This is a genomic window from Neobacillus sp. DZ-9 (genome assembly GCF_059587065.1).
In genome coordinates this window covers 287,153-330,439 of the sequence record NZ_JCAIOL010000007.1, presented here as the reverse complement: position 1 = coordinate 330,439, position 43,287 = coordinate 287,153, and the positions used below count along the sequence as shown (strand labels likewise).

The window sequence follows — 43,287 nt, the reverse complement described above, 5'->3', positions numbered from 1 at the left end:
TTAGGCACGCCGCCAGCGTTCGTCCTGAGCCAGGATCAAACTCTCCAAGAAAGTTGATTAGCTCATAAAATAAAACGTTGGCTCGTTTCATAAAGAAACGAATATTATTGTTTGTTGACGTTTTTGTTTGTTTAGTTTTCAAAGGTCGATTTTCTCAATCGCTCGTAAGCGACTTAATAAATATATCATCCACAATAATTAAAGTCAACGATTTTTTAAATGTTTTTTTCTTTTTTAAGAAAAGAAAAAGGAACATACCAAGTATGCCCCTTTTTCTTTCTTATTCTTCGCCCTCAGGGACATTATTAGAACTTTCTTCAAATGAGAGTTCCTCACCCTGATCGTCACTTTCATTATCAGCAGCTTCCTCTTTTTCTACCTTAGCTACTGTTGCTACAAATTCATTCTCATTTTCTTTTATGCTAATGAGCTTTACACCTTGGGTATTTCGGCCAATTCTTGCAATACCCGCTACATCGATTCGGATTAGGACCCCGCCAGTGGTAATCAGCATGAGGTCTTCCTCGCCTGTTACAGCTCTCATGGAAACGAGATTTCCATTTTTCTCAGTAACATGGCAGGTTTTTATTCCTTTTCCGCCTCTTCCCTGAATTCGGTATTCAACGGCCGGTGTGCGTTTGCCATACCCATTTTTCGTCACGATGAGGACATCATTGTCCTCTTCTAAAACTTCCATGCCGACCACTTCATCGTCAGCATCTAAGGTAATCCCTTTTACTCCTGTCGCCGTTCGTCCCATTGATCGAACGTCAGTTTCCGGAAAACGGATTAGCATACCATTTTTAGTTCCAATGATAATATGCTTAGTTCCGTCTGTTAGGCGGACCGAAATAAGTTCGTCACCCTCACGGAGGCTTAATGCGATCAAACCATTATTGCGGATATGCGCAAAGGAGGTTAGTGGTGATCGTTTAGAGATACCTTCTTTTGTAGTAAAGAATAGTGACCAATCATCGACAAATTCTTCAACCGGAATAATGGCATTCACCCATTCTCCCTTTTCAATACCAAGTAGGTTAATGATTGGAATTCCTTTGGCGGTACGGCTATATTCTGGTATCTCATAGCCCTTTGAACGATATACCTTTCCCTTATTAGTGAAGAATAAAATCGTATCATGGGTTGAAGTAGTGATTAAATGTTCCACAAAATCATCTTCATTCGTTCCCATTCCCTGAATTCCACGGCCGCCGCGTTTTTGCGCACGGTAGGTGGATACTGGCAGGCGTTTAACATAGCCATTATGTGTTAGGGTGATGACAATGTTTTCGCGTGGAATTAAATCTTCATCTTCAATATTTTCAATGCCGCCCGCCTGGATTTCTGTACGGCGCTTATCATTGAAACGTTCTTTGATTTCTAATAATTCCCCGCGGATGATTTCAAGAACCTTTTCTTCATCTGCTAAGATTGCTTTTAATTCAGCAATAAGCTTCATGAGCGTCTGATATTCATCCTCGATTTTTTCTCTTTCTAATCCAGTTAAACGCTGCAAGCGCATATCCAGGATCGCTTGTGCCTGTTTTTCAGATAGGTTAAATTCCCTCATTAAGCCTTCTCGAGCAATATCAGTGGTTTGCGAGTTTCGAATAAGGGTAATGACTGCATCCAAATTGTCCAGCGCTATTCTTAAACCTTCTAAAATATGGGCACGTGCTTCCGCCTTACGCAATTCAAATTCTGTTCTCCGACGGATTACTACTCTTTGATGATCTAAATAATAGACTAAGCATTGCTTTAGACTTAATACCTTTGGCTGTCCACCCACAAGGGCCAAGGTGTTGATTCCGAAGCTAGTTTGCAGGGCAGTTTGCTTATATAAGTTATTTAAGAGGACATTAGCATTGGCATCTTTACGAACCTCAATGACAATTCTCATTCCTCTGCGGTCAGATTCATCTCTAAGGTCAGTTATGCCATCAATTTTTTTATCACGTGCTAATTCCGCAATTTTTTCAATCAATTTTGCCTTATTTACTTGATATGGCAATTCATTTACGATAATAACTTCTTTGCCATTCGATTTTTGTTCAATCTCTACTTTAGCTCGGATAGTTATCGATCCTCGGCCTGTTTCGTAGGCCTTACGAATACCGCTCCGGCCAAGAATAATTCCTCCAGTCGGGAAATCCGGACCCGGAATTATCTCCATCAACTCTTGAGTAGTAATTTCAGGGTCATGACTGACCGCCAATACGCCGTCAATGACCTCACCAAGCTGATGGGGAGGGATATTGGTAGCCATACCTACGGCAATCCCTGTTGTACCGTTGACCAATAGGTTTGGAAATCTTGCCGGCAGAACAACAGGCTCTTTTTCCTCACCATCATAGTTATCTTGGTAATCAATTGTATCCTTGTTGATATCTCTTAATAATTCCATCGAGATTTTGGACATTCTTGATTCGGTATACCGCATCGCTGCGGCGGCATCCCCGTCTACGGAACCAAAGTTCCCGTGCCCATCAACAAGCATATAACGATAGTTGAAGTCCTGCGCCATCCGAACCATCGTTTCATAAACCGCGGAATCGCCATGCGGGTGATATTTACCGATAACGTCACCAACGATACGGGCAGATTTTTTATATGGTTTGTCCGCATGGATTCCAAGATCATGCATAGCATATAAAATACGGCGATGTACGGGCTTTAAACCATCCCGAACATCTGGAAGGGCACGTGAAACGATAACACTCATTGCATAGTCAAGAAATGAAGATTTCATTTCCTGACTGATATTAATCTCTTTTATTTGAGAATTTGGTGTTTCAGCCATATTTGGTACCTCCTATAATGATCACCTGGCCACCCAGGTAAAAGAAAAGGAGGATAGTGGTTAAACCTCTACCCTTTTTTATATATCTAAGTTCTTAACGTATTGTGCATTGGCTTCAATGAAGTTCCTGCGGGGTTCAACTTTTTCACCCATTAACATTTCAAACGTTTCATCTGCTTCGATCGCATCCTCAAGACTTACCTGAAGCATCGTTCTCACTGATGGATCCATCGTCGTTTCCCATAATTGTTCAGGATTCATCTCTCCCAAACCTTTATAACGCTGGATATTTGGCTTCGGCTGGCTTGGCAGCTCTGCGAAAATCCGCTCAAGCTCTTTATCATTATAGGCATATTCTACCCGTTTGCCTTGCTGCACTTTATAGAGCGGAGGCTGCGCGATATAGATATAACCCGCTTCCAAAATTTTTCTCATATAACGGTAAAAGAATGTTAAGATAAGCGTTCGAATGTGAGCACCATCCACATCGGCATCCGTCATGATGACAATTTTATGATACCGTGCCTTTGAAATTTCAAAATCCTCGCCAATTCCCGTTCCAATTGCAGTAATCATTGCTCGAACTTCGTTGTTAGAAAGAATTTTATCTAGGCGCGCTTTCTCAACATTAAGGATTTTCCCTTTTAACGGTAGAATCGCTTGGAAATGGCGATCACGGCCTTGTTTTGCAGAGCCGCCCGCAGAATCACCCTCAACGATATACAATTCGCTTTCATAGGGATCCTTAGAAGAACAATCCGCTAATTTACCCGGTAAACTAGAAACTTCTAACGCGCTTTTCCGGCGGGTTAATTCTCTGGCTTTCTTAGCTGCAAGCCTTGCTCTCGCAGCCATTAAGCCTTTATCGATAATTTTCCTGGCAACAGTCGGATTTTCCAGCATGAATTTTTCAAAATGGCTAGCAAAGACAGTATCGGTAATCGCTCTTACTTCAGAGTTTCCGAGCTTTGTCTTTGTTTGTCCTTCAAATTGTGGATCAGGGTGTTTGACCGAAACAATGGCTGTTAATCCTTCACGAACATCCTCTCCGGAAAGGTTCGTATCATTTTCTTTAATCAAACCATTTTTTCGGGCGTAGTCATTAATGACCCTAGTTAAGGCTGTCTTAAAGCCTGATTCATGTGTTCCACCTTCATAGGTGTGGATATTATTAGCGAAGGAGTAAATGTTATCAGTATAGCCTTCGTTATATTGAAGAGCGACTTCCACACTAATGCCATCGCGCTCGCCCTCAATAAAGATTGGCTCTTCATGAATGACTTCCTTTGTACGGTTTAAATGCTCAACATAGGATTTAATACCGCCTTCGTAGTAATATTCATTATGTTTATTTTCAACCCGTTTATCTTCAATCGTGATTTTGATTCCTCGGTTAAGGAAGGCAAGTTCACGAAGACGAGTGGCTAGAATGTCATATTCATATACCAGAGTTTCAGTGAAAATTTCACCATCTGGTTTAAAGTGTGTAATCGTACCCGTTTTATCGGTAGTCCCAATTACATCTAATTCCTTGACGACCGCTCCGCGTTCAAACTTTATTAAGTGGATTTTACCTTCACGGTGAACATAAACCTCAAGTTCGGTGGAGAGCGCATTAACAACTGATGCCCCAACCCCATGAAGTCCTCCGGAAACTTTGTAGCCTCCACCGCCAAATTTACCTCCGGCATGAAGAACCGTCATAATGACCTCAACTGCAGGTCTGCCCATTTTCTCTTGAATATCAACCGGAATACCACGGCCGTTATCCTTTACTGTGATGCTATTGTCTTCCTCAATGAACACATTGATTTCATTACAGAAGCCGGCAAGCGCCTCATCAATACTGTTATCGACGATTTCCCAAACGAGATGATGGAGGCCTTTACCGCTTGTTGAACCGATATACATACCAGGCCTTTTTCTTACTGCTTCAAGTCCTTCTAGAACCTGGATTTGTTCCGCACCGTAGGATTGTTCTTCTAACGCTTTTTGTTCCATAGTCATACCTGTTCACCTGCACCTTCATACAAAAATATAGCTATATTTTCGTTTTCAAAAACAATAAAAATATGATGTATTAAAATTCCTGGATATTCAATTGGCTGGATCGTTTCTTTAACGTTCCAGAAGCAATTGGGGATAAATAAACTTTGTCATAGGTAATAATAATCGACTTAAAGGGGTTTTTTGATAAATTCATAACTTTCTCTTTATGGTGGTTCAAGAACTCTTCCACGAGCTCCGACTGGTTGGCACTTTCTTTATCCAGGATGGTAATAATATCCTTGTCCCGGATATTGTGATCTTCCCCGATATGAATATACATGCTCCACCTCAGTTGATTTTCTTTATAGAGCCGGAATCCACGGTATAGGTGGAGGCTTCTTTTAAGGTTTGATGGTCAATTCCTTCCACACTCGTGGTCGTCACAAAGGTTTGAACCTTGCCTTGGATGGTATTGAGCAGATGGGATTGTCTGTAATCATCTAACTCTGATAGCACATCGTCCAGAAGAAGAATCGGATATTCCCCAATTTCGGCATAGATTAGTTCAATTTCTGCAAGCTTGACAGACAGTGCTGTTGTCCGCTGCTGACCTTGTGATCCAAAGGTTTGAACATCTCTTCCATTTACAAAAAACATCAAATCGTCGCGATGAGGTCCAAACATGGTTGTCCCTCGCTCAATTTCTCTCGTGCGTACCTTCCCGAACTTTTCTTCAAAGCATGCTACCATTTTCGACAAATCTTGTCCTTCTAATACCTCTACGGAAGGTTTATAGTTTATTTCAAGCGATTCGAGCCCTCGTGATATCCCTTGGTGAATTGGTTTTGCCCAATTTTCAAGCAGCTGGAGGAATTCAAACCTTTTGCTGACAATTTTTACGGCCATCTGAATAAACTGTTCGGTTAAAATTTCAAGCATTGTCTGATCGGTTTGCTTTTTTATCTGCATCATTTTTAAATAATGATTACGCTGCTGGAGTATTTTTTGATATTGACTCATATCATGTAAATAAATTGGCGAAACCTGACCAATTTCCATGTCAATAAACCGTCTTCGCACCTGCGGACTGCCTTTTACTAAGTTAAGGTCCTCTGGCGCAAACATGACCACATTCAAATTCCCCACATACTGGCTTAATTTTTGCTGTTCAATATGGTTAAGCCTTGCCTTTTTTCCTTTTTTGGAAATCACCAATTGCAGCGGCAGCGAGCTGTGTTGTTTTTGAACCCTACCTTCTATTTTAGCATAATCTTGATCCCAGCGAATAAGATCTTTATCGTTTGACGTTCGGTGTGATTTAGCCATTGCTAACACATAAATGGATTCCATTACATTGGTTTTACCTTGGGCATTTTCTCCCAAGATTACATTTACTTTATTTTCAAATTCTATAAATAACTCATCATAATTGCGATAGTCTTTTAACGCTAATTTTTCAATATACATGCGCAGGACATCCTTTAGTTACTCGGTAATGACAAATTCCCCAACACCGACAATTTGAACCTTGTCACCTGCCCGAAGCTTTCTTCCTCTTCTTTGGTCTTGTTCACCATTGATAAATACCTCGTGTTCACTTAAAAACCATTTTGCCATGCCGCCAGATTGGATCACATCAGCTGCTTTTAAAAATTGTCCTAATGTAATAAATTCTGTGCTCAGCTTTATTTTTCCAGGCACACAAGTCACCCTCATTCCTAAAATGGTCTCAATACTTTATTTTACTAAATTTTTTCCTTAGATACAAAGAATTCTCGAAAGTTATCTTACAATAGCAAATATAGCCACCGATGGTACGGTAGCTATATACACGAGATTGTATAAATATTTAGTACGTTCTTACAGGTAAAATCAGCTGCAAAATGGTTTCGTCATGAAGCGGACGAATCAGGAATGGGCGCATGGCACCAGTAAAGCTCACTCTGATATCGGTTCCTTCTAATGCCTTTAGGGCATCCATCATATATTTCGCACTAAAGGAAATTTTTAAATCTTCTCCCTCTATCGCACCGCTTTGAATTTCTTCTACAACCTTACCAATCTCTGGGGTATTCGAAGAAATTTCGATAATTCCATCCTCAATAGTCGAGAACTTAACGACATTATTTCTTCCTTCACGTGCAAGCAGGGAAGCACGATCAATCGCCTGGAGGAATTCCTTTGTATTAACGGTCACGTCTGTTTTACTCTCGCTCGGAATTAATCTTGACGTATCCGGATAGTTGCCCTCTAACAATCTTGAGAAAAATAATAAGTGCTTGGCTTTAAATAAAATTTGATTTTCTGTAATTACGATATCGATTAATTCATTTGTGTCATCAATAATTTTACTTAATTCATTCAAGCTTTTCCCTGGAATAACGACATTATAGTTTTCGTTATTTTCTGTCTCAATTTTCGCTTTCCTTAATGCAAGTCTGTGGCTATCTGTTGCAATACAGGTTAACTCGCCATTTTCAATCTTCCAGTTTACACCTGTCAAGATCGGGCGTGTTTCTGAGGTGGACACTGCGAAATGCGTTTGTCGAATCATTGCTTTTAACAGATCGGTCGCAATATGAAATTTATTATTTTCCTCTACTTGCGGCAGGTGAGGGTACTCTTCTGCATCAAGGCCGTTAAGGTTGAATTCTGATTTCCCAGAGCGGATAACCGTTTGCAGCGATCCAAGTACTTCAATTTCAACGGAATCAGTCGGTAACTTTTTTACGATTTCGCTAAAGAACTTAGCTTGTAAAACAATCGCTCCTGGTTGTTTGATCTCAACAATTTCATCACCAGATTCTTCTTTTGGGATAAAGGATTCAATGGAAACATCAGAATCACTTCCTGTTAAAGTAACCCCATCTGTTGTAGCAGCAATTTTGATTCCAGTAAGAATAGGGATAGTTGTTCTCGTTGTAACTGCCTTCATAACATCTTGAACACTTTGAACAAGACGATCGCGCTGGATGATAAATTTCATAATTAAATCCTCCCTGTAAGCATATTTTTTTTGCGCAAGCATATAATATTATTTTTTAAAAAATATAGAAGAAGTACTAGTAGGCCCTGTTAGTATGTGGATAACTAAGATTTTCAATAGAAACACAGCCTATCCACATGTGGACAGACTGTGTGCAAGTCTTAGGGAGTTATTCACAATTTAGTTATATTTTCAACAGCTCATTCAATTCCTTCATTTGCTTTTGCAGCGTTGAATCAGATTGGAGGAGCTTAGATATTTTTTCATGAGCATGGATCACTGTCGTATGATCCCGGCCGCCGAACTCTTCTCCTATTTTAGGCAAAGAATAATCGGTTAATTCACGTGATAAATACATTGCAATTTGTCGTGGAAAAGCAACAGACTTTGTCCGCTTTTTGGCTTTAAAGTCTTCAAGTTTGACACTATAGTGCTCCCCGACGATCCGTTGAATATCAAGGATGGTGATGACCTTTGGCTTCGAGCTTGGAATGATATCCTTTAATGCCTCCGAAGCTAAATCCGCATTGATGTCTTTATTTATTAAAGATGAATAGGCAACGACTCGAATTAAGGCACCTTCTAGTTCCCTGATGTTTGTATCGATTTGATTGGCGATATAGAGCATGACTTCGTTTGGTATATCAAGTCCTTCGGCTTTTGCCTTTTTACGAAGGATGGCAATTCTCGTTTCTAAATCTGGCGGAGTAATATCGGTAATTAAACCCCACTCAAAGCGGGAACGCAGGCGATCCTCCAGTGTTGGAATTTCCCTAGGCGGCCGGTCACTTGAGATCACGATTTGCTTGCTTTCCTCATGGAGAGCATTAAAGGTATGGAAAAATTCTTCCTGCGTTGATTCTTTTCCGGCCAAAAACTGAATATCATCAATCAGAAGGACATCCACATTTCGATATTTATTGCGGAAGCTTTCCGCTTTATTGTCACGAATCGAGTTAATAAATTCGTTGGTAAATTTTTCGGACGATAAATAAACCACTTTTGCCGAAGGTTTATGATCTATTACATAATGGCCAATCGCATGCATTAAGTGGGTTTTCCCTAATCCAACGCCTCCATAAATAAAGAGGGGATTGTAGGCCTTTGCCGGCGCTTCAGCTACAGCAAGTGAGGCTGCATGGGCAAATCGATTGCCGGAACCGATAACAAACGAATCAAATAAGTACTTTGGATTTAATATGTTTGGTGAAAATTCCGCGTCGTCCTTTTTCGCCTTTTTTGGAGGCGTTGGCAGTTCGAGTTCTTCCTCTTTCTGATTTTGCGGAATAATAAACTTGGCCGATAATTCTTCTCCCGTTATTTCATAAAGAATTCCGGCAATTAACTGAGAGTAGCGTTCCTCCAGCCAATCGCGGGCAAATTCATTTGGAGCTGTCACGACAAGCAGATTGCCTTGAAGGGAATGAGCCTTTGTCGACTTTAGCCAAGTGTCAAAGCTTGGTTTGCTTATTTTCTTTTCTATATTGGCTAGAGCTGCATTCCAAAGATCCGCAATATTTTCCAACTAGTTTCCCTCCTTTTTTCTGTTTTTTTATATTTAAATACATTTCGCTGCTGTCTAACTCCGAAAAAAATTATTTGTATATGGAGTATTCTTTTCTCAACCAGGTATCCTATTCGACAAAGTTTTAGTGAAAATGGTTTGTCAGTCCAGGAGTAAAATCTATAAATTTAGCAATATACGAAACATTGGTTGTGGAAAACATATAATAAGGAAATAAAGTGGAGTTTCGACAATATCCACCCCTTGTGGACAAGTTTTTACAGAGACCTAGAATAACATGTCCACATGTTATCCACAATTTGTGGATAAGCATTTTTGGAGAAGAAGTTATTCAGAGTGAAAACACAAATATAATATCAAATAATAGCAAGGTATGCAACGGTTTTTAGAAGTTTATCCACAACTGTAACATTGTGTGTATAATAATTGTCCACAAGAATTGATTTTGTGAAAAAGCTGTCAATATCCTGTGTGGATAATGCGAAATATGTCGATTTTTTATCCACAGGTGCGGAAAAATGGATCTAAGATGAAATTTTTTTTCATAGCGTTCGTCTTAACGAATGCATGTAAAAAAATTTGGAAATAGGAAACAATAGATGGAGAGTGGTTGACAATTTGAGGTGGACATCTTTATAATAATTAAGACTGTCATTTGTAATTGAGAGTTATTCCTCGGGGAGGTGTCATATATGAAAAGAACGTACCAACCAAATAAACGTAAACACAGCAAAGTTCACGGATTCCGCAGTCGTATGAGCTCAGCAAACGGACGTAAGGTTCTTGCTCGTCGCCGTCGTAAAGGAAGAAAAGTATTATCAGCTTAGACCACTGAAACGTCTCAGTGGTCTTTTTTCTAATTAAAAGCTCCAGCGCCCCTAGGTGCTGGAGCTGGATAGCTATCAAAGTTCAAAGAACGTTATCAAGTGAAGGAGTTTTTTTATGAAAAAAGAATTCCGAATTAAAAAGAATAAAGAATTTCAAACAGCCTTCCAGAAGGGCCGTTCATTTGCAAATCGGCAATTTGTTGTCTATGCCTTATCAAAAGAAGAACAGGCTTATTTTCGAATTGGACTATCTGTCAGCAAAAAGATTGGTAATGCTGTTACAAGGAATCGGATTAAAAGATACCTTAGACAATCTGTTTTCGAACTTAAAGATCAGCTTGCTGCGGGAAATGATTTCGTAATTATTGCGAGGAAGCCTGCTGCTGAAATGGACTTTTTTGAGGTTAAAAAGAGCCTGACCCATGTTCTAAAGGTCGGCAAGGTTTTGAAGAAAAACTTTTAAGGCGATAATTGTAAAAGTAATGAAGACAATTCATTTAAATAAATGATAAAATACCTTTGATATATCCTAAAGAAATATATACATAAAAAGTTTACCTACACACTTTTTCACTATATATGTTGCAAGGAGGAAAAATTGGTTGAAAAAAAGAATATTACTTTCATTCGGCCTTCTTTCTGTTTTTCTGTTCCTCACAGGGTGCAGTGAAATAAAGAAGCCGATTACTGCCGAAAGTACGGGCTTTTGGAATGAGTACATTGTCTATCCCTTGTCCTGGGTAATTAAAGAAGGGGCTCATTTACTAGGCGGCAGCTTTGGTTTATCACTTATTGTCGTGACGATCTTAATCAGGCTGGCTATCTTGCCGTTAATGATCAAGCAGACAAGAAGCTCAAAAGCAATGCAGGCTTTGCAGCCGGAGATGAAAGCTCTTCGTGAAAAATATAGCTCGAAGGATCAAAAGACACAGCAAAAGCTACAGCAGGAAACGATGGCCCTTTTTCAAAAGCATGGCGTAAATCCAATGGCTGGATGTTTTCCGTTAATCGTGCAAATGCCAATCTTGATTGGTTTTTACCATGCCATTTCAAGAACAAGGGAAATTGCCCAAGACAGCTTTCTGTGGTTTGACCTTGGAGAAAAGGATCCATACTACATTTTACCAATAGTTGCAGGTATCACGACGTTTATTCAGCAAAAATTGATGATGGCCGGTCAGGAGCAGAATCCACAAATGGCAATGATGCTTTGGATGATGCCGATTATGATTGTCGTTTTTGCTTTTAATTTCCCAGCAGCTCTGTCCTTGTACTGGGTTGTCGGAAATATGTTTATGATTGTTCAAACCTATTTTATTAAAGGGCCGGATTTGAAGGCGCAAGCCACCGGCAAAGCGGGAGGAGCAAAAAAGTGAAACAGGTAACTGCTACAGGACAAACAGTCGAAGAAGCAGTAGAATCAGCTTTAGCTCAATTAAAGACAACAAAAGACCGCACAGATGTAGACATTATTGACGAAGGTAAAAAAGGGATTTTCGGTATTTTTGGTTCACGTCCAGCTGTTGTAAAGGTAACCGTCATTATCGATCCGCTTGAGGAAGCAAAGAAATTTCTTACTCAAGTAAGTGAACAAATGGGTGCCCCTGCGGAAATTGAAATCAAACGCGACGGCAAGCAAGTTCATTTCATCATGACTGGGGAAAAGATTGCGCTATTGATTGGAAAAAGAGGGCAAACGTTAAATTCATTGCAATATTTGACACAATTAGTGATTAACCGCTTTTCTAATCAGTATTTAACCGTTATATTGGACGCGGAAGATTACCGAAACAGACGAAATGAAACCCTTATTCAACTAGCACATCGTCTTGCTGAAAAAGCAGTCAAGACTGGGAAAGATGTTGCACTAGAGCCGATGCCTTCCTATGAGCGTAAAGTTATTCATTCCGCTTTATCCGAAAATAAACGCGTGAAAACTTTTTCCGATGGATCGGAGCCTCATCGATTTATTGTCATATCACCAGTAAGAAGATAAATAATTTACAAAGCATCCTACCTGAAAAAACGGTAGGATGTTTTTTTGTGCATAAATCTGAAGATGTTCCCTTATTTTTGTTTTATTGTTATTCACATGTGGATAAGTTAAAATAATAAATGGACAATAATGTACTGTGGATAATTTTTGACGAAAAGGTTTGCTTTTTTAACAGAAATCAATGTGGTATTCTAGTGTTTTGGATAAAAAAATAATTTTCATATATAAATATGGTTTTTAAGTGAGGTGAAGTGGATGGAGTTTGATACAATTGCGGCGATCTCAACGCCAATGGGTGAGGGAGCAATCGCCATCGTCCGGTTGAGCGGGGATGATGCGGTAAAAATAGCTGATAAGCTTTTTAGAGGGATTGGCGGAAAGAAGCTGTCTGAACAACTGACCCATACGATTCACTATGGCCATCTAATCGATGCGAAGAGCGGCGAAGTGGTTGAAGAGGTGATGGTTTCCGTGATGAAGGGGCCAAAAACCTTTACAAAAGAAGATGTAGTGGAAATTAACTGTCACGGCGGAATAGTCTCAGTCAATCGAGTCCTCCAGCATGTATTAAAAAATGGAGCAAGATTAGCGGAACCGGGTGAATTTACAAAAAGGGCATTTTTAAATGGACGGATCGATTTATCGCAGGCAGAAGCGGTCATGGATTTAATCAGAGCGAAAACAGACCGAGCCATGAATGTGGCCCTTGGCCAAATGGAAGGCCGCTTATCTAAGCTGATTAAACGACTGCGTCAGGAAATTTTAGAAATCCTGGCCCATATTGAAGTAAATATTGATTATCCGGAATATGACGATGTTGAAGAGATGACTCATACTATGCTGATGCCAAAAGCTCATATTGTCAGAGAGGAAATAACCAATCTTTTGCAAACATCTCAGCAAGGAAAAATTTTAAGAGAAGGCCTCTCCACTGTTATTGTCGGTCGGCCGAATGTTGGGAAATCCTCTTTATTAAACAGTCTGGTTCAAGAAAACAAGGCGATTGTCACTGATATACCAGGGACTACCCGCGATGTAATTGAAGAGTATGTCAATGTGCGCGGTGTACCGCTGCGACTATTGGATACGGCGGGAATCAGGGAAACAGAGGATATCGTCGAACGGATTGGTGTCGAACGGTCTCGACAGGTATTAAAAGAGGCAGATTTAATTTTGCTTGTGTTGAATTACTCAGACAAGCTGACAAAAGAGGATGAAAATCTATTCGAAGCGGTTAAAGGAATGGATGTCATCGTTATCGTCAATAAAACAGACTTGCCACAGCAAATTGATTTAGAACGGGTGAAGGAATTAGCGAAGGAGTATAAGCTAGTAACGACTTCACTTTTAGAAGACCGCGGTGTGGATGAACTGGAAGAGGCAATCTCCTCTTTATTCTTTGCTGGTTCACTTGAAGCAGGGGATATGACCTATGTTTCGAACAGCCGTCATATTGCGTTATTAAACCAAAGTTTAAACTCAATCGAAGAAGCAATCGAAGGTGTAGAAATGGGTACTCCGATTGATATTGTACAAATAGATTTAACAAGAACTTGGGAATTGCTTGGGGAAATCATCGGCGAAAGCGTCCATGAAAGCCTCATTGATCAGTTATTCTCACAGTTTTGTTTAGGGAAATAGAAAAGCGGAAGCGCCTTGATCAGGGTAAAAAGCAGTTCATTTTTTCCTAGGCGCTTGAGCTAGACAATAGTTAGGTTTCCGCTTATTGAGGCGGAAAAGGAGGTAACACATGCAATACGAAGCAGGCAGTTATGACGTGATTGTCATCGGTGCCGGTCATGCTGGCAGTGAGGCAGGCCTCGCAGCGGCAAGACTTGGTGCTAAAACATTAATGATTACAATAAATCTTGATATGGTTGCCTTTATGCCATGTAACCCATCGGTGGGTGGTCCTGCCAAGGGCATTGTCGTACGTGAAATCGATGCGTTAGGCGGAGAAATGGGCAAAAATATTGATAAAACCCATATCCAAATGAGAATGCTGAACACGGGCAAAGGGCCCGCCGTACGGGCACTAAGAGCGCAAGCGGACAAGTTTGCCTATCAGCATGAAATGAAAAAGACAATTGAAGATGAGCCGAATATGACGTTAATCCAAGGCATGGTCGAGCGGTTAATTGTCGAAGACGGAATTTGCAAAGGTGTTATTACCAAAACAGGCGCCGTCTATCGTTCAAAAACGGTTGTTATTACAACGGGTACCTTCCTGCGCGGGGAAATCATCCTTGGTGAATTAAAATATTCCAGCGGTCCGAATAATCAGCAGCCCTCCATTAAACTGTCTGAGCATTTAGAAGAGCTTGGCTTTGATTTGGTCCGTTTTAAAACAGGAACGCCGCCAAGGGTAAACAGTCATACGATTGATTACAGCAAAACGGAAATTCAGCCTGGTGATGAAACGCCAAGGGCCTTTTCCTATGAAACAACGAAATATATTACCGATCAGCTGCCATGCTGGTTAACCTATACAAATGAACATACACATCAGTTAATTGACAATAACCTGCATCGCTCACCGATGTATTCCGGGATGATTAAAGGAACAGGACCACGCTACTGCCCATCGATTGAGGATAAAGTCGTGCGTTTTAATGATAAGCCGCGTCACCAAATTTTCCTTGAACCCGAAGGCCGAAATACGCAGGAAGTGTATGTCCAAGGTTTATCGACAAGTCTTCCTGAAGACGTGCAGCAGCAAATTCTTAAAACCATTCCAGGCCTTGAAAACGTGCAAATGATGCGCTCAGGTTATGCGATTGAGTATGATGCGATTGTCCCTACACAATTATGGCCGACGCTTGAAACAAAAGTCGTGCAAAACTTGTATACAGCAGGGCAAATTAACGGCACGTCCGGATATGAGGAAGCGGCAGGCCAAGGCTTAATGGCGGGAATAAATGCCGGACTAAATGCGCTCGGCCGCGAGCAATTAGTGTTAAGCCGTTCCGATGCCTATATCGGTGTATTAATCGATGATTTGATTACAAAAGGAACAAATGAGCCATACCGATTACTAACCTCAAGAGCTGAATACCGCTTGCTGCTGCGTCATGATAATGCCGATTTACGTTTAACTGAAACCGGCCATGAAATTGGATTAATATCCGATGAACGCTATCAGAAATTTTTAGCGAAAAAAGACGCGATTGAGACAGAAAAGGAACGTTTACGCTCCATTATTTTAAAGCCTTCTGCTGAGGTGCAAGAACTTATAAGAAGCATCGGTGGCAGTGAATTAAAGGATGGAATCCGTGCCTCTGATTTGTTAAAAAGACCAGAAATGACGTATGCATTGCTGGAGACTCTAACTAAATCTGATGCTCCGCTTGATGGCGAAACAAAGGAACAAGTAGAAATTCAAATTAAGTATGAGGGATATATTGAAAAATCTCTGCAGCAAGTAGATCGCTTAAAGAAAATGGAGAATAAGAAAATCCCGGATAACATCGATTATGATGCAATTACAGGACTGGCAACAGAAGCAAGACAAAAACTAAAGCAGATCAAGCCGTTATCTCTTGCCCAGGCTTCTAGAATTTCCGGGGTAAACCCTGCGGATATTTCGATTTTGCTTGTATACTTAGAGCAAGGCCGGGTTGCAAGAATTTCTAATGAGTAAGAAAAGCGGAAGCGCCTTATACAGCCCTGACAAGCATAAGACGAGTCGGTGAGAAGGTTACTCTTTAACCTTCTTGCCGGATTGGCTTAGACCAAAAAGGGGCTAGGCGCTGGAGCTAGACAGTGAGGAAAATGTATGAATATTGATCAATTTCAAGCCAGCCTTCAGGAAAAGGGTATCACCCTAACTGACCGGCAGCTTGACCAATTTGAAAAATACTATGAAACTTTGGTTGAATGGAACGAAAAAATGAACTTAACGGCCATCACCGATAAGGAAGATGTCTATTTAAAGCATTTTTATGATTCCATTACGGCATCATTTTATTTTGATTTTTCCAAACCCTTTCATCTCTGTGATGTCGGGGCGGGTGCCGGATTTCCGAGCATCCCGTTAAAAATAGTTTTCCCGGAAATAGAAGTAACGATTGTCGATTCATTGAATAAGCGAATTTCCTTTTTAAACCATCTCGCTAACGTTTTGGAATTGGAAAATGTTCATTTTGTCCATGACCGCGCGGAAACCTTTGGGGTGAATCCGGAATATCGCGAAAACTTTGATGTTGTGACAGCAAGGGCTGTAGCAAGAATGTCAGTTCTGAGTGAGTTCTGTCTTCCGCTGGTCAAAGTCGGTGGGGATTTTATTGCGATGAAGGCCGCATCAGCGAAAGAAGAATTAGCAGTGGGTCAAAAGGCGATAACCACACTCGGCGGCAAGCTGGATAAAATGTTTACTTTTACATTGCCATTTGAAGAAAGTGAAAGAAGTATCTTAATAATAAAAAAAGAAAAACAGACGCCGAAGAAATATCCGCGGAAACCAGGGACACCAGGTAAAGCGCCAATCGAGTAATGGAAGGCTCGCAAATTTCGTGAAAATTACCTTGTTAGGCAGGAAGATATTATTCGTTTATAGAATTAGTAATAGGGAGTTTCGTAAAGGTGGTGTTGGGGATGAAAAATTCATTTACACGCTTTTTTGGCTTTGCCGATAAAGGAGAACAAGAGGTTGCGGTTGGTCTTGAGGAAGAAATAGAAGAAATCGAAGAAGTAGAAAGAAATGAAGAAATCAAAAAAATACCAATTGACCAAATAGTGCCTAACCGTTTTCAGCCGCGAACAGTATTTGATGAAGATAAGATTGAAGAACTATCACGAACGATTCACATACATGGTATCATTCAACCGATTGTAGTTAGAGAATTTGCAATTGGCAAATATGAGATAATCGCCGGTGAGCGCCGCTGGCGGGCCATGAAAAAACTAGGCTGGACAGAAGTGCCAGCCATCGTAAAAAATTTATCAGATACCGAGACGGCTTCTGTAGCGCTGATTGAAAATTTGCAGCGGGAAGAGCTATCGCCGATTGAAGAAGCGATTGCGTACGGAAAACTGCTCGAACTGCACAATCTGACGCAAGAAGCACTAGCACAGCGGCTTGGAAAAGGCCAGTCGACCGTTGCCAACAAATTGCGACTTTTAAAATTACCGCAGCCGGTACAGGAAGCCTTGTTAAATAAGATCATTACTGAGCGCCATGCACGTGCTCTGATTCCACTTAAGGACCCAGAGAAACAAGTCGCCCTCATGGCTGAGGTTATTGAAAGAAATCTAAATGTTAAGCAGACCGAGGAACGCGTTGTCAGACTGCTTGAACAAAAAAATGAGAAACCAAAGCCGAAACGCAAGGCATTTAGCAAGGATATGAGAATCGCTGTCAATACCATTCGTCAATCACTGACAATGGTAACTGACAGCGGGATTAATCTTGACGCTGAGGAAGAAGAATTTGACGAATTTTACCAATTCACAATTCGGATTCCAAAGAAAAAATAATATACAATTAGAGGAACCAGACAATCATATTGTTTGGTTCTTATTTTTTTGTTTAAAAAGCCAATTGTTGATTTTGCGATTAGAGCGGAAATCATCAGGCGAATTTAAAAGTAATCTATTGGAAAAATTAACTCATTGGAATATTTTTAGAAAACAAACAAAAACCTATCAATTTCATGTTAAAATATAGGAATGAAATTTTACTTTCTTTCTTTTATAGAGGATAATTTTTAATAGAATATGAGAATAAAATTTTTCAAGATATAAAGGGTAGGTGACATCGTGGGCAAAGTTCTTGCAATCGCGAATCAAAAAGGTGGAGTCGGCAAAACGACTACCTCTGTCAACCTAGGCGCCTGCTTAGCATACATAGGGAAACGTGTCTTATTGGTAGACATTGACCCGCAGGGAAATGCAACAAGCGGGATTGGAATTGAAAAGGCAGAAGTTGAACAGTGTATCTATGATGTTTTAGTAGACGATGTCGAAGTAAAAGACGTTATTAAACCATCATCTGTTGAAAATTTATACGCACTTCCAGCAACAATCCAGCTGGCTGGAGCAGAAATTGAACTCGTACCGACGATTTCCAGAGAGGTCCGTTTAAAACGTGCCCTCGGAGAAGTGAAAGATCAATTTGACTATATTATTATCGATTGTCCGCCATCTTTAGGCTTATTAACTATCAATGCATTAACGGCTTCCGATGCCGTTTTAATCCCAGTCCAATGTGAATATTATGCGCTCGAAGGCTTAAGTCAGCTCTTGAATACCGTAAGACTGGTGCAAAAGCATTTAAATCAAGATTTAAAAATTGAAGGAGTATTACTAACAATGCTTGATGCAAGGACCAATCTTGGCATTCAAGTTATTGAAGAAGTAAAAAAATACTTCCAGGACAAGGTTTATAAAACTATTATTCCTAGGAATGTGCGTCTAAGTGAAGCTCCAAGTCATGGGGAACCGATCATTACCTATGATGCAAGATCCCGTGGAGCAGAAGTTTATTTAGATTTAGCGAAGGAAGTGGTCTCAAATGGCTAAAGGATTAGGAAAAGGCCTTAATGCATTTTTTGCGGATGTCGGCAAAGAAGAAACAGTCCAAGAAATTAAACTTAAGGAACTGCGGCCGAATCCCTACCAGCCACGTAAAACCTTCCACCAAGAAACAATCGATGAATTAAAAGCGTCGATTTTAGAACATGGAATTTTACAGCCGCTCGTTGTCAGGAAAACGATTAAAGGCTATGAAATTGTTGTAGGTGAACGCCGTTTCCGAGCTGCTAAAGAAGCGAAGCTTGAAACGGTCCCGGCGGTAGTCCGCGAGCTTTCTGAACAGCAAATGATGGAATTGGCTGTCCTTGAAAATCTCCAACGGGAAGATTTAAATCCAATTGAAGAGGGAATTGCTTACCAAACGTTAATGGAAAAGCTGAAGCTGACACAGGAGGAAGTGGCGAAACGCTTAGGCAAAAGCCGGCCGCATATCGCCAACCATATCAGACTGCTCTCCCTCCCACCTCATATTCAAGAGTTGATTTCAACAGGAAAAATATCAATGGGTCACGGCCGTGCCTTATTAGGACTAAGACAAAAAGCTAAGCTTCCTGTTTTAATCGAAAAAATTATCAATGAAGCGTTAAACGTCCGACAGTTAGAAAAATTAATTCAACAATTAAATGAAAATGTTTCACGTGAAACAAAAAAGCCTGAAAAGAAAAAGGATGTTTTCATTCAGGAACGCGAGCATTCATTGCGTGAGCGCTTTGGCACATCAGTGAATATTAAACAAAATAAAAATAAAGGGAAAATTGAAATTGAATTTTTCTCACAAGAAGACCTGGAACGGATTCTTGAAATGCTTGGCCAGGAAGAATCGTTTTAAAACCATCCAAAGGGATGGTTTAATTTTTTATCTTAATATGATAGTTTAGTAATATTAATTATTTCGAAAGGCTAAACAAGGTGAAACATCATGTTTTTACTAGGAACAATAGTTAACGGACTATTAATTGTGATTGGCACTCTTCTCGGTAAGCTATTAAACCGAATTCCAGAGGGAATGAAAGTGACGGTCATGTATGCCATTGGCTTGTCCGTTATGGTTTTAGGATTGCAAATGGGCTTAAAAAGCGAAAATTTCCTTATTGTCATTATTAGTTTAGTAGTTGGTGCGGTAGTCGGTGAACTGTTAAAACTTGAGGATAAATTAAATGATTTGGGCATTTGGCTCGAAAAAAAGGTCGGTTCAAATGGTAAAGGCAGTATATCAGAAGGGTTTGTCACTGCTACCTTAATCTTTGTGATTGGCGCCATGTCAATTATCGGAGCTCTCGACAGCGGTATTCGCGGCGATCATGATGTATTGTATACGAAATCTTTGATTGACGGATTCACTGCGTTAATTTTAACAACGACACTTGGGATTGGCGTCATTTTTTCTGCGGTTCCTGTTGTGCTTTATGAAGGTTTGATCGCCTTATTCGCCACACAAATTGACCGTTTTGTCCCTCAGGCCTTAATGGATCAATTTATCGTGGAAATGACAGCAACAGGCGGTATTATGATTTTGGCCATCGGTCTTAATCTTACTGGAATGGTGAAAATTAAGGTCGCGAACCTCCTTCCTGGCATTGTAATCACGGGAATCATTGTCACGATTATTTACCTTTATCACACTTATTTACAATAAATGGAACAAACTAAAAGAGCACCAACGTGCTCTTTTAGTTTGTTTTCTCTTCATCTAACCATTTTAAATCGTTCCAGCGTTGCTTTGGATACAGGAGACTGGCTTCGTAAATTCCGCTGGCGATCGTTTTCGCCATTTTCATCACCAGATTTAACCGTGTATTTTGTAATACAAAGAACTCCATAAACCCGCTGACATTGACAATACCAGTGATATGGATATCGCCAACAGCAGGAAGTTCCTTGTTTACCCCGGCACCTGGCTTGACTGGGCCATGCCCAAGTTGAATCACGCCGACATTTTTCATCCGCCCTAAACAGGCATCGATTCCAATAATATACGGATCAACATGCTTAATATGAATTTCCTTTAGCTTTTCTGCTAAATTCACCGCATGGATCGGCTCATCTAATGTCCCATATACATAAAAAGATTTCAGGTTTTTTTCTTCAAGCAATGTTCCGACAAGTGGTCCTAATGAATCTCCGGTGGAGCGGTCAGTCCCAATACAAACAAACACGATCGGGCGGCTAGTCACTTTTGGAATGGTGGCCAGCAATTCCTCCGCCAAATTTTCGGATGCCTGATCATCATCATGAATGATGCGGGTCTTGCCCCTCCTGTCAAAAAAATTCGTTTTTAGATTCATTAATCCCACTCCCTACTCTAAGTCGGCCCTGTCTAGCTCCAGCGCCTAGGGGCTCGAGGTCATAAGCCAATCCGTCGAGAAGGTTAAAAAGCAACCTTCCCGCCGGCTCGTCTTATGCTTGTCGCCCCTGATCAAGGCGCTTCCGCTTTTCTAATTAGTATACGGAAAATTCAGTAAATCTATACATGAAGTGGATAGAAAATGAAAAAATCATAATGCTACAATGTAAGGAAGAAAATTGATAAAATAGATGTGTTTAGATTAAGGAAGGTGGATTTATGAGTCTAACTGAAAAAGGCATGCAAAAATTGATTAATAAATTCCAAAGTGAAGATACGTGGTTAAACCTTGGCGAAGGACTATTAAAAATTATCGCCATTATTATCATTTCCAATATATTAATCCGCATTGGAAAATTGGCCATTCACAACATATTTAAAATAAGAAACCTCTCTCCGCTCAGTACATCCGAACGACGCGAAGAGACCCTCTCAAAGCTTTTGGATAATATCCTTTCCTACGTGGTTTATTTTATTGCCTTTATGATGGTTCTTTCCGTTTTAGGAATCGATGTGAAGGCCCTTCTTGCCGGCGCAGGAATTGTCGGCTTGGCTGTAGGGTTTGGCGCACAAAGTTTGGTTAAAGATGTGATTACAGGATTCTTTATCATTTTTGAAGACCAATTTTCAGTCGGCGACCATGTCCGCATCGGACAGTTTGAGGGTACGGTTCAGTCAATTGGTTTGAGGACGACCAAATTAAAAAGCTGGACTGGTGAGGTCCATATTTTGCCAAATGGCAGCATAATGGAAGTAACCAATTTTTCCCTCAATAATAGCATTGCGATAATCGATGTCGGAATTGCTTATGATGAAGATATTGATAAGGCTGAGACAGTCATTAAAGATTTACTTACAAAAATGCCGGAACAATATGAGGAATTAGTAAAAGCTCCGGAATATTTAGGCATACAAAATTTTGGACCGTCAGAAGTAATGATTAGAATTATAGCGGAAACACTGCCAATGAAGCATGCTGCAGTTACGAGGAAAATAAGAAAAGATATCAAACTTCAACTAGATGCCAATGGAATTGAAATTCCATATCCACGCATGGTGATGTTCTCGAAAGATTCAAGTAATGTAAAAGAACCGAGTGTTTAAAGGATGGTGAGTCGGGTGGAGGAAAAAGAATTTGCTTTAAACGATGTGGTTGAAATGAAGAAACAGCATCCGTGCGGGACGAATCGCTGGAAGATTATCCGCATGGGGATGGATGTTCGTATTAAATGTGAAGGCTGCGGCCACAGTGTTCTTATTCCAAGAAGAGAGTTTTCAAGAAAAATGAAGAAAATTTTGGTTAAGCATGAAGAATAATTTTCATGCTTCTTTTTTTGGGATGCTGTATTATTCTTAGTAGATAAAATGATTTGGGGGGAGAGCGTATGGCAAAGATTATACAGTCGGCTTGTCCATTAAATTGCTGGGATAGCTGCGGTTTAAATGTAACAGTAGAAAATAATAAAGTAATAAAAGTCGACGGCGATCCATCCCATCCGATAACAAAGGGGAAAATTTGCGGCCGCGGCCGTCAGTTGGAAACAAGAACGAACTCGTCAAAAAGGTTATTGCAGCCTTTAAAAAAGATAAACGGTCAATTCGAACCAATAACCTGGGAGCAAGCACTTGGTGAAATCGCTGCAGAATTAATAGAAATCAAAGAACAGTACGGTACAACAGCGGTTCTTCACAGCCACGATTATGCCAATAACGGTATGTTGAAAAATTTGGATCAGCGTTTCTTTAATGCCTATGGCGGAGTAACGGATCTGTATGGCTCGCTATGCTGGGGAGCAGGGATTGAAGCGCAGAAATGGGATTTTGGCAGTGCCTACAGCCATGAACCGGCTGATATTTTTAATAGCAAAAACATCATTGTTTGGGGAAGAAATGTCGCGAGGACGAATATGCATTTCTACGAAAAGCTAATAGAGGCGAAAAAGCGCGGCGCAAACCTTTATGTGATTGATCCCCTTTTTAATGCGACAGCCAAAATTGCCGATCAACATATCACGGTTAAACCTGGAATGGACGGATTGCTGGCCGCTGGAATTATGAAAGAGATACTCCGCTTAGGTTTAGAGGATCAGTGCTTTATTGAACAGCATACACACGGCTATAAAGATTTAGAAGGGCTGCTTGGCAGCATTTCCCTTGAAAAAATAAGTGAAATGACAGAGGTTGCGGAAGAAACCATTACTCAGCTGGCTAGGATTTATGCGGATAAACCAACTTCCACTTATATGGGCTTAGGCTTGCAGCGATATCGAAACGGCGGGAATACCGTCCGCTTGATTGATGCCCTTGTTGCCGTCAGCGGGAATATCGGAATTGCCGGCGGCGGTGCCAATTATGCCAACCTACAAGTGGGGCAAAGCTTTGCCTTTGAGGAATTAACGCTTGCTGGCCGCAAACAAAATCATCGGCAATTTTCAATTATGAAGCAGGCAGAAGAAGTGCTTAAAGCTGCAGACCCGGAAATCCAAATGATTATCGTGACATGCGGGAACCCGTTGACTCAGGTGCCTGACACCCAAGTGGTTAAAGAGGCTTTTTCTTCAGTCAAGACGCTGGTTGTCATTGAACAATACATGACCGATACTGCACGAATGGCTGATTATGTATTGCCAACGACCACCTCATTTGAAGAGGAGGATTTTTACTACTCCTCGATGTACCATCATTATGTCAATTATGGTCCTAAGCTCGTCGACCCGCCGGGCGAAGCTAAATCCGATTTATGGATTTGGACACAATTAGCGGAAAAACTTGGATTTAGTGAGGAATTTGCTTTTTCCAGAGACCAATTCCTTGAGATGACGCTGAAACCATTGGCACAAAACGGGATTACGCTTGCCAAATTTAAAGAAAATCATACGGTGGAACTGCCGGTGGCTTACATTCCCTGGCAGGACAGGAAATTCCAAACACCAAGCGGTAAATTCGAATTTTCCTCTTCGCTTAAAGGGGATGAGGGTCTCTTGAAACTAGCCGTACCGGAAGAATCGAGTTGGGCGAATCCTGCTCTGGCGGAAAAATATCCCTATAGCCTGCTGACGATTCACCCGATGCGCTCCAATCATTCGCAAAACTATCATCTTTTCGCATTAAAGCCGCAATTAAAGGTAGAGATTGCTGAAAATATTGCCGCTGATTTGTCATTAAACAATGGTGATTATGTGCGGGTATGGAATGACCGCGGTGAAGTAAAAGGTTTTATTTCCATTTTTGCGAACGCCCACCCGGACACGATTAATATCGACGAAGGGATTTGGCAGGAATTTGGTGGGTCTGTTAATCTGCTGACATCCAACAGGGAATCTGATAATGGACTTGGCAGTACTTTATACGATTGTTTAGTAAATCTTGAAAAAATAAACTAACTGCCGTAATTGAAGCGGCAGTTGTCTTTTTTAATTCATATGCCTATAATTGTGAAAGGCTTGTCTTTATATTTAGCAACTAATTTTTATTCAAATAGATTTATTTTTCTAGAGGAGTGAACGTGAATGGCTTTAACAGCTGGTATTGTAGGTTTGCCGAATGTTGGTAAATCTACATTGTTTAATGCAATAACTCAAGCAGGCGCGGAATCGGCAAACTACCCTTTCTGTACCATTGATCCGAATGTTGGAATTGTAGAGGTTCCAGATTACCGATTACAAAAATTAACCGAGCTTGTCCAGCCGAAAAAGACGGTACCAACGGCTTTTGAATTTACTGACATCGCCGGGATTGTGAAAGGCGCAAGTAAAGGTGAAGGTCTGGGGAACAAGTTCCTTTCCCACATCCGCCAAGTGGATGCCATTTGCCAAGTAGTCCGCTGCTTTGCAGATGAAAACATTACCCACGTATCGGGGAAAGTGGATCCAATCGACGATATTGAAACGATTAATTTAGAATTAATCCTGGCTGATATGGAATCCGTTGAAAAGCGCATCGGCCGTGTGGAAAAATTGGCTAAGCAAAAGGATAAAGAAGCAGCAGCTGAATTTGAAGTCCTTGCGATGCTTCGTGATGCGTTTGAAGCAGAAAAACCTGCTCGTACCGTTGACTTTACAGAAGAACAAATGAAATTAGTAAAAGGACTGCATCTATTAACAATCAAGCCTGTCCTTTATGTAGCCAACGTGAGCGAAGATGATATTGCCGACCCATCAGAAAATGAATATGTTCAAAAGGTTCGGGAATTTGCCAAGGCTGATAACGCTGAGGTTATCGTAATTTGTGCCAAAATCGAAGAGGAAATTGCTGAACTAGAAGGTGAAGAAAAAGCGATGTTCCTTTCTGAGCTTGGCATTGAAGAATCCGGTCTTGACCAATTAATCCGTGCCGCCTATAGCCTGCTTGGTTTAGCTACTTATTTCACGGCAGGTGTTCAGGAGGTCCGTGCTTGGACCTTTAGAAACGGCATGAAAGCACCACAATGTGCCGGGGTTATTCACTCTGATTTCGAGCGCGGCTTTATCCGTGCTGAAACAGTTTCTTTTGATGATCTATTAGCTGCTGGCAGTCATAATGCGGCGAAGGAAGCTGGGAAAGTACGTCTAGAAGGTAAGGATTATATTGTGAAGGATGGAGACGTTATCCACTTCCGCTTTAATGTTTAGGCTAAGTAAAAGCACAATGTTAATCTTGCACTTCTGTTGATTGGAGCGGAAGGTGCGAGACTCCTGCGGGAGTACGGGACAGGAGAGACCCCGCAGGCGCTTTGCGCCGAGGAGGCTCTCCGAACCGCCCGCGGAAAGCGAAGCACCTGGAGCGGAAATCAACAGACAAGGTTAACACCGCACAAAATAGTGGCTCTGCAGCTTATGCAGAGCTTTTATATTGGCAAAAATGTGAAGGTCGTTGCTTTTCTTTTTTTCTTGTGCTATAATTTCAACTTGTGAGTAATGAATAATTGCTCCTTGCCCATTCGGGCCGTTTAGACCAAAAGGAGGTGACTGTGATGAATAAGTACGAAATCATGTACATCATCCGCCCAAATATTGAAGATGAAGCGAAGAAGGCTCTAGTTGAGCGTTTCAACACAATTCTTCTTGATAACGGTGCGGAAACTGCTGAAACAAAGGATTGGGGTAAGCGCCGTCTAGCTTACGAAGTCAACGATTTCCGTGACGGATACTACCAAATCGCTAAAACTACAACTTCAGCTGCTGCAGTACAAGAATTTTCTCGTCTTGCAAAGATCAGCGAAGATATCATTCGCCATATCGTAATTAAAGAAGAAGAATAAGATTTATATATATTTCTTGGTAAAAATGTTCCACGTGGAACATCTTTCCAAAAGAAAAGGAGTTGATTCTGATGATGAATCGTGTCGTGCTTGTTGGCCGTTTAACAAAAGATCCTGATTTGCGTTATACACCAAATGGGGTTCCTGTTGCTACCTTTACTTTAGCAGTTAATCGACCATTTTCTAGTCAGGCAGGAGAGCGTGAAGCAGACTTTATTAACTGTGTTGTTTGGCGTAAACCTGCTGAAAATGTGGCGAACTTCTTGAAAAAGGGCAGCCTTGCAGGTGTCGATGGCCGCATTCAAACCCGCAACTATGAAGGACAAGATGGTAAACGTGTATACGTTACAGAGGTTCAAGCAGAAAGTGTTCAATTTCTAGAGCCTAAATCTTCTTCTGGCGGCGGCGGTGGAAGAGGCAACGATTATTACGGAGCTCCTCCAATGGAACCACAAGGTAATCCATATGGCAGCAGCAATCAGAATCAACGTCCTAATCAGAATCAGAATCAGAATCAAAACCAAAACCGAGGGTTTACCCGCATGGATGAAGATCCGTTTGCAGGAAATGGTCAAATTGACATCTCTGATGACGATCTACCATTTTAAAAAAACCTTTTAAAACGTAACGATATAAAAAACGATAAAGGAGGGAATTTTCATGGCAGGAGGACGTAAAGGCGGTCGCGCAAAGCGTCGTAAAGTGTGCTATTTCACAGCAAATGGCATCTCTCGCATCGATTACAAAGATGTGGATTTACTAAAGAAATTCATCTCTGAGCGTGGAAAGATTTTACCACGTCGTGTAACTGGTACAAGCGCTAAATACCAACGTAAACTAACAGTTGCAATCAAACGTGCACGTCAAATGGCATTATTACCATTCGTAGCAGGTGAATAATAAAGCGTAAGGCAGCAGGGGCTCTTCCCTTGCTGCCTTTTTTATAAGGTTGAATACAACCTAATATCTAGCTAAAATAAAGAGATGGATTTCCAGAAAATTTAGGGGTGAAGTAGTGAAAAATGTACGTAAACTAACAGAGGGTGCCATCCTTTTAGCTGCATTTACTGTGCTCTTATTAATAACCATTTATATCCCACTCATTGGTTCCATTATAAATATTGTACTTCCAGCACCGTTTATCATATTTACAGCTAAAAATAATATTAAAAACATCGCAGCCTTTTTTGTAGCGAGTATAATCATTTCGTTTATTGCGGCTTCTTTTATGGGATTAGCCATGATGCTTATTTATGGAACAACTGGTATGATCATTGGATATATGCTGCAAAAAAATAAAAGCAGATCTGCCATTTTAATTGCTAGTTCCCTGGCCATGATGGCTGGAATCATTATTTTTTTTGTAGTAACTTCCGCTTTTATGAAAATGGATATCATCCATGAACTGCAGGCAGCTTTAAATCATTCCTTAAAACAGTCAGAGGAAATGCTTAAATCAGTGGGAAAAGAAAGCCAAATAGAACAGCTGAAAAAACAGGTTGATATGGTCCTAACACTTTTACCAAGCGTTCTAATTTTGGGGTCCATTGTTCTTTCCTTTATCATTCAGTGGGTTTGTTTTCCTATCGCTAAGAGATTTGGTATAAATGTTGAGCCATGGGGAAGCTTGAGGAATCTATCTTTACCAAGAAGTATTCTCTGGTATCTTTTAATAGCTTTAGGAGCAAATTTACTTGTAAGACCGGAAGAGGGCACCTATTTATTTTCTGTTCTAAGTAATGCGATTTACATATTGGGGACGTTTATGGTTGTCCAGGGGCTCGGATTTTTATTTAATATTTTCCATCAAAGGTCCATTCCTAAAGGGATTCGTGTCCTTGTAGTAATTCTTGCTTTCATGATACCAATTGTTCATTATATAATAATGATATTAGGAATAACCGATATAGGATTTGATTTAAGAAAACGTTTTGAAAAAAAAGAGTAAGACTTGCGTTTAGGAGCTGAAATAATGCCTGCATTTTTAGAAAAGCGATCGATCCGTTACCCATTTTACGGGTTAATAGGCGTTACAGTGGTATTGCTTATAATCCTGTCCTTATATAATTGGATATTAAGCCTGGCAGGTCTTTTCTTAATGTTCATCCCGCTTTACTATATGTTCGTCATTGAACGGCAGCAAAGAAAGGAAATGGAGGAGTATATCTCAACCCTCTCCTATCGGGTCAAAAAAGTCGGCGAAGAGGCATTAATGGAAATGCCGATTGGGATTATGCTCATCAATGATGATTATTATATCGAATGGACAAATCCATTTCTTACTTCCTGCTTTGACCAAGACACACTAGTGGGAAGATCGCTTTATGATGTAGCTGACACGCTGATTCCACTAATAAAACAGGAAGTAGAAACAGAAATCATTACGCTCCATGAGCGGAAATTCCGGGTTATACATAAACGTGAGGAACGTCTTCTATACTTTTTTGATGTAACCGAGCAAACGGAAATTGAGAAAAAGTATCAGGATGACCGGACCGCTATTGCCACTATCTTTTTAGATAATTATGATGATCTTACTCAAGGCATGGACGACCAAATGCGCGGGAGCATCAATAACTTGGTCACTTCAATTTTAAATAAGTGGGCCCAAGACAATGGGATATTCCTGAAGCGGGTTTCCTCTGAACGATTTATCGCTGTTTTCAGTGAAAGAATCCTTCATATTTTGGAAAAAGGGAAATTTTCCATTTTGGATGAGGTTAGGGAAATGACTTCAAAACAAAATGTTTCCTTTACCTTAAGCATTGGTGTCGGGACCGGTGTCACGTCCTTGCCTGAATTAGGGACGCTTGCGCAATCAAGCCTCGATTTGGCCCTCGGCAGGGGCGGAGATCAGGTGGCGATTAAACTTCCAAGCGGCAAGGTGAAATTCTTCGGAGGTAAAACCAATCCTATAGAAAAACGGACCAGAGTCAGAGCAAGGGTTATTTCTCACGCTTTAAAGGATTTAATTACAGCAAGCGACAAAGTCATTGTAATGGGTCATAAAAATCCAGATATGGACTCCATCGGGGCCAGCATTGGAATTTATAAAGTGGCGCAAATGAATCAAAAGGATGCCTATATTGTTTTAAATTCAATGGATATTGACAACGGTGTCGGACGACTTATGAATGAAATCCGCAGCCAGGAGCACTTATTTTCACATTTTATCGGTTCAGAAGAAGCGCTTGAAATTGCTACTGATAAAACTTTGTTAGTAGTAGTTGATACTCATAAACCATCGATGGTTTTGGAAGAAAGGCTGTTAAACAAAATTGATAATGTTGTTGTCATTGACCATCATCGCCGCGGTGAGGATTTTATTTCGAATCCGCTGCTTGTTTATATGGAGCCCTATGCCTCTTCGACTTCTGAGCTGGTGACGGAATTCCTAGAATACCAGCCCAAGCGCGGGAAAATAGAGATGATTGAAGCGACTGCCCTTTTAGCAGGTATTATTGTCGATACAAAGAGCTTTACGCTCAGAACAGGTTCACGGACATTCGATGCAGCATCCTACCTGCGGGCACATGGTGCCGATACGATCCTCGTCCAGAAGTTTTTGAAAGAAAATGTTGATACATATATCAAAAGGTCCAAGCTGATTGAATCGGTCTCCTTCTATCATGAAGGGATTGCGATTGCCAAAGGAAATGAACATGATTTATATGATCAGGTCATTATAGCCCAGGCTGCCGATACGTTATTGACGATGGACGGAGTGATGGCGTCATTTGTCATTTCGAAACGAAACGAAGGTGTGATTGGCATCAGTGCCAGGTCATTAGGTAACATCAATGTCCAAGTCATCATGGAAAGCTTAAAAGGCGGCGGACACCTTACCAATGCGGCGACCCAGTTGTCCGGCTTAACCATTGCGGAAACAGAAGGCAAATTGAAGCTGGCGATAGATGACTACTTTGAAGGAGGAAAAAAGGAATGAAGGTAATTTTTCTAAAGGATGTAAAAGGTAAAGGAAAAAAAGGCGAAGTGAAAAATGTAGCCGACGGATATGCCCATAACTTTTTAATTAAGCAAGGCCTGGCAGTTGAGGCCAATAATGCAAATATCAGTTCATTAGATGCCCAGAAGAAAAAGCAGGATAAAGAAGCGGCAGAAGAGCTTGCTGAAGCCAAAAAGCTTAAAGAAAAGATCGATCAAATTACGGTTGAATTAACCGCTAAAGCTGGCGAAGGCGGCCGTTTGTTTGGTTCGATTACGACAAAGCAAATTGCTGAAGAGCTGCAAAAGAAGCAAGGAATCAAAATTGATAAACGTAAAATGGAATTAAATGATGCCATCCGCACACTTGGTCACACGAAAGTGCCTGTAAAACTTCATCATGAAGTAACAGCGACGTTAACAGTATCGGTGAAAGAAGTAAAATAATAGACTGTAAAAAATTTGCCAGTTTCATTTTAAAATAATCATGATAGAATATAAAAAGTAAGCAATGGGACGTGATCGGTTATAACTGGTCACTTTTTTTCTTGATTGGATATCGAATATGATATGATTGATTTGAATTATTCCTCTTCATTAGGAGGTTTTGAATATATATGAGTAATGATTTATTAGCAGACCGCATGCCCCCGCAAAATATTGAAGCTGAACAAGCTGTATTAGGGGCTATTTTTCTTGAACCGTCTTCTTTGACTATGGCATCTGAAATCCTGATTCCAGAAGATTTCTATCGTGCTGCCCACCAAAAAATCTTTAATGTGATGCTGAATTTAAATGATCAAGGGAAAGCCGTTGACTTGATTACCGTTACCGAGGAATTAGCTGCGGCTAAATTGATTGAGGATATCGGTGGCGTCAGCTATTTGAGCGACCTCTCCGGGGCTGTTCCTACAGCTGCTAATATTGAGTATTATGCTAGAATCGTAGGTGAGAAATCACTATTAAGAAGATTAATTCGTACGGCTACCAATATTGCTCAAGATGGCTATACCCGTGAGGATGAGGTTGATGCCCTTTTAAGTGAAGCGGAAAAAAATATTATGGAAGTAGCAAATCGGAAAAATGCCGGTGCCTTTCATAATATTAAAGATGTACTCGTGCGGACCTATGATAATATCGAAGTTATGCATAACCGTGTTGGTGATATTACCGGCCTTGAAACAGGGTTTGTTGACCTTGACCGGATGACAGCAGGTTTTCAGCGCAATGACTTGATCATTGTTGGCGCCCGTCCTTCCGTTGGTAAAACAGCCTTTGCCTTAAATATTGCCCAAAATGTTGCCAAAAAAACAGGCGAGAATATTGCCATTTTTAGTCTTGAGATGGGTGCTGAGCAGCTGGTCATGCGTCTCCTTTGTGCCGAAGGGAATATTGATGCGCAAAGGCTTCGTACCGGTTCCCTGACAGAGGAAGACTGGGGTAAGCTGACGATGGCAATGGGAAGCTTGTCAAACACGGGGATTTTTATTGATGATACCCCAGGTGTGCGTATCAGTGATATTCGTTCAAAATGCCGCCGCTTAAAGCAGGAGCATGGTATAGGTATGATTTTGATTGACTATTTGCAGCTCATTTTAGGAAGCGGCCGTTCCGGCGAAAATCGTCAGCAGGAAGTATCAGAAATTTCCCGTTCCCTTAAGCAGTTAGCCCGTGAGCTTCAAATACCTGTTATTGCCTTATCTCAGCTTTCCCGTGGTGTCGAGCAGCGTCAGGATAAGCGTCCGATGATGTCCGATATCCGTGAATCCGGGTCGATCGAGCAGGACGCCGATATTGTTGCCTTCCTATATCGTGATGACTATTATGATAAGGAATCCGAGGCAAAGAATATCATTGAAATTATTATTGCGAAACAGCGTAATGGTCCAGTTGGAACCGTGCAGCTGGCGTTTGTCAAAGAATATAATAAGTTCGTCAACATCGAGACGAGGTATGATTCCCCGCCAGGAGCATAAAGAGCTAGCCATATTTTAATGGCTGGCTCTTTTTTTGATAGATTAATAGGAGAGGTTATCTTTAAGGTGCCTTGTTGCAGCTAGAATCACAATTTAATATTTTACGAACATATTTTAATAGACTGATATAAAATGTTCGTGTTTCGTTTGATTTTTGGTCACATAATTGATAAACTATGATGGTGTGATAATAAATTAATGGACGTTAAAAATTTTGGAGGTGCCTTACATGTCATCAGTAGTGGTTGTTGGTACGCAATGGGGAGACGAAGGAAAAGGGAAAATTACGGATTTCCTTTCAGAAAATGCTGAGGTCATTGCACGTTATCAGGGCGGTAATAATGCTGGCCACACGATTAAGTTCAGCGGAGAAACCTACAAATTGCACTTGATTCCATCAGGAATTTTTAATAAAGAAAAAATTAGTGTAATCGGAAATGGAATGGTTGTCGATCCGAAAGCTTTGGTAACCGAACTTGCATATTTACATGAAAAAGGAATTTCAACTGAAAATCTGCGCATCAGCAATCGTGCCCATGTCATCCTTCCTTACCATTTAAAATTAGATGAAGTGGAAGAAACGCGTAAAGGTGCTAATAAAATCGGAACAACGAAAAAGGGTATCGGACCTGCATACATGGATAAGGCAGCCCGCGTTGGTATCCGCATCGCTGATTTACTTGACCGTGAAATTTTTGAAGAAAAATTAGTACAAAATCTTGAAGAAAAGAATCGGCTATTTGAACGCATTTACGAAACGGAAGGATTCAAAAAGGAAGATATTCTTGATGAGTATTTCGAATATGGCCAGCAGATTGAGAAATATGTTTGTGATACCTCTGTTGTCTTAAATGATGCGCTGGATGAAGGTAAGCGTGTGTTATTTGAAGGTGCTCAGGGTGTTATGCTGGATATCGACCAAGGTACCTATCCATTCGTAACCTCCTCAAATCCAGTGGCTGGAGGCGTAACGATTGGATCTGGAGTGGGTCCTTCTAAAATTACTCATGTTGTCGGTGTTTGTAAAGCCTACACTTCCCGTGTTGGGGACGGGCCATTCCCGACTGAGTTAAATAATGAAATTGGAAATCGCATTCGTGAAGTTGGCCGTGAATATGGTACGACAACAGGCCGCCCTCGCCGTGTCGGCTGGTTTGACAGCGTCGTTGTCCGCCATGCACGCCGTGTCAGCGGTTTAACCGATCTGTCTTTGAATTCTATAGATGTGTTAACTGGCATTGAGACATTAAAAATTTGTACGTCTTATCGTTATAAGGATGAGATAATTACCGAGTATCCAGCAAATCTAAAGGTTTTATCGCAATGTGAACCGATTTATGAAGAGCTGCCAGGTTGGACGGAAGACATTACTGGCGTTAAATCATTAGATGAACTGCCTGTAAATGCCCGCCACTATGTGGAACGTGTAACACAGCTGACTGGTATTCCGTTATCGACGTTCTCAGTCGGTCCGGATCGTACTCAAACAAATGTTGTTCGCAGTCCTTGGAGACAGATTTAAATATGTGTGAGAAGCCCGCTTGCTTTGCGGGCTTTTGTTTTTTTCGGCAAAGTGAATCAAGAAAAAGGTTAGATTATTTTTTTTGAAAAATATTTTAAAAAAAGTATTGCATTTATAATATAAACCATGATAATATAAAAAGCGTCGTCACAAACGAGACACTTAGTACGAGCCATTAGCTCAGTCGGTAGAGCACGATCGAATAAGCTTCTTGGAAACAGCTTCAGGGCACACGCCGAGCTGCTGCTTGCATAAGCATACTGAGGCGGGGGCATCTGACGACGAAATAAAAGATTAGTGAATTATTTAAGTACGAGCCATTAGCTCAGTCGGTAGAGCATCTGACTTTTAATCAGAGGGTCGAAGGTTCGAGTCCTTCATGGCTCACCAAAGTTTTTTGCATTAGCAAAATATGTTTCAATATGTATGGCCCCTTGGTCAAGCGGTTAAGACACCGCCCTTTCACGGCGGTAACACGGGTTCGAATCCCGTAGGGGTCATCGGCATTTGGCGGTCGGCAAAAGGCTGGCAAGGACGGTCTCCTTGCTGACTGTCATTAATATAATTTGGTCTGGTAGTTCAGTTGGTTAGAATGCCTGCCTGTCACGCAGGAGGTCGCGGGTTCGAGTCCCGTCCAGACCGCCACTAGTTGGCTCAGTAGCTCAGTCGGTAGAGCAAAGGACTGAAAATCCTTGTGTCGGCGGTTCGATTCCGTCCTGAGCCATCCCAAAAAGAAGCTTGCAAACGCGCAAGCTTCTTTTTTTACCCTTAAAACACTTTTATTGTAACAATAGTGCAATATTTGCCCCCGTTTTTTACAAATCCCGATACTAAGCTCGTCCCGTGTAAAACAAACACCATCCTACTCTAGCACTATTAAAATACTTGATTTACTAGGTATTCCTCCCTGTTATATTAAAAATCCACAAAAGAAATTCGTGAAAATTTGACTATGATATTTCAAGTAAATGTCGGAAAATGTCAACTGTTATACATTTTTGTTACATTATTGAGACTATTAAATTATTAACAAAAAATTATGGTAAAGTTAAGAAGGTCTAAAATTCTGGAAAATTCATTACTAGATTAATAGGGATTTACCGTGGTTTAGGAGGAAAAAAATGTTTTTGTTGAATACAATTTCCAAAACAAAAAAGTTAATCATAAAGACAACAATTATTACTACGTTAGCAGCATCTGTCGTGGCTTTAAGCAATGGGCCTATTGCATTAGCGACTTCATCCCAACTATCAACCGTTTATCATGTATATCTCAATGGTACATACATTGGAAACGTCACCGATAAAGCTGTAGTAGACAGAGTAATCAATGACAAAGTCGACGAATTTAAAAAATCTAATAAAGATCTAAATTTAGGTTCCCAGGTTGAATATATACCAGAACAGGTTTTCAATTCATCTGTCAATGATCTTGAGACCATCCAAAATCTTAAAAACACATTTCAGCTGCAAGCAGAAGCAGAAGCGATTGTCATCGACGGTAAGCCAGCGGTTTACGTTGCGGATAAAAATACTGCTGAAGAAGTCATTAAAGACCTAAAACTGAAATATGTGTCAGAAGATCAACTAAAGGAACTTGATGATAGAAAAGAACAGGCGGCAACAAATCTTCCACCATTGAAAGAGAACGAAACCCGTTTATTGGATGTTCGCTTATCTAAGAACGTCACTATTGAAGCTGAAAACATTGAGCCAGATCAAATTTTGTCAGCTAGTGATGCTGTTACTTTTTTACAAAAAGGAACATTACAGGAAAAGAAATACGCGGTTCAAGAAGGCGATGCCCTTGAATCTATTGCTCATAATAACGGCTTAAAGGTTCCTGAGCTTTTGGCTTTGAATCCCGGTCTAACAGGGGATTCCCTCTTAAAAATCGGCCAGGAAATTAACGTCACTGTGTTAAAACCATATGTAGAAGTAGTCGTAGAAAAAGAAGTCAATCAAAAAGAAGTGATTGCCTATGCGGATCAGGTAGTTGAAGATTCCTCTATGCCGAAGGGCGAGACGAAGGAAAAGCAACAAGGGCAAAATGGCTCCCGGACTGTAACTTATAACATTTCAGAACAAAACGGTGTTGCTGTTAAAAAAACGCAAACGAGCGAACAAATACTTCAGCAGCCTGTTAATCATATTGTGATTAAAGGCACCAAAGCCATTCCTTCCCGTGGTGAGGGCAGCTTTGCCTGGCCGACTGTAGGCGGCTATGTTTCCAGCCAAATGGGCTATCGCTGGGGCAAGATGCACAAAGGAATTGACATTGCCAGACCTAGCAACAAAACCATTAAAGCTGCCGACAACGGCGTTGTTGTATCTGCCGGATACGATAATGGAGGATATGGAAATAAAGTAATAATCGACCATAAAAATGGCTTCCGAACCTTATACGGCCACATGTCATCGATCAATGTAAAAGTAGGCCAAACGGTTTCAAAAGGCACTGCTATCGGAATTATGGGGGCTACCGGTGATGCAACAGGTGTCCATCTCCATTTTGAAGTATATAAAAACGGCGGCCTGGTGAATCCGCTTAGCTATTTAAGAAGATAACATGTTGAAGTCTCTAGTGTCTGCTAGAGACTTCTCTTTATTTTTTTTGCAAAGATTTACCTTGCCAATCTTGACAAATGCTACTAATAGGTGAATTTAAGCTGAAACAATGGTAAAGTAAAATAGAATAGGTATGACTACTAGTGATTTTTTTATATTGAATAGATTACATTTTGAAAAGGAGAAATGGTATGGAAAAGAAAATTCTCGTTGTTGATGACGAAAAGCCAATTGCAGATATTTTGCAGTTTAATCTCAAAAAAGAAGGTTATGTTGTCTATTGCGCCTATGATGGAAATGAAGCACTCCAATTAGTAGAAGAGATTCAGCCAGACTTAATTCTCTTGGATATTATGCTGCCGCTTCGGGATGGCATGGAAGTCTGCCGTGAGGTCCGCAAAAAATATGAAATGCCGATCATTATGCTGACAGCTAAGGATTCCGAAATTGATAAAGTTCTTGGACTTGAGCTTGGTGCAGACGATTATGTAACAAAGCCGTTTAGCACAAGGGAATTAATTGCCCGTGTAAAAGCAAATTTACGCCGTCATCAGCAAATCCTGGCTCAGCCGGATGCTGAAGCGGAAACGAACGAAATTGAAATTGGCTCTCTTGTGATTCATCCGGATGCCTATGTCGTGTCAAAGCGCGGTGAAACGATTGAACTAACCCATCGGGAGTTTGAGCTTCTTTACTATCTGGCGAAGCATATTGGCCAGGTTATGACGAGAGAACATTTATTGCAAACCGTGTGGGGTTACGATTATTACGGGGATGTCAGGACTGTCGATGTAACCGTAAGACGTCTGCGTGAAAAAATTGAGGATAGCCCAAGCCATCCAACGTGGATTGTTACGCGCCGCGGTGTTGGCTACTATTTGCGCAATCCTGAACAGGAGTAAGGCATTGATGAGAAAGGTTGGCTTCTTTCGCTCCATACACGTAAAATTTGTTATCATCTATGTCCTCCTTATATTAGTCGCGATGCAAATTATCGGTGTTTATTTTGTCAGGCAGCTAGAAGAAACTTTAAGAACAAACTTCCAAACTTCCTTAAAAGAACGCGTTAATTTGCTTGGCTATAATATTGTTCAGGAAATGGAAAAAGAAAGAACTCCTGAAGATCCAAGCCTCGAGGATGATATTAAAAAGACCCTAAAGGATTTTGTGACTGGTGATATTTTGGAGGTACAGGTGATTGAAAACGGCTCACTTAAAATCCTTGGTGCCTCTCCCTCCAGCAGTCAGGGTGTAGTAGGCCAAAGGACAACAGAGCTCCGGGTAAAACAATCGATGACCTTGGAAGAGGAACAAAGCGCCATCAAGATTGACCGGAAAAACGGCTATCGGATTTGGGTCCTATCCACCCCGATTAAGTCGGACAAAAAAGTGATCGGCGCCATTTATCTTGTTGCTAAAATTGAAAATGTGTTTGAACAAATGAAAACCATTAATGGCATTTTTGCAACCGGGACAGCCATTGCTTTATCGATTACGGCTGTTTTAGGCATATTGCTCGCCCAAACCATCACCAGGCCGATTGCTGATATGAAGAAGCAGGCGTTAGCGATGGCGAAGGGGAATTTTTCGCGGAAGGTTAAAGTGTATGGTTATGATGAAATTGGTACACTCGCGATCACCTTTAACAATTTAACGAAAAAGCTCCAAGAGGCCCAGGCCATGACAGAAGGAGAACGAAGAAAATTATCCTCCGTCTTGTCGTATATGACAGATGGAGTTATTGCCACAGACCGTAAAGGACGGGTTATTTTAATCAATGACCCCGCCGCGGAGATGCTGAATGTTTCACGTGAAACAGTTTTGTCCCAACCGATTGTGGAGTTGTTAGATTTAGACGATGCGAATACCTTTGAGGACCTATTAGAAGAAAATGATTCCTTAATACTGGACTACAGCACGAAGAAAAAACGCTATATTCTACGCGCTAATTTTTCAGTAATTCAAAAAGAAACCGGTTTTGTAAATGGACTTATTGCCGTTCTGCATGATATCACAGAGCAGGAAAAAATTGATATTGAACGTCGAGAATTTGTTGCCAATGTTTCACATGAGCTCAGGACTCCTTTGACAACGATGAGGAGCTATTTGGAGGCACTGGCAGATGGTGCATGGCAGGATGAAGAAATTGCTCCTAATTTTTTAGAGGTAACACGGACGGAGACGGAAAGAATGATCCGCCTTGTCAATGACCTCCTTCAGCTATCAAAAATGGATAGTACCGATTACAAGCTGACTATGGAATGGGTTAATTTTGTCGATTTCTATGACCGGATTATTGATCGGTTTGAAATGTCCAAGGAACAAAACGTCACCTTTAAACGAAAGCTGCCAGACGAGGCTATCTTTGTTGAGGTCGATGAAGATAAGATGACGCAAGTGTTGTACAATATCATTTCCAATGCTTTGAAGTATTCGCCTGAAGGCGGCCTGGTAACTTTCTCGATTGAAGAAGAAGAAGATCGAATCATTGTTAGTGTATCGGACCAAGGAGTGGGAATACCAAAAGAGAATATTGGAAAGATATTTGACCGTTTCTATCGTGTTGATAAAGCGAGAACCCGGAAATTGGGCGGTACGGGTCTTGGGCTGGCCATTGCACAAGAAATGGTGAAAGCCCATGGCGGGTCTATTTGGGCAAGGAGTCAAGAAGGAAAAGGAACGATTATTTCTTTTTCACTGCCGTATGAGCGTTCTGAAGAGGATGAATGGTCATGAGATACGAAAATATTAAATCAGTGATTTTAACGATATTGGTTTTGGTTAGTATTTTGTTAACATGGAATCTTTGGACCTATCAGCCTTATTACGAAAAAATGGAAAATAGTAATTATGTTGCCGAAGTAACCGTTAGTGAAAAACAAGAGGTTCAAAAGATTGTCAGGCCTGATCAGATTCTTTTCCATATAAAAGGGCAGCATTATGGAATGAATAACACAGCTGAAATTGACAAAGTGGTAAAGGAATTAGGTCAGTGGACCTTTTTTGATGTGAAAAATGTAACGGAGAAAATCGAAAATATTGAGGAACTAAGCCATAATAGCGGCAATACTGAGATCCAGTTTCCAGGGGAAGTCCCAATCGAGTTATATCGTACTGTCTTGAACATTGAGGGGAAAAAGATACCTGCTTTCAACTTTAATCGAATAATTATTAATGTTGAGGGTTCTGATAAGGATAATGGTATTGTTTATTTTGTTTCAACTGAAAATCAGCAGGTTTATATCAGCCACATTTCCTCTAACAATTTAAACGAGTTTAATCAAAACTTTTATAAAAATGCGGCGAGCCTGCCGCGTTACTTTGGGTATAAGGCATCTGAAAAACGGACGCTGTTCCTGCCTGAAGGGGATCGGGAAATGATGAGGTATAAATACCTGCCAAAAGACCTTAATTCCGATGAGTTTAAAGAAGCGCTTTTCAGCAATCCAAGTTTTGTCCAAAAAAGCCCGCTGCCTTCAGGGGAAGAATATACCGATGATTCTAGCAAAATGACGGTGAATTTTGATAGCAATATCCTCCTCTATGTCAATCCAACGGCAGAGGAACGATATATTGCCAGTTCATATGATTTAGTAAAACGGAGTATTGATTTTGTTAATGAACACGGCGGGTGGACAGACCCTTACCGTTTCGTTTCCAAAAGTGAATATAACCGCTCGGTTACCTTCAGAATGTACAGTAGGGATGGCTATCCTGTTTTTAATGAAAGAGGACTGTCGGAAATTACAGAGGTTTGGGGCCGGGATGAAATCAACAAATATATACGTCCAAACATTGCTTTAGAACTCCCATTAACAACTGAAATCCAAAAGGTTATCCGTCCCTCCGGCCATGATGCCCTGAAGTTTTTACAAAACAAAAAGAACTTTAAGCCAGAGCTCCTGCAAGAAATGGTCTTAGGCTATCGGATGGAAAGGGATGCGGAAGAAAATATGCTGATCCTTTTAGAACCAGCCTGGTTTTATCGCTATGATAATTCGTGGGAAGAAATCACGATGGATGATCTGGGAGGACTGAAGCATGGATTGGAGTAAAATTAAAACGATATTTATTTTAACGTTCCTGATACTGGATGTATATCTCCTATTTCAATTCATGAAGATCAGAGATGCCAATAAATATGAGGTTTTAACGGAGGCCTCTGTGGAAGAGAAATTGAAAGTAGATGAGATCAAATATGTGGAACTGCCGAAGAACCCGATAAAGGCTCAATATCTTAGCGCTAAGCCTAAAACCTTTACCAAAGGGGATATTGACAAACTAAAGAGTCAATCTGCTTCTCTTAAAGGGCCGGGGACGACACTGCAGTCGACGCTGGTGAAGCCTTTGCAGCTAACTTCTAAGTTTGAACCAGCAGAGCTTTCTTCTTTTTTAAACGAAAATGTCCTGTACGGTGATCATTATCAATTTTGGAAGAAAGATGATAAAAAAAATACAATCACCTATTTTCAGCGAAGTGACAATATGCCTTTGTATAACAATATCAACGGGATGATCACCTTCAATTATAATTCCGATAATCAAATTGTTTCCTATCAGCAAACCTATCTTGAAGGAATTGAAAAGCTGGCGGATAAAGAAGAGATACTCCGTCCGTTAAAGGCGATTGAAACGCTTCATCAAAAGGGAGTCTTGAAACCGAAGAGTAAAATTACGAAGATCGAGCTCGGCTATTCAACGCTTGTTCCGCTTTCGGCCTCCCAATTATTAGCGCCAACCTGGCGCTTTGTGGTCGATGATAAGGAGAGTTTGTTCGTAAATGCCTTTGAAGGTGAGATCATTGATTTTAACAGCGAAGAAAAAATAAGTGTGGAGTGAAATTGTATGTCTTTGCGATATAGCATTCTAGCAAGCGGGAGTACGGGGAACGCCCTTTATGTAGAGTCAGACGAACATTCCTTTCTAGTGGATGCCGGCTTTAGCGGCAAACAGATGGAGACGCTTTTTCAGCAAATTGACCGCGATATTAGCAAGCTATCTGGTATCTTTGTCACTCATGAGCACAGCGACCATATTAAAGGGATTGGCATTCTCGCACGGAAATATAAATTGCCTGTTTACGCGAATGAAAAAACGTGGCAGGCGATGGAAACAAATGTAGGAGTGATTCCTACAGAGCAAAAGTTTGTTTTTAACATGGAAACGGTAAAGACGTTCGGTGGCGTGGATATAGAATCCTTCGGCGTGTCCCATGATGCGGCGGAACCAATGTTTTACGTGTTTCATAATGAGGGGGAAAAGCTTGTTCTTATTACGGATACAGGGTATGTCAGCGACCGAATGAAGGGGACAATCTCCAATGCTGACGTGTACATTTTTGAATCCAATCATGATGTGCAAATGCTTCGTATGGGACGTTATCCGTGGAACATTAAACGAAGAATTCTCAGCGATGTCGGCCATGTTTCCAATGAAGATGCGGCCTTGGCAATGAGTGATGTGATTGGCGATCGTACGAAAAGGGTCTACCTCGCCCATCTAAGCCTTGATAATAACATGAAAGATTTGGCGAAAATGTCTGTAACGCAGACATTAGAAAGCCGCGGCCTGATTGTTGGCGAACAATTCAATCTTTACGATACAGATCCGAAAATACCTACGATTTTAACAGCAGTATAGTGTTTTTTCCAAGAGCGAAGAGAAATCTTTGCTCTTTTTTTAATTTATTGGCTCTGTTAAAGGGCATTGTTAATTTTTAACACTGTTGATTGGAGCGGAAGGTGCGAAGACTCCTGCGGGAGTACGGGTCAGGGGAGACCCCGCAGGCGCCAAAGCGCCGAGGAGGCTCCCCGGCACGCCCGCGGAAAGCGAAGCACCTGGAGCGCAAATCAACAACAAAGTTTAACAGAGCCAATTTATTAAAAAACTATGAACAAAGTCGTAAATTTTATGGAATAATTGTCAAATTTTTTTAAATTTTGCGCCTAGAGAGTATAATTGTTATTATAAGCCAAAATAAAAGATAGCAATCATTTCGAGAGAGAGGAATGGTGTCCAGTGGGTTATTATGATGATCATTCACAGGGGCGTTATCGGGAACAGAGAGGTAATCGGGGCGGATTTTTTATTTCCAGCTTAGTCGGGGCTATCCTTGGAGCGATATTAGTGATCGTTGCTCTTCCAGCCCTGTCCAATCGAGGGCTGCTCCCTTATAAAATTGAAACCAATCAAAATACGGCAACCAATACAACAGATAATTCGAATCAACAGAACGTCATTCACCAGCAGGTATCCTATGATGTCAAAACAGATACCACCGATGCCGTTGATAAAACAGCTGCAGCAGTTGTTGGCATCGATAATATCCAGTCAACGGGATTTTGGTCTGACAATGGTAATGGTAATGGTGCTGGCGATAATTCTGAAGAAGCAGCCGGAACGGGCTCAGGGGTTATATATAAAAAAGACAACAACCGGGCATTTGTTGTCACCAACCATCACGTTGTCGAGGGGGCGACAAAACTAGAAGTAAGTCTGACAGATGGAACGAAGATTCCTGCCAAGCTCCTTGGCAGCGATATTTGGACAGATTTAGCGGTACTTGAGATTGATGCGAGTAAGGTAAAAAAAGTAGCGGTATTTGGAGATTCTGATAGTTTAAAAATGGGCGAACCAGTCATTGCCATCGGAAATCCACTTGGAGCGACTTTTTCTGGCTCAGTTACACAAGGAATAATTTCAGGTCTTAAACGGACCATTCCAGTTGATATCGATCAAAATGGGGTTGTTGATTGGCAATCAGAGGTTTTGCAAACAGACGCTGCGATTAATCCAGGAAACAGCGGCGGGGCCTTAATTAATATGGCCGGACAGGTGATTGGGATTAACTCCATGAAAATATCTCAGGAGGCGGTTGAAGGGATTGGGTTGTCAATTCCAATCAATTCGGCTAAGCCCATCATTGATGATCTCGAGCATTTTGGCTCTGTTAAACGCCCATATATGGGTGTCGATTTAAAATCAGTATCTGAAATACCAGCTTACTACCAAGAAGAAGCATTGAAATTGCCGAGTGATGT

General features: G+C 40.9%; 38 protein-coding genes and 4 tRNA genes (1 of these 42 running past the window's edge). 34 read left to right on the top strand and 8 right to left on the bottom strand.

From position 1 onward, the window contains the following. Positions 1-280: 280 nt before the first annotated feature. From gyrA to dnaA, 7 genes are all read right to left on the bottom strand, one after another. Positions 281-2,800, bottom strand: a complete 2,520-nt coding sequence (gyrA, locus tag AC59HZ_RS21045; protein WP_496547728.1) for a DNA gyrase subunit A — start codon at positions 2,798-2,800, stop codon at positions 281-283. Between the two features lie 78 nt (positions 2,801-2,878). Beyond that, a complete protein-coding gene (gene gyrB / locus AC59HZ_RS21040; RefSeq protein ID WP_496547740.1) occupies positions 2,879-4,801 on the bottom strand; it encodes a DNA topoisomerase (ATP-hydrolyzing) subunit B in 1,923 nt (640 codons plus the stop codon). A gap of 79 nt (positions 4,802-4,880) precedes the next feature. Continuing rightward, a complete protein-coding gene (remB, locus tag AC59HZ_RS21035; RefSeq protein ID WP_496547727.1) occupies positions 4,881-5,129 on the bottom strand; it encodes an extracellular matrix regulator RemB in 249 nt (82 codons plus the stop codon). 8 nt (positions 5,130-5,137) lie between these two features. Beyond that, positions 5,138-6,256: a DNA replication/repair protein RecF gene (recF, locus tag AC59HZ_RS21030; RefSeq protein ID WP_496547726.1), complete on the bottom strand. Its 1,119-nt coding sequence runs from the start codon at positions 6,254-6,256 to the stop codon at positions 5,138-5,140. Positions 6,257-6,274: 18 nt separating this feature from the next. Beyond that, complete coding sequence (gene yaaA / locus AC59HZ_RS21025) at positions 6,275-6,490, bottom strand: S4 domain-containing protein YaaA (RefSeq protein WP_496547725.1); 216 nt, start codon at positions 6,488-6,490, stop codon at positions 6,275-6,277. A gap of 148 nt (positions 6,491-6,638) precedes the next feature. Further along, entirely contained in the window at positions 6,639-7,775 is a 1,137-nt protein-coding gene (gene dnaN / locus AC59HZ_RS21020; RefSeq protein WP_496547724.1) for a DNA polymerase III subunit beta, read from the bottom strand. Between the two features lie 184 nt (positions 7,776-7,959). Further along, on the bottom strand, positions 7,960-9,300 hold the full coding sequence (dnaA, locus tag AC59HZ_RS21015; RefSeq protein ID WP_496547723.1) for a chromosomal replication initiator protein DnaA: 1,341 nt from the start codon (positions 9,298-9,300) through the stop codon (positions 7,960-7,962). Between the two features lie 692 nt (positions 9,301-9,992). Between dnaA and rpmH the strand changes: the two genes are divergently transcribed. The 11 genes from rpmH to AC59HZ_RS20960 all read left to right on the top strand — a co-directional run bounded on the left by rpmH (position 9,993) and on the right by AC59HZ_RS20960 (position 20,290). Then, positions 9,993-10,127, top strand: a complete 135-nt coding sequence (rpmH, locus tag AC59HZ_RS21010) for a 50S ribosomal protein L34 (RefSeq protein ID WP_066059809.1) — start codon at positions 9,993-9,995, stop codon at positions 10,125-10,127. 115 nt (positions 10,128-10,242) lie between these two features. Continuing rightward, entirely contained in the window at positions 10,243-10,590 is a 348-nt protein-coding gene (gene rnpA / locus AC59HZ_RS21005) for a ribonuclease P protein component (RefSeq protein WP_496547722.1), read from the top strand. Between the two features lie 139 nt (positions 10,591-10,729). Then, positions 10,730-11,503 carry a YidC family membrane integrase SpoIIIJ gene (spoIIIJ, locus tag AC59HZ_RS21000; RefSeq protein ID WP_496547721.1) on the top strand — a complete coding sequence of 258 codons (774 nt, stop codon included), beginning with the start codon at positions 10,730-10,732 and terminating at the stop codon, positions 11,501-11,503. Continuing rightward, the gene (jag, locus tag AC59HZ_RS20995; RefSeq protein WP_496547720.1) at positions 11,500-12,123 is read left to right on the top strand and encodes an RNA-binding cell elongation regulator Jag/EloR; all 624 of its coding nucleotides are present in this window, start codon (positions 11,500-11,502) and stop codon (positions 12,121-12,123) included. Before spoIIIJ ends, jag begins: the two co-directional genes overlap by 4 nt. Positions 12,124-12,378: 255 nt before the next feature. Beyond that, positions 12,379-13,764: a tRNA uridine-5-carboxymethylaminomethyl(34) synthesis GTPase MnmE gene (mnmE, locus tag AC59HZ_RS20990; protein WP_496547719.1), complete on the top strand. Its 1,386-nt coding sequence runs from the start codon at positions 12,379-12,381 to the stop codon at positions 13,762-13,764. Positions 13,765-13,873: 109 nt separating this feature from the next. After that, positions 13,874-15,763 (top strand): tRNA uridine-5-carboxymethylaminomethyl(34) synthesis enzyme MnmG, encoded by a 1,890-nt coding sequence (gene mnmG, locus AC59HZ_RS20985; RefSeq protein WP_496547718.1) that lies wholly within the window; start codon positions 13,874-13,876, stop codon positions 15,761-15,763. 135 nt (positions 15,764-15,898) lie between these two features. After that, positions 15,899-16,615, top strand: coding sequence for a 16S rRNA (guanine(527)-N(7))-methyltransferase RsmG (gene rsmG / locus AC59HZ_RS20980; protein WP_496547717.1), 717 nt, complete (start codon positions 15,899-15,901; stop codon positions 16,613-16,615). Positions 16,616-16,716: 101 nt separating this feature from the next. Beyond that, positions 16,717-17,598: a nucleoid occlusion protein gene (gene noc, locus AC59HZ_RS20975; protein ID WP_496547716.1), complete on the top strand. Its 882-nt coding sequence runs from the start codon at positions 16,717-16,719 to the stop codon at positions 17,596-17,598. A gap of 282 nt (positions 17,599-17,880) precedes the next feature. After that, positions 17,881-18,642 carry a ParA family protein gene (locus tag AC59HZ_RS20970; protein WP_496547715.1) on the top strand — a complete coding sequence of 254 codons (762 nt, stop codon included), beginning with the start codon at positions 17,881-17,883 and terminating at the stop codon, positions 18,640-18,642. Next, complete coding sequence (locus AC59HZ_RS20965; RefSeq protein WP_496547714.1) at positions 18,635-19,483, top strand: ParB/RepB/Spo0J family partition protein; 849 nt, start codon at positions 18,635-18,637, stop codon at positions 19,481-19,483. Before AC59HZ_RS20970 ends, AC59HZ_RS20965 begins: the two co-directional genes overlap by 8 nt. 90 nt (positions 19,484-19,573) lie before the next feature. After that, a complete protein-coding gene (locus tag AC59HZ_RS20960) occupies positions 19,574-20,290 on the top strand; it encodes a DUF554 domain-containing protein (RefSeq protein ID WP_496547713.1) in 717 nt (238 codons plus the stop codon). A gap of 34 nt (positions 20,291-20,324) precedes the next feature. On the opposite strand, the gene yyaC is transcribed toward AC59HZ_RS20960, so the two are convergent. Continuing rightward, positions 20,325-20,939, bottom strand: a complete 615-nt coding sequence (gene yyaC, locus AC59HZ_RS20955) for a spore protease YyaC (RefSeq protein WP_496547712.1) — start codon at positions 20,937-20,939, stop codon at positions 20,325-20,327. Positions 20,940-21,217: 278 nt separating this feature from the next. Between yyaC and AC59HZ_RS20950 the strand changes: the two genes are divergently transcribed. The 23 genes from AC59HZ_RS20950 to AC59HZ_RS20840 form a co-directional block, all read left to right on the top strand. Then, positions 21,218-22,102 carry a mechanosensitive ion channel family protein gene (locus AC59HZ_RS20950; protein ID WP_496547711.1) on the top strand — a complete coding sequence of 295 codons (885 nt, stop codon included), beginning with the start codon at positions 21,218-21,220 and terminating at the stop codon, positions 22,100-22,102. A gap of 15 nt (positions 22,103-22,117) precedes the next feature. Beyond that, a complete protein-coding gene (locus AC59HZ_RS20945) occupies positions 22,118-22,315 on the top strand; it encodes a DUF951 domain-containing protein (RefSeq protein WP_223595370.1) in 198 nt (65 codons plus the stop codon). A 68-nt stretch (positions 22,316-22,383) separates the two neighbouring features. Then, positions 22,384-24,381, top strand: a complete 1,998-nt coding sequence (locus tag AC59HZ_RS20940; protein ID WP_496547710.1) for a molybdopterin-dependent oxidoreductase — start codon at positions 22,384-22,386, stop codon at positions 24,379-24,381. A 126-nt stretch (positions 24,382-24,507) separates the two neighbouring features. Further along, positions 24,508-25,608: a redox-regulated ATPase YchF gene (gene ychF / locus AC59HZ_RS20935; RefSeq protein ID WP_496547709.1), complete on the top strand. Its 1,101-nt coding sequence runs from the start codon at positions 24,508-24,510 to the stop codon at positions 25,606-25,608. Positions 25,609-25,949: 341 nt separating this feature from the next. Next, positions 25,950-26,237, top strand: coding sequence for a 30S ribosomal protein S6 (gene rpsF, locus AC59HZ_RS20930; RefSeq protein WP_496547708.1), 288 nt, complete (start codon positions 25,950-25,952; stop codon positions 26,235-26,237). Between the two features lie 71 nt (positions 26,238-26,308). Next, positions 26,309-26,845 (top strand): single-stranded DNA-binding protein, encoded by a 537-nt coding sequence (gene ssb, locus AC59HZ_RS20925; RefSeq protein ID WP_496547707.1) that lies wholly within the window; start codon positions 26,309-26,311, stop codon positions 26,843-26,845. A 52-nt stretch (positions 26,846-26,897) separates the two neighbouring features. Next, on the top strand, positions 26,898-27,137 hold the full coding sequence (gene rpsR / locus AC59HZ_RS20920) for a 30S ribosomal protein S18 (RefSeq protein ID WP_024030263.1): 240 nt from the start codon (positions 26,898-26,900) through the stop codon (positions 27,135-27,137). A 115-nt stretch (positions 27,138-27,252) separates the two neighbouring features. Then, positions 27,253-28,185 carry a YybS family protein gene (locus AC59HZ_RS20915; RefSeq protein WP_496547706.1) on the top strand — a complete coding sequence of 311 codons (933 nt, stop codon included), beginning with the start codon at positions 27,253-27,255 and terminating at the stop codon, positions 28,183-28,185. Positions 28,186-28,209: 24 nt separating this feature from the next. After that, positions 28,210-30,183, top strand: coding sequence for a DHH family phosphoesterase (locus AC59HZ_RS20910; protein ID WP_496547705.1), 1,974 nt, complete (start codon positions 28,210-28,212; stop codon positions 30,181-30,183). Next, the gene (rplI, locus tag AC59HZ_RS20905; RefSeq protein WP_496547704.1) at positions 30,180-30,629 is read left to right on the top strand and encodes a 50S ribosomal protein L9; all 450 of its coding nucleotides are present in this window, start codon (positions 30,180-30,182) and stop codon (positions 30,627-30,629) included. The genes AC59HZ_RS20910 and rplI overlap by 4 nt, the downstream gene beginning before the upstream one ends. Positions 30,630-30,799: 170 nt before the next feature. After that, the gene (dnaB, locus tag AC59HZ_RS20900) at positions 30,800-32,158 is read left to right on the top strand and encodes a replicative DNA helicase (protein WP_496547703.1); all 1,359 of its coding nucleotides are present in this window, start codon (positions 30,800-30,802) and stop codon (positions 32,156-32,158) included. Positions 32,159-32,387: 229 nt separating this feature from the next. Further along, positions 32,388-33,680: an adenylosuccinate synthase gene (locus AC59HZ_RS20895; RefSeq protein ID WP_496547702.1), complete on the top strand. Its 1,293-nt coding sequence runs from the start codon at positions 32,388-32,390 to the stop codon at positions 33,678-33,680. 314 nt (positions 33,681-33,994) lie between these two features. After that, positions 33,995-34,070 (top strand) — tRNA-Lys (locus AC59HZ_RS20890). Positions 34,071-34,108: 38 nt separating this feature from the next. Continuing rightward, positions 34,109-34,180 (top strand) — tRNA-Glu (locus AC59HZ_RS20885). A 68-nt stretch (positions 34,181-34,248) separates the two neighbouring features. Further along, positions 34,249-34,325, top strand: a tRNA-Asp gene (locus AC59HZ_RS20880). Positions 34,326-34,331: 6 nt separating this feature from the next. Beyond that, a tRNA-Phe gene (locus tag AC59HZ_RS20875) sits at positions 34,332-34,404 on the top strand. A gap of 397 nt (positions 34,405-34,801) precedes the next feature. Next, positions 34,802-36,247, top strand: coding sequence for a peptidoglycan DD-metalloendopeptidase family protein (locus tag AC59HZ_RS20870; protein WP_496547701.1), 1,446 nt, complete (start codon positions 34,802-34,804; stop codon positions 36,245-36,247). 191 nt (positions 36,248-36,438) lie between these two features. Beyond that, on the top strand, positions 36,439-37,149 hold the full coding sequence (gene yycF / locus AC59HZ_RS20865; RefSeq protein ID WP_430063993.1) for a response regulator YycF: 711 nt from the start codon (positions 36,439-36,441) through the stop codon (positions 37,147-37,149). A gap of 7 nt (positions 37,150-37,156) precedes the next feature. Then, positions 37,157-38,983, top strand: coding sequence for a cell wall metabolism sensor histidine kinase WalK (walK, locus tag AC59HZ_RS20860; RefSeq protein WP_496547700.1), 1,827 nt, complete (start codon positions 37,157-37,159; stop codon positions 38,981-38,983). Further along, the gene (locus AC59HZ_RS20855) at positions 38,980-40,302 is read left to right on the top strand and encodes a YycH family regulatory protein (protein WP_496547699.1); all 1,323 of its coding nucleotides are present in this window, start codon (positions 38,980-38,982) and stop codon (positions 40,300-40,302) included. Before walK ends, AC59HZ_RS20855 begins: the two co-directional genes overlap by 4 nt. Next, a complete protein-coding gene (locus AC59HZ_RS20850; protein WP_496547698.1) occupies positions 40,289-41,086 on the top strand; it encodes a two-component system regulatory protein YycI in 798 nt (265 codons plus the stop codon). Before AC59HZ_RS20855 ends, AC59HZ_RS20850 begins: the two co-directional genes overlap by 14 nt. A 6-nt stretch (positions 41,087-41,092) precedes the next feature. Beyond that, positions 41,093-41,887, top strand: coding sequence for an MBL fold metallo-hydrolase (locus tag AC59HZ_RS20845; RefSeq protein WP_496547697.1), 795 nt, complete (start codon positions 41,093-41,095; stop codon positions 41,885-41,887). Positions 41,888-42,265: 378 nt separating this feature from the next. Beyond that, on the top strand, positions 42,266-43,287 hold the 5' portion of the coding sequence (locus tag AC59HZ_RS20840) for a S1C family serine protease (RefSeq protein WP_496547696.1). 235 nt of this gene lie beyond the right edge of the window; only the first 1,022 of its 1,257 coding nucleotides appear in the window; its start codon is at positions 42,266-42,268; its stop codon lies off the right edge, out of view.

Bases quoted from the DNA above. Each gene is read 5' to 3' on its own strand.
- AC59HZ_RS20910 (WP_496547705.1), top strand. From the start codon at position 28,210: ATGCCTGCATTTTTAGAAAAGCGATCGATCCGTTACCCATTTTACGGG.
- walK (WP_496547700.1), top strand. From the start codon at position 37,157: ATGAGAAAGGTTGGCTTCTTTCGCTCCATACACGTAAAATTTGTTATC.
- dnaB (WP_496547703.1), top strand. From the start codon at position 30,800: ATGAGTAATGATTTATTAGCAGACCGCATGCCCCCGCAAAATATTGAA.
- AC59HZ_RS20960 (WP_496547713.1), top strand. From the start codon at position 19,574: ATGTTTTTACTAGGAACAATAGTTAACGGACTATTAATTGTGATTGGC.
- rpsF (WP_496547708.1), top strand. From the start codon at position 25,950: ATGAATAAGTACGAAATCATGTACATCATCCGCCCAAATATTGAAGAT.
- ychF (WP_496547709.1), top strand. From the start codon at position 24,508: ATGGCTTTAACAGCTGGTATTGTAGGTTTGCCGAATGTTGGTAAATCT.
- AC59HZ_RS20940 (WP_496547710.1), top strand. From the start codon at position 22,384: ATGGCAAAGATTATACAGTCGGCTTGTCCATTAAATTGCTGGGATAGC.
- rpsR (WP_024030263.1), top strand. From the start codon at position 26,898: ATGGCAGGAGGACGTAAAGGCGGTCGCGCAAAGCGTCGTAAAGTGTGC.
- yycF (WP_430063993.1), top strand. From the start codon at position 36,439: ATGGAAAAGAAAATTCTCGTTGTTGATGACGAAAAGCCAATTGCAGAT.
- mnmG (WP_496547718.1), top strand. From the start codon at position 13,874: ATGCAATACGAAGCAGGCAGTTATGACGTGATTGTCATCGGTGCCGGT.
- noc (WP_496547716.1), top strand. From the start codon at position 16,717: ATGAAAAATTCATTTACACGCTTTTTTGGCTTTGCCGATAAAGGAGAA.
- AC59HZ_RS20950 (WP_496547711.1), top strand. From the start codon at position 21,218: ATGAGTCTAACTGAAAAAGGCATGCAAAAATTGATTAATAAATTCCAA.
- AC59HZ_RS20855 (WP_496547699.1), top strand. From the start codon at position 38,980: ATGAGATACGAAAATATTAAATCAGTGATTTTAACGATATTGGTTTTG.
- rsmG (WP_496547717.1), top strand. From the start codon at position 15,899: ATGAATATTGATCAATTTCAAGCCAGCCTTCAGGAAAAGGGTATCACC.
- ssb (WP_496547707.1), top strand. From the start codon at position 26,309: ATGATGAATCGTGTCGTGCTTGTTGGCCGTTTAACAAAAGATCCTGAT.
- AC59HZ_RS20895 (WP_496547702.1), top strand. From the start codon at position 32,388: ATGTCATCAGTAGTGGTTGTTGGTACGCAATGGGGAGACGAAGGAAAA.
- gyrA (WP_496547728.1), bottom strand. From the start codon at position 2,800: ATGGCTGAAACACCAAATTCTCAAATAAAAGAGATTAATATCAGTCAG.
- rnpA (WP_496547722.1), top strand. From the start codon at position 10,243: ATGAAAAAAGAATTCCGAATTAAAAAGAATAAAGAATTTCAAACAGCC.
- remB (WP_496547727.1), bottom strand. From the start codon at position 5,129: ATGTATATTCATATCGGGGAAGATCACAATATCCGGGACAAGGATATT.
- rplI (WP_496547704.1), top strand. From the start codon at position 30,180: ATGAAGGTAATTTTTCTAAAGGATGTAAAAGGTAAAGGAAAAAAAGGC.
- dnaN (WP_496547724.1), bottom strand. From the start codon at position 7,775: ATGAAATTTATCATCCAGCGCGATCGTCTTGTTCAAAGTGTTCAAGAT.
- AC59HZ_RS20870 (WP_496547701.1), top strand. From the start codon at position 34,802: ATGTTTTTGTTGAATACAATTTCCAAAACAAAAAAGTTAATCATAAAG.
- recF (WP_496547726.1), bottom strand. From the start codon at position 6,256: ATGTATATTGAAAAATTAGCGTTAAAAGACTATCGCAATTATGATGAG.
- gyrB (WP_496547740.1), bottom strand. From the start codon at position 4,801: ATGGAACAAAAAGCGTTAGAAGAACAATCCTACGGTGCGGAACAAATC.
- mnmE (WP_496547719.1), top strand. From the start codon at position 12,379: ATGGAGTTTGATACAATTGCGGCGATCTCAACGCCAATGGGTGAGGGA.
- rpmH (WP_066059809.1), top strand. From the start codon at position 9,993: ATGAAAAGAACGTACCAACCAAATAAACGTAAACACAGCAAAGTTCAC.
- AC59HZ_RS20845 (WP_496547697.1), top strand. From the start codon at position 41,093: ATGTCTTTGCGATATAGCATTCTAGCAAGCGGGAGTACGGGGAACGCC.
- AC59HZ_RS20850 (WP_496547698.1), top strand. From the start codon at position 40,289: ATGGATTGGAGTAAAATTAAAACGATATTTATTTTAACGTTCCTGATA.
- AC59HZ_RS20965 (WP_496547714.1), top strand. From the start codon at position 18,635: ATGGCTAAAGGATTAGGAAAAGGCCTTAATGCATTTTTTGCGGATGTC.
- yyaC (WP_496547712.1), bottom strand. From the start codon at position 20,939: ATGAATCTAAAAACGAATTTTTTTGACAGGAGGGGCAAGACCCGCATC.